Here is a 57671-nt window from a genome sequence, read left to right on the forward strand (position 1 = left end):
CGGGCCAGCGTCCTGTGGGCTCTCCTGCGCGACAATCGGGTCTTCACCCCCGAGCTGCCGGTCGCGCGAGCGGCTTGACTCCGTCATTGAGACTCCTCGGCTGAAGACGATCGGGATGTCGGGCTTGATGCATGGGCCGTGGGACCTGTGGCCGGGCGGGACGGGGCCCGCCCGGCCACAGGGGGTCTGCTAGGTGTTTGCGGCGCGCCGGGGCGTCGCCGAGGGGCGGAGGCGGGCGCGGCGCAGCCGGTCGGACCACGGGGCGTCGGCGGGCCCTACGGGGTGCTCGGGGATGGTGATCTCGTAGTGCGGGCAGCTACCGGGCTTTTCCGACTCCAGGGCGGCGTGCTGGTGGGAGTTCGGGCACTGCTGGCGCTCGTGCTCTTTTCTCCAGTAGCGGACCGCCAGCGTGCGGCCGGTTCCGCCCTCGCGCGGCTCGCGCGGCTGCTGCTCCCGGAAGCGCTGGCCCGCGTCCGGGTCCACCCACCAGTTCTCGACCTGGCCGGAATCGGCGATGCCCCGCCGCCGCTCGGCATCGCGCTTGCCCGGCTTGAGCTGGTGGACCTGGTGGGCGAGGACCCGCACCGTAGACCGCTTGTGCTGGGTCAGCAGCTCCCACAGGGACCGTACGTGGCGGAGCATCAGCTCCTGGCCGCCCTGGCGGCCCGATCCGCTTCGGTACCGCTCAGGGTTGTCCGGGTCGCGAAGCCGGGTCTCGGGATCCAGGACCTCACCGGGGCGCGCCAGCAGGGTCTCGTACGGCGAGAACGGCAGCTTCAGCAGCGACTCGTCGCACGTCAGCGCAGTGACCCACGTCCAGGGGGCGTCATCGTACGCAGGCTCCACCGGCTCCAGAAGCCGGTCGGGCCGCAGAAGGAACCAGCCCTCCTCCGTCCGGGGCGACCAGGGGCCCCACACGTAGCCGACGATGCGTCGGCCGTTGGGCAATTCGAGGGGGGCGTCGAGGATCAGCATCCCGCGCGAGGCCGGGAGGTGGGCGGGATCGAACGGGGTCGTGGTCTTCTCTGCCCGCCGTTCCACGCGGCGCAGTGCCATCTGGCCGAGGGAGTCGCCGATCTGGAAGAGACGAGCGGAGGAGGCCCGGTCGGCTTCCTGCCGCAGCTGCGTCACCACGGCCGCCTCCAGGCCGTCCGGGTGCCCGTAGGGCGCCAACCGCTCACGCTCCCGGCGGTACACCTCCGCCTTTGCCCGGGCCCAGTCGAGACTCTGCCTGTGGGCCTCCACGTACCGGCGCCGCCAGGTACGGATGCGGTGCTGGTCGGGGGCCTCCCAGGCCGCGTCGTCCGAGCGGGCGAGACTCCGGCCCGTGGTGGCGGCATCGGGGCGCAGCCCCAACTCGCGGAACCGGCGGACCTCGGCGTCGGTGTCATCCACGACGACGCCCGGCGGATCAATGACTGTCCGCTGGTGCCTGTCGTCCGGATCGAGCGTCCACTCCAGGCCCGCGAGCTGGGCCAGCACCGCGCGAAGCGTCTGCTTGTCCGTGGTCCTCAGGAAGTCGACGACGAGCATCTGGACCGTGTTCGCGTACGCGTCAGCCGCCGCGAACCGCAGCATGTGCTTGAGGAACGAGCCGCCCGGACCGTGCTGGCCGCTGGACAGCGCCAGCATCTGATCGGCCACCCGCTGGTCTCCTGCCGCGAGGGCCAGGTGGTCGTACATCTGCCGGAAGACAGCCATCTCCTCTTCCTCGGCGAGGATGCCGTCGATGGCATTCCGCACCCGCGCCGAGGATGCTGGTGAGACTTCCGCCGGGACCGGCGGCCGGACCAACTGGCCGACGGAGGCGTGCAGTTCTCGGTAGAGCGCCCGCTGGAGCTCGGTGAGGATGAGGAGATCGTTGGGCTTGACCGGGGCCCGCTTGGCGGCCCGGGCCGCAATCGCCAGAAGCTCGGAGTCCGACAGTTCGGGCGTGTTCGAGTGCATGTCATCCCTACCTGGACGCGCGGGAGTTGGGGAGAGATCGCGGGTGCCGAGCACCAGGCGATGAAATGACAATACACATTGCAATATCAATAGGCAACACATGGAGTGGATGGCCGAGCCTGGCCGGTGCAGGGTCAGCAGGCACGCGTCCTGGCCCGGCCGTTCGGTGCGCTGGGCTGCGCAGGTGGCGAGGCGGGGTCGCGCTTACCGCGTGACGTCCCGCCCCGGTCCCCTTGCGTCAGGCCAGGTAGTCGGCAACCAGCTCAGCGAAGGCCTCGGGGGCGAGGACCGTGACGCCGAGCTCGGCCGCCTTGACTGCCTTCGAGCTCGGCTTGCCTCCGGTGGACGGCGCGGCGACGAGGATGGACGTCTTCGCGCTGACGCTGCTGCCCGCGCGGCCGCCGGCCTTCTCGATCAGGGCGTTCATCTCGAACCGCCCGTAGGCCTCCAGCCGACCGCTCATCTTGCCGGTGACCACCACGACCTTGCCGGCCAGCGGACCTGCCCCCTCCGCCGCCGACGCCTCCCGGAGCTCGGTCATGTTGACGCCCGCTTCGATCAGTTTGTCGATGACCGGTGTCAGGGCGGCGACCTGCTCGACAATGACCGGGGCCTTCTCGGGGCCGATGCCCTCAACGCCCTGCAGAGCGGCAGCGTCCGCCTGACGGATGGCGTCCATGGTCCCGAAGTGCCGGGCGATACGGCGGGACATGCTGCGCCCGGTGCCGAGCACGCCCAGTGCGCAGAAGACCCGGCTGAGCGGGAGTGCCTTGGCGGCCTCGATCTGCTCGGCGAGCTTGGCGGCACGCTTGGCGCTCTTGGACGCCTCGGTGAGCTGCTCGACGGTCAAGGTGAACAGATCGGCGACGTCGTTGACGTAGCCGGACGCAACTAGGGCCGCCACGTAGGTCTTGCCCAGGCCGTCGATGTCGAGCATCTCGCGCTGCGCGGCGTACTCGATCAGTGCCGGGAGGGCGCACGCAGTGCCCTTCGCGCACCGCCACCGCTCCTGCGCCTTGTTGATCTCGCCACCGCAGTTCGGGCAGACCTCGGGAAGCGGCACCTCCCGTGCACCCTCCGGACGCAGCTGGACCACGGCCCCCTGCACCCTGGGGATGATGTCGCCGGCCTTGTAGACCGTCACGGTACGGGACCATGCTCTTGCCGACGCCGAGCACGATGGTCGCGTCGGGGCGGCGCAGGGCGGTCTGGTCCTGGAGCAGGGCGTCGTAGACCTTGCGGAGCCACCCGTAGCGCGGTGGGTAACCGCGGTGCCGGCCGAAGTCGGGCAGACAGCCGGTCAGGGGAGTGCGGTTCGACACGGTGGTCCTTTGCTCAGTCGAGTGAGAGGGGGCTGCGGTCGGCGAGGGTGAGCCGGGCGACGAGACGTGCGAGGGAGTGCGCCCAGTCGGCCGGGGCGCCGGGAACGAGGAGGTCCTCGCTCCAGACGGTGCCGTCACCGATGAGCGGCCGACTGGTCAGGCGGACCTGCCTTGGGCCGGCTGCGGCGGGGGAGAGCTCGAGTTCGTAGGACCGGGGCTCGGTGTCGATGTGCCAGGACAACAGGCCCTCGGCGTCGGGGCATCCGCAGGTCAGCACGTACACGCGGGTACGGCTGGGCGCGGGCATGACGGCGCGCAGCGCCCGGGCTACGTCCCGGCTCTCGCGGTGGTCGTGGGCTTCCGCCATCCTCCTTTAGGCCCGGCCCACGGGGTGTGGACCGGGCGAGGCGCCACCTGCTGGCCGTGAGGGCGTCCAGCAGCTGGTCGGTGGTGCGGGTGGCGATCGCGAAGCCGATCAGCTTCATGACGTCGTCGCGGTGGCGCGCCATGTCGCGCGCCTTGGCGAGGGTGTCCTCGGCCAGGTCGAGCTGTGCGAGGACGTCTCCGCATCCGACGAACGCGCGGGGGCCCAGTTCCCAGACGAGGGCGTTGACGGCGGCTCCGGCGGCGGCCAGGGGGTCGAGTTCGAGCATGATCCATCCGCGCTCCGCCGGGTCCTCTCCGTCGCGGCGCAGGTCCTGCGCGGCGGAGCGGAAGAGTCCTCCGGTGCCCGCGGCTGGCTCGAGAGCCCACTCGCCGCGCCGGCGGTTCCCCCCTGCGCCGTTGTCCGCGGCCAGGACTGCGGCCAGCAGTTCGCTGATGTCAGGCGGGGTGTGGTACTCGCCGAGGCTGCGCCGGGAGTGGTGGTGGCGAAGGCTGGTGATGACCCAAGAGAGCAGGTCGATCCGGGACCGTTCGGCGGGGTCAGTGTCCCCCGTGTGCTGGAGGACCCCGTGGCGCAGCGCGGCAGGGGCCACGGCCCGCACACCCGCCAACTCCGTGTCGTTCAGGTCCTCCCTGGTCCAGTCGAACAGCGGGCGGGCAGCGGTCCACAGGTCCGGGCGAAGGCCCCAGTAGAAGTCGGCGCTCTCCGCCAGACCGCGGACCAGGACGCGCGGGGGCTGCGCGGCGATGTACGCGGCGATCGTGTCGGCGGCCTCGGCGCCGGGAGACTTCTGGGGCCAGAGAGCGAGGGCGGCGACGACCCCTGCGGGGATGTCGAGCCGGCTGCCGCCGGCGGCGTGCCAGGCCTCGGCGACCGCTTCGCCGAGGACGGAGCCGGGGCTACGGCTGACGGTGATCGGGGGGCAGTCGGTCGTACCGGCGTGCCGGGCGCAGCTCGGATCGGTGCAGTTCCGTTCCCTGTGGGTGAGCACCTGGTCGATGGCCTCGCTCACGAGGGCGGCGGTGGAGTCAGCGGACATGAGGGTTCCAGGGCGTGGGTGGGTGGGGTGTTGTGGTCAGGACAGGTAACCGGGGCCGCGAGCGGGAGGGCCGCCGTCTGCGGCCCCGGGACCTGCATGTTGTGGTTATGGGTGCCGTTCGAGCGGCATCACCCGGCTCGTTTAGAGGACTCCGCGGCGGGCCAGGTCGGGTTCGCACAGGGAGCACGTCCCGCACGGCGCGCGCTCGGTGCATCCCGGCTGCGGGAGGGTGTTGGCCTCGGTGTCCTCGCGATGGATGAACTTGGGCCACTCGCGCTCGTACAGGAACTCACCCGCCCACTCCCGGGACTGGAACCCGGGGATGCGTGAAGCGTTGTTGGCCGTGTCCGGCTGGGCGACCCACGTGGTGGTGCCGTCCGAGAGGGTGTGTTCCCACACGTAGCCGTACACGGTGGGGCGGTCGGTCTTGCTCACGACGAGGAACCCGCGGGTGTAGTCGTTGTGGGCGGGCTGGAAGTCGATGTGCTGGGCAAGGCCGGGCAGCATGATCACGTCTCCGGAGTGAGGCGGGTGCGGGGGTGGTTGAGGGGAATCCCGACCGCGCCCGGGCCCGCCGCCTCTCGGCGTGCGGGACCGGCGTGGGTTCCGGCGGAGGGGCCCGGGCGCGTGGTCAGGAAGATCAGATGTTCCGCGGCGCGGCGGACGCGGCGGCGTACTTCACGCACGCGGGCATGGACTCGCGCAGATCGGGGCCACGCAGTCCGCGGCTTCCACGAGGCAGAAGCCCGCACTTGAGACGCTCTCGACCGTCATCGAGCTGCTTCAACACCGTGTTGGCGCAGCCTCCGCAGACGGCGGGCGGATTGTCGAAATCGGTGCCGAGGAGCGGCACCCGGGTCGCGGGGTGCTCCCCGCGGTCGAGGTGCATGCGTATCGAGCCGCGGCCCGATCGAGCCGGGGCGGGGATCAGGGGCGTGGTCATGATGAAGGTCCTTCCTGACAGGATCGTTCGTGGGGCGGCGGCTCCGCCGGGGGCGGCGGTGCCGGGAAGTGTCCGGTTACTTGGCCTTGCGCTGGTCGACCCGGTGGGCCTGGGATGCCGCGCGCATGACCTCGTCGAAGTCGAAGCCGAGGCCCTGGGCGTAGGCGCGCAGATCGTTGAGCAGCACGTGCAGCGCCTTCGAGAAGCTGGGGTAGGGGTCGTCTGCCATGTGCACGCGGAGGGCGGCAGCGGCGTCGCTGGCGTGCACGTACACGTCGAAAAGGTGGTCCCCGGCGGCCGAGTCGTCCGTGTTCTGGATCGGTTCGACGGACGGGGCGAGGTTCGGCATGGCCGCCAGGGGCCGTTCGTCGAGTCGCGCCTTCGCGTCGCCGTCGAGGCAGCGTTCGACGTCGGCGCGCATGTGACTGGCCAGGTGCATCAGGTCGGTGGTGACGTCCACGAGGGTCAGCCAGACGTCGGCCCAGCCCCTCCGGTAGGCGAGAAGGGCGGCGTCTACCTCGTGGACGACAGCAAGCATGGCAGGACTCCAGAGCAGTAAGAGGGTTTGTGCGGCGTGGACTTGGAGGCCCGCCAGCGATGCAATCAATCTACATACTGAAACACGAATATGCAACATCATGGGTAGTTGTGAACGTCTCCGGGGCCCGCCCTCGGGGGGCGGGCCGGGCGATCACATGCCGGGCCCGTCATTCGAGTTCTCGGGAATGCGGCACACCGGCCGCCTCGCTGGAGCCTGCTACTCGCCGGCGCCCCTGCGCGCCCGCTGCTGGACCCGACGGCTGCCGGCGGGGCATCGTGCCGACGAAGACCAGGAGCGCGGTCAGTGCCACCCCGGCCACAATGATCGCGCCGACAAGGCTGGCGGGCTCCAGTACCCAGACGCTGACCAGGGCGACAACGACACTCGGCGCGCCCCATCGCAGCGACCATCGGCCCCATGGGCTCGGGCTCTTACCGTCGACAACCGGCATCAGTTCCTCCTCGGTTCTGGATGCCGGGCTGATACCTGCATCCGTGCGTGGGTTCTGTGGCCCCGGGAGGGCAGGCATCCCGGGGTGTGATCGGTTCAGGCGCGAAACTGCTCCCCGTCGAAGTACGCGCCACGGGCCATCCGGGTGTTAGGAAGGAGGCCCGAGACGACCGGGGAGGTGAGGCCCGGGACGTCGACGAAGGTCGTGTACCGGTCCAGGAGCCGGGCGGCCACCCGGGTATCGCCCCATCGGTGCCCGACCGCGTTCAGGGGGCCGAGAGCTACGTTCAGGCCGTTCATGATGGAGAAGCCGAGACCTTGGTAGTAGCTTTCCAGCTCCGGGAAGCAGTTGAGGGTCAGCAGCCCGTAGCCGGCGCGCGTGAAGCGGCGTACGGAATGCCGGATGAGTTCGGCCCCGATGCCTCGCCCGCGCTGCTCGGGATCCACGGCAACCGCGGTGACGATCGCGGTCCGTTCCGCCAGAAGGTGCGCCAGCGGCACGTCGATGCCGGGATGGTCGAAGAGCCACAGCGGAACGCCTCCGATGAGGACGCCGAGCGTCTCGCCTTCATCGCTTTCGGCCACGACCATCAGGGCCCGGAAGTGGGAGAGTGGCCCTTCCTGCGGCAGGGACAGGTTCGGCCGCACGTCCTCGAACGCGTCGGGATCGTCGGGGTTCACGTCGGCGAGGAGCCGCATGACGGCGTCCGTGTCGGCGGGCGCTGCGTCGCGGAGAGTGATGCCGGGCAGGCGCGTGCGGGTGGTATCCATGAGGGCTCCATAAGGTGACTGGACGGCTTCAGGGCTTGAGATGGCCGGATGGGGTGATGCGGGCTTGCTTGGTGTCACCGGGGTGCAGCGCCGGTTCGCGTGTCAGAGCTATCTGCGGGCCGCGGTGCGCCGGTGTGGGGATGAACCGGGGAGGCGACTTACGGCCGCATGTCGGTGCGCTCGGGATCCGTGGCGGAGAGGTAGGTCTCTAGGCGGGTGATGCGTGCCTGAACCTGTGCGCGGAGTTGAAGGGCGGCCCGCAAGTCGCTCTGGGCGGATGCGCGCCGGTCGCGGGCCCGGTACCGGGCGTAGGCCCGATCGGCGGCGGCAACACAGCCGGGGTCGGCCTCGTGGACAGTCAGGACCGCCCGGACGACCTCGTGTGTGATGGTCGCGACCAGGGCGGGGGCTGGCTTCGAAGACCAATCGCCTGCGCGGATGGTGACGGGGAAGTCGGTGGTGTCACCGCCGCGCGCCAGGGTCAGCCCGGGGGACTGGACCTCCAGCCCGTCGATGGTGAGGATCGGGTCATGCCTGACCGGTGTTCCGTCAGGGAGCGGTCGGGTGCTTCCGCCTCGGCCGAAGTTCATGCCAAACCGGGTCGGAACGATGGCTCGGACCTTCTCCGCCCCGAGGTGGAAGTCGCCCCGCTTCTGGTCGTCGTAGGCGGGGGAGATGGCCAACATGCCAGCTACTCGGTTGCCTTTGACCGCATAGATGTTCTCGGCTGGCTGGCATCGCACCGGTGCCAGGTCGGGGCTGGTGCGCTCCAGGCGCTGGACACGCACGGGTCCGAAGATCGTGGTGACCACAGTGATCTTGGCCATGTGGGGCTCCTGAGGTTGTAAGAACAGCGCATCGGGGTGGCCGGGGGAAGGACTGTCGGAGGGGCCGAGAGCGGCGGCCAAGGGCACGTCGGATCACGGGACGGGATGGCTTGTGGGGCCAGGCCGATCGGAATCGAGGGAGCAGCGCGGGCGGCCCGGAGTGTTGTGCGGAGGGGCGTCAGTAGATGTGGCGGCCGTCAGGGACTGTCCGACCGATCAGGCGCCAGGGCGGGCCGTCGTTGAGGACGCCCATCGGGCACCGATCCTGCTGGTGCGTCGACAGGTCGGCCTCGATGGCCGTGTACCAGTGCCGCGTGAGAGGGCACCGGGTCCCGCGGGCGCACGCCGGTCGCTCTGCGACGAAGACGTGGTGGACGTCCGGCGACGTGGGGAGGGATCGGCGGAATGCGTCCGAGATGCGTTTGCCGTAAGCCGACGGGCTTTCGCTCCGGTACCGCCCCCATACCTGGATGCCGTAGACGAACTGGGTCCGGCCGTCGCGGTCGAGCCGGCAGCGCAGCACGGAGCCGTAGCGCGGGTTGTCGGGCGTGGACTCGTCTGCGCCCGCGGGCACCGCTCCGGTCATGTCGAGGACGGTCTGGCCGGTCCCGGTGAATGCCTGTGGCACGGCCAGCGCCCAGTACGAGGAGGCGTGCTTTCCCCACGGATGCAGCCTCCGCCGCCGGTACTGCGTCCCGGCCTTACGGCGCTTTATGAGCGGCTTGTTCCGCTTCATCTGTATCAGTCCCCCGGATGCGCTGAGACGGCGCGACGCCTGGAGCGGCGCTCGTCAAGTGGGTTGGTGTGGCGGGGTGTTGGCCCGATCTGAGAATGACAATACACATTGGATCGTGAATACGCAACATCTATGCTGAGGGCCTCCGCCGCGCCATGCGAGGTCCGCACCCGCTTGGAACCGGTCCCAGGCAAGTCGGCTGTCGACCGCGTCCTCGATCGCTCTCCAGACCAGCCCTCTTGCGGGGTCCTCCGGAATGCGGGGCTCTCCACGGTTGCCCCGGATCACCGTGACCGTGTCGCCGACCGGCGGCCGGGCCCCGGTGCACGAGGATGCAGGTGGGTGTTCCGTGGCCGGGGATGTAGGCCCCGGAAGTGTCGATGATCCAGCGCGCGTCGAAGCGGGGAAGGAACTCGGTGACGTACCGACGGCCGAACTCCCGCTTCATGAACGAGTTCGCGGTCAGCTGCGCCACGAAGCCGCCCGGAACGGCCAGGTGCTCGAGCATCAGCGCGGTGAAGGGCAGGGCCAGCGAGTACTTGCCGGCCGCCACCTGCGGGTACGCGGCCCGGATCTGGTCGCGGACGGTGGGGTCCTTCGGAGTGATGTACGGGGGGTTGGCCACGCACGCGTGGTAGGCGCTGGCGGCGAGCAGGGGCTCGGTGCGGTCCAGCAGGGAGTCGGCGGCGGCCACGTTGACGGGCAACGACTCCGGGACGCGGTCCAGGCCCACGCCGAGGACGGACGCCGAGCATGCCAGGAGCCGGTAGGCGGTCAGCGCGGCTGCGTACGCGTCGACGTCCACGCCCGACACCGCTACCAGAGCCCGCTCGACGGCCCGCGGCCCGCGGCCCGTGCCCGAGCGGAGTGGAGCGGCGGCCGCGGATCGGCGGAACGCGGGCCATGTGGAACGCGGCGACGGCGATGTGCCCGGTCCCGCAGGCGGGGTCGATCATCCGGACGTCGGCCGGCCCCCACTCTTCGATGGCCGGCTCCAGCGACAGGCGCAGCAGGAGACGGGCGACCCAGGGCGGGGTCTGGCACAGGGCGCGCCCCTTGCGGGCTTCGTCGGACAGCAGTTGGTAGGTGTCGCCCAGTGCGTAGCCGTCCACGCGGTGCTCATCTTCGAGGGCGGGGTGCCGGTCCCAGAACTCCTCGATGGTGGTCCAAGCGGCGGAGCTGAGCGGCTGCTCCCACAGTGGAAATACGGCCGGATCGGCGAGCGGGGCGAGAGCGGGGTGACAGCTGGCGAGACTTTCCAGGGACTTCAGCAGGCCGTCCGGGCCCGGCGGGCGGTCGTCAGCCGGGGCCAGGCCGTGCTCGTGGGCGTGCCGGGCGAGGGCCGTGGCGTGGCTCCAGAGGGCGGCCGTGCGCCGGTCGCCGGTGTCGCGCGCGACCGTGGCGGTGAGCTTGTCGTATGAGGCAGGGGACAGGGTGCGGGTGGTCATCTCTCCTCGCAGGGGGCTGGGGGCCTACTGGCCGGCGGTCATCGCGGCCCAGACATCGGCGAAGCCGTCGCGGGCCTTGTCCTGGACGCCGGCCGGGCAGTCACGTAGAAGTCCTCGCCCGTGCCGTGCGTCTTTGAGTCCGGGCGGACGCGGGTGTGGACGCGGTCGATGCCGGCGCCGTGGGCCTTCGTGGAGTGCTCGACCGGGCGGTTGAGGGCCGTGGCGGCGTTGTGCAGGAAGGCGCCCACTTCGGTGCGGCTGCCGGTACGGACGGTCTCCACGGACCGGTAGACGGTGCCCTTGATGCTGCTGTCGCGGCACTCGGGCTTGGTGCAACGGTCACCGTGAGCGGTCTTGCACTCGGGCCGGCGGCCGGGGGTGTAGGTGCGTCGCAGCCGGTAGACCGCCCATGTCTCCTCGTCCAGCCGGGCGTTGAACTGGCCGAGCGCCTCGGTGTTCTGGTCGTCGGTGACCCGCCTGAACAGGGTGTCCTCCTTGTAGAGGGACATGTTGTCGTTCAGGGCCATCGCCAGGTACTCCAGGCGCAGCACGCGCGCCGCGAGGGCGGGGTACTTTCGCAGACGCTTCAGGTGGTCCGGCTGAGGCGAACAGACTCCGGAAAACGGGCATACCGGGCAATATGATTTGGCCATGTCAATCCCAGACGGTCCTTGACGTAGCCCTGCACGTCCTCGCGGCCCCAGCCGAGGCGGAGCAAGGGGTAGTCAAGAGCGAAGGTCTCGTAGCCGGCCTTCCTGTTGCGCTGGGCCTGGAACTTGTTGGCCTTGGCCGCTCGCTTGTACTCGTCGGCGTTGTAGCCGAAGAGCTTGCCGACGGTCTGCCCGCCCGACCGCTGGAGCTGGAGGCGTTCAATCGAGAAAGCCTTGTGCTTCTGGCTGCACGCATGCCCACCGGCGTACTGGGGAACGGTGCCGTTCTCCTCCATCTCGTCCATGAGCGTCCACGGACCCCGGCTGAACACCTTGCCGGGGTTCGTGGTGTCGGAGAGCACTTCGACGCCTGCCGAGTCCGGCCGTCCGGCCCGCGCGACCTGCGTGTATCGAATGCCCTTCTCCCGCAGCAGCGGCAGGACGTGGTCCTCGACGTCGGCGATTTCCGTGGCGTAGGGCGCCGTGGTGTCCTCGTGACGGGTCCAGATGCGCACCCTGGGCCGACCGGCTGGCCGGCCCAGGGCTCCCTCGTCAGCTGGTCGCCTTCGGCTTCGGGACGCGGCAGGGACCAGGGCCTTCACAGCACGCGGCCTCGCCGGGGTTGTCCCACTGACAGGTCGGGCAGCGCCAGAGAACGCCAGCCTTGAACGCTGCTTCGCGGATTGCCTGATCCTGATGGTCATCGGCTGCATCGAGCAGCCTGGTCAGCAGATCCCGCTTGGGAGTGCCGTCGGCGCTGTCATCCAGCACCACGTCATCTTCGACTTCCACGCGCAGCGGCACGGTGCCGTCGGGACGGACCAGTCGGTCTGCCGCAGTGTCGCAGTGCACGGAGACCCGGACGGCGCCGACCTCATGGTCGAGGTAGGTAAACACCAGGACGCCATCGACCTCGACGCACGGGAGGTCGTTGTTGTCGGTCTGCGGGTGAAAGGTGGCGTCCTGATTCGCCCGCTCGCTCGCATCCGCATCGGGAAAGCGGTAGCTGAGCGGCACGATGCGGGTCCGGCCGCGCCTGGCGATGTCCTCGGCGTAGAGGTTGTATCCCTCGTCCGGCTGGTCGTCGCGCTCGGGCCCGTAGTAGAGCCGTACGGCCTCGCGGTCGTCGGTGGGCGGCTGCTCGGGGACGCCTTCCTTACCAACGAGGTTGTCCCAGACCCCACGCACGTACGTGGCGAGCTCGGCCAGCGCGGAGTCCTCATCACCATGGAGTGTCACCACGTCCTCGTGGCGGTCCCAGCGGCGCAGCACCCATGCCTGGCCCGCCGAGCGCGGGCTGATGAGGCTCACCGCTTCGGGGAAGGAAGGCTGCTGGCCAGCATGTTCGGCGAGCATGGCAACGCGTGCGCGGTTGAGCATGTCCTGCTGGTGCTCGGAAAGATCGCTGGGGTCGATTTCCTCCCACAGCTCCACAGCCGTCTTCACGAGGCATTCGATGTCCAGCGGGTTGAAGAGTGCAGCAATCACAGGGCTCTCCTTGAAAAGGGGCAGCGAAGGGGCAGCAGTGTTGATCAGGATTCGCACTGACGATCGCCCCTGCTCATCGCGAGAAGAGCAGGGTGATCGTCGGGGTTCTTTGGCAGGCGTGGCCGGTGGGTGAAGGGGCTACAGGTACCTGAGTGATCGGCGCCCAACTTGCAGTCGAACGGGATCGGTCGCCTACGGCCCCTGCGGCAGACGCGGGGACTCATGACGTGCCCCACGGGGAACAACCCGGGATTCGTGAACCCGACGGTCTAGGCTGGCCGTTACGTGCCTTACCTCGTGAGTTCCGGCGGATCAGTGCTTCAGAAATCGCGAACTGACGGAGGATGAGCATCGGGCACGCCTTCTCCGAATACATCAGGCAGGGCGGGTGGAGTCCCGGTTCCGGCGCGTACCCGATGCCCACGTCCTGGGGGCGGACCAGCACGTAGAACCACCGTTCCAGGGGTCGTTCGCAGATCTGGCACAGGCCGTTCTCGAAGGCCCGGGTGCGTTTGCCCGGGTTGAGCCCGCCGAAGACCGGCAGACCGTTGTGCTCGAACGAGACGTACGGGACGACCAGGCCGCCGTGCGTGGGACGGTGCGCGCACGCCGCGGGGATCGCCGGGGCGCTCACTGGGAATCACCGCCGGAGAGCTCCCAGGAGGGGCGGGCGAGCTCGACCAGGAAGGTGCAGGCGGCGTCGCTGGCCTGGAGCTGGCGTACGACGGGGAGCTGCCGGCACCGGCTGAGGAACTCGCCGATGGTCAGAGCGGTGTTGTGCGAGTCGTCCGGGTAGCTGCCGTGGTCGAGGGGGACCAGGCGGTCGCCCTCGTACTGCGGCCACGTGTACGCGGCGAGGAGCTCGGCCTGGCTCCAGTTGTGCGGGTTGGCGCGGATCTTGACGAGCTCGGCGCCGGGCGCCAGTTCCCTGAGCGAGTCGAGCGGCGGTGTCCGGCGCTGTTGTGGGGTGCTCGGGCCCATGACGGTCTCCCAGTTCGAGGCGGGCTTCGGCGGCCCGGGCGGTGAGATGGAGGGCTGCGGGGTTCGCCACGCAGCGGTGCAGTGGCCTGGCGGCCGCCCTCACGGCGCCCACGAGGGGCGGCGTAGGGGCTGTGGGGAGGGGGCGGCCGATCAACCAGGTATGACTACAGTACATATGAAAGCCTAAATATGCAACCTGATGGCGTGGGGTGCCCGCTCACCTCCTTCGGACACGGTGAACCTGGCCGACAGCAGTGCCACAGAGAGCTGCCGGATTCCTCCCTGCTCCCACAGCGTCAGGGACTCGGGCAGCGCGGCCGGCCACCACTGCACCGAAACGCCGTCGCGCACCACGTCGACGGCGACTCTGTATCCGTCGTTCGGGTTCGTCGAACTGGCTGCGGACCACCTCACGTACGGCAAGGTCGATCACCTGGGCCAGGTACCCGGCGCTGAAGGACCTGCGCCGGAGCAGGCGAAGCGCCAGCTGCTTGACGAGCCGGCAAGGACGGCTGCTGAAGCCTCGGACACGAGGTGACTCCTCCTCAATTCGCCGGTCGTGAGCCGAGCTGGTTGATGTATGCGGTCCACGTCTCGTACTCGGCGGCGGTGAGAACGGGGGGCGGGACGATGGGGGCGCGCCCGAAGCACTGGTCACAGGCGTCTACGTCCGGTTCGGCGCCTGTGGCGTCAGTGCCGCGGCCCGGCAAGGCGGTGCCGCAGATGGGCAGGCACGCCGGGACGGACGGGTCCAGCCGCAGATGCAGATCCTGGCCGTGGAGAACCGGACGGACCGCGACGGACGCCGGTGCGGAGGCGGGGCCGAGATGCCCCGCCAGGAACCGCACTACAAGGGCGTGAGCTGCCCGGGCCCGCTCGTCCAGGGTCCGCGGGTCGGCTGGTGGCAGCTCGACGACCCGCAGGGGCTCCCGCATCTCTGCGGTCAGGCGGTCGACGAGGACCCGCCCCTCGGCGAGGAACTGCGGGGCGTCGCCGCGGGGGTCGGCGCTGCGCTTGCCGACCCAGATCCATGACAGGGGCACGAACGCGGCGAGCTCGCTGAGGAGCCCGTACCAGCGGCTCACCGCCCACGTGGCGTAGGTGCCGCATGGCCTGTGGCGGCAGGAGCCGGCCGGAGCCTGGCAGGCACGCAGTTCGAAGCGGAAGCCGAGCTCGGCCGCGTCAGTCCGAAGGATGCCGAGCTCCGCCACACCGCCGTTCCGCCGTGTCCACCAGGCCGGTTCGCCGCCCAGCAGCGGACCGGGCTCGGCGCTGCGCCCGATTTCCTGCGCCTCCGCTGAACGGGCAGAGGCCAGAGTCCGATGGGCAGATACGACGCGGGTGCCGTCGATCACGAGGTAGTTCATCAGAAGTCTCTCCGGTCCGGCCGGGCGCGCCAGCGCCCGGCCGTCGAGCAGGAACGCCGGGAGGGAAGGGCCCGGCAACGGCGGATCAGGCGAGCGACTTCTTGGGGGTGGCCTTGACGGCCTTCTTCGCCGGGCCAGTCTTCTTGGCCGTCGCTCCCGCCTTCTTCGTGGTGGCCTTCTTGGCCGCCGCCTTCTTCCCCACGGCGGAGGTGCCGGTGAGGCTTCCCTTGGGGGCCTTCCTGACGGAGACCTCGCCGCCCCTGGGGAGTTTCTTGGAACCGCTGACCAGGTCCTTAAAGCCCTGCCCGGCCCGGAAGCGGGGGATGGAGGTCTTCTTGACCCGCACCCGCTCGCCGGTCTGGGGGTTGCGGGCGTAGCGGGCCGGTCGGTCGAGCCTCTCGAACGATCCGAATCCGGTGACGGAAACGCGATCTCCGGCGACGACAGCGCGGACGATGGCGTCGAGCACGTTGTCGACAGCATCGGCGGCCTGCTGGCGACCGCCCATCTTGTCCGCGATCGCGTCGACGAGCTGGGCCTTGTTCATGGCAGAACTCCTGTGAGTGGGCGTGCACTTCGATGCCGGACGTACGGCCGCTGACGTTCAGGGCGCGGTGCCGACGAAGGGAAGCGGGGCGCGTCATCCAGGACGGTCGAGCGCCTCCGACAGCAACTAAAGTACACACTAGAAATAAAACACGCAACGCTAATCGTCATGTTGACGAAAGCAGTTCGGCCGTGTCACTCTGACGTAGCGACAGCGGGTTTGAGCGCCACGCGAGTTGACGCCGCGCTCCCCGCCCCCGCCCTCCTCGGACCACCCACGCGGTACATGACCTCGGGAGAACACCCGTGAACACGAAGCTCGTTGACCCCACGACCGCCACCCTGATCCCGGCGGCTCACCCGCTCAACATCCACGCGACCGACCGCGCAGCTGGCGTCCTCCTCGGCGCCGCATGCGGAGACGCCCTGGGCGTGCCGTACGAGTTCGGCATGCGTCCCCTTCCTGACGACGGGCGTCCCAAGATGGTCGGCGGGGGCCTTGGCCCCTACAAGCCCGGCGAGTACTCCGACGACACCCAGATGCACGTGTGCATCGCCGCTGTCGCCTCCACCGGAGCCGACCTGACCAGTACCACGGCGCTCGACCAGATCGCCCGCAACTTCCACCGTTGGCGTGACGGCGGCGCGAGCGACATCGGGAACCAGACCCGCAGCGTGCTCGGCGCTGCGAAGGCCCGTAAGACAGGGACACCCGCGCAGGCCATGCTGGCGGAAGCCGACGCCTACACCGCCCGCACTCAGTTCAGCGCGGGCAACGGCTCGCTGATGCGGACCGGCGTCGTCGCCCTCGCCTACCTGGACGACGTCGAGGGGATGGCCCGGGCCGCCACCATGATCAGCTCCCTCACACACTCCGACCCCGAGTGCGTCGAGGCGTGCATCCTGTGGTGCTCGGGCATCCGAACCGCCGTGCTGGAAGGAACCTTCGACGGCGTCCGTGACGGCATCGCGCTGCTCCCCGAGGACCGGCAGGAGATCTGGCACGCGAGGCTGGACGAGGCCGAGGCGAACCCGCCGCACCACTGGCCCCGCAACGGGTACGTCGTCACCGCCCTCCAGGCCGCGTGGTCCGCCATCACCGGCACACCCGTTCCCGAGCTGGCACCGGAGCGTGGATCGTTCCCCGCCCAGCACTTCCAGCTCGCCACCGAAGCGGCCGTCCGGGCGGGGAACGACACGGACACCGTGGCCGCGATCGCGGGTGCCCTCCTGGGAGCGCGCTGGGGCGTCTCGGCGATCCCGCTCGACTGGCAGCAGGCGGTGAACGGCTGGCCCACGATGTCCGGCACCGATCTCGTCCGCCTGGCCGTCCTGACCGCCCGCAAGGGCATGGACGACGGTGACGGCTGGCCCTCGGCCCCGCGCGTCAAGATCCCCGGATACGCCGGAAAGGGCTTCGTCGCCCAGCACCCCGCCGACCCCGGAGTCCTGCTCGGCAACCTCCCCATGACCGAGTTCGCTGGCACACCGCCGGTCGACGCGGTCGTCTCCCTCTGCCGCGTCGGACAGGGGCCGATCTTCTCCCAGGCCGACGTCGAACACGTCCGCGTCTGGTTGGTCGACAAGGAAGGCGAGAACCCCAACCTCCACTACGCCCTCGACCAGGCGGCCCGCCAGATTCTCCGGCTCCGCAAGGAAAGCAAGCGGGTCTTTCTCCACTGCGTCGCGGGCCGCTCGCGCACCCCCGCCGTGGCGGCGACGTACAGCATGCTCCTGGGAACGGACCCCCGCACCGCCCTGACGGAAGTCTGGGCGGCCCTGGGCAAGCGCTGGACCCTCCTGGCGCACCCGCAGCTCCACGACGCGGTCTACGAGCTGGCCGGGCAGCCGCCGTACCGGCCGCAGCCCCGTCCTCGCCGCCGCTTCTTCCGCAAGCGCAGCTGACCCGGGCGGCGCGCCACACCGCTGACGCCAGATGCGCGGCCTCCACCCGGAGGCCGCGCTCAGTGATGCCCATGCACGACGTCCCGACCAGGGACAGAGACGGGTGACGGTCACCAAGAGGTCGTCACCACGAGCGCATGGAACGACGGTGCCCACGCACGAGGCAGGCCACGAATGGATCTACCGCATCACGACTCTCGCCGATCCGCCGGAGAGTAAGTACGTCCTCACACCGTACGAGGCGCAATCGCTTACGCGGCGCCTCCGCAGCGTCGGCTACGAGGCGCAGGTCGCTCGGGTCCCGGCAACGGCGTTCGTCATCGTCAGCGATGAGGAACTTGACGCCCTCGTCGCCAACAACGCACCCGGGACTACCCGATAGAACTCATCGAGACACAACGAAACCCCCAGCAGCACGTGAAAGCCGGGAGCCCGCCGGTCAATTGACCGGCGGGCCTACGCGTTTCCAGCGGCCTTCCGCCTCGCGGGCCGGCCCACCGAGCCGGTCAACAGCCGGCAGCCGGTCGACGGGATAGGGCCACGAATTGCCTCCTAGGCCCGGGGACCGAAGCGGCCGGACCCCCTGCGGCTGAGGATGAACCTGTAGACCGTCTCGCGATACCAGTGATCCTGGAAGACCCGAGGCTTCTTGCCGTCATCGGCGGTCCTGTCGGCGAACGGGACCTGGCCGCGGGCGTGATAGGCGCGGACGGTCTCGCGCGCGAGGGCCTCGCCCCGGGTGGTCATGCCCAGCACCTCGGCGAAGTCGTAGATGTCCAGCAGGTCCCGCGGATCCCCTTCGGGCAGATCGTGGACCAGCGCCGGCCCCGTGCCCTTGAAAGCCGCCCAGACGTGCGGTCGGTGTTTCTCCACCCACGCGTCGACCTCGTGCTGGTCATAGGTGCGCGGCTGCGTGCGTCGCGGTGCAGGGAAGGCCTGGCGAATGACTCTGTCGCCCTCCCGCTTCTCCTTGACGTCGACCCATTGGAGGCCGGTGTGCTCGGAGACGCCGTACCGCGGACCAATCATCTCCGCAGTGAGCTGCGCCTGTTCGCCCTGCGCCTCGGCGGCCGGCTCCGCCGCCGGTGTCGGCTCGGCGCGGTCCTTCTGGGCGCCGGCATCCGCGTCGGCCCAGGCGTGGCCGGATAGCTCCGCGCGGCGCTGGGCCGCGGCCCAGGTCCGCCGGCGATTCTCGCGCACCCACTCGTCCACCTCGGCCGCGCTGTAGCCGTGCTCGCCGGCCGCAGGGAATCCCTCAGCGCGGAGCCACCCCCGGGCCGTCTGTCCGCTGACGCTGTACGTGATCGCGATGTCCTTGGCGTCGACGTTCCCAGTGCGCGCGGTGGACGAACGGCTCGGAAGTGAACCGTCGGCCGCAGGGGGTTGCTCGGTGGCCACCGGTTCCTCGGTCTTCGTCTGCCGGCGCATGCGCCGCGGACGGTTCACGAACTCGTAGGCCGTCTTGCGGAACCACTTCCGCTCCGTGACCTCCGGCCGCTTCCCGTCACCGGGCGCACGGTCGGGGCCCGGCATCTTCTTCGTGGAGATGTAGCTCCGCAGGGTGCCCTCCGGCACCGGTTCCTTCCGGCCCAGGGCCTTGCCCTCCCAGGCGCAGATGTCCGACAGGGTCACCAGATCCTTCGGGCCGCCGGCAGGCAGACCGAACGGGTTGTCCGAGTCCTGCCCCTTCGCCCAGTGGACCGGGAGGTTCTTCTTCATCCACGCGTCCACCAGCGCGGCGTCGCGGACCAGGGTCCGTCCAGGACCGGACGGCCAACCCTCCGGGAAACCCGGGAGCGTGGTCCAGTAGGCCACGTTGCCTTCGTTGGCCTTGTACTTCTCCGCGATGTCCTGTGAGGTCACGAGTTCATCGGCGTCGGCGGGAATCACCGTTACTCCTTGTCGGACCGGCAGTGAACCCGCAGGCCGTCATCGTGGTCCCGCGGGTGGGGGCCTGGTCGGTCGAGGTCGAGGGGTTGCCGGCATCGTTGGATCCTTAGCTGCGCCGACGCCCTCAGTCGCGCAGGGGCAGGCGCTAAAGTACATCACGGTAGGGTAATACGCAACGAGCGCTCAAGGTGGCGTCGCCGCACGCCCGCGGGGGTGTCTTCGGGGCCGGGCGCATGTCCGCCCGGCCCCGAAGACACCCCCGCGAGTATTCAGTGCGCCAGCGCGAACCCCTGGCCCGCGCCGGCGTTCTTCGCGCGCAGCTTCTCGTCGCGCGCTCGCTGAAGGCTGCCGAATGTCTCCTGCCCCTGTTTCTTGAGAAGGTGCGGAATCCGGTTCGCCGGGATTCCGACAAGCGGGGATTCGCTGAGGACCGACAGGAGGTCCGACTCTGTCTGGTCGGTGTAGTCGGCTGCGATCAGCGCTTCCACATCGGGGAAGACGTCCGCATGCCTCTCGGTGTTCAGGTCGATAAGGTGGTCCTCCTTTCCTCCGAGGCTGTAGCACCAGAGAAAATTCTCGGGCGCATCGTTCACGACAAGCCGCTTAAAACGAGAGATCTCCTTGGTGTAGCAGTAAAAGCGAACCTCCGGCGAGCTGCGCATAATGCGCATCCAGGTGAGAAGGTAGTCGTCGGAGAAGAATTCGCCTGAGTCATGGACGCGAATCCACTTGCCGGCATACCGCTTGTGCCTGAGTTCCTCCGTCATCTGCCTCTCGAACTCCTCCGGATTGTCCCGGCAGAGGAGAAGATTCCGGATGTGGGCTGCGCGGACATTCTTGAACCGGTACGTTCCGACTCGGGCGTAGCACAGCTGGGCGCACACGCCCGCCTGAGGGCAGACGTTGAAATGGCTTCCGTCCGGCATTTCGATCACGAAAGCCGGAAGTGTCCAATTGAATACGCCGATCCTCCTCAGGTCCGAGTTCTGGGTGAGGAGCCGCTTGGGCGTGGTGCGGCCGGTCGTGTTGCTCTCAGACATCTCGTTCCTCGTGCTTCGAAGGGGAGGAGTGGGCGGGGGTGAAGTGCCGGGGCAGCCGGCGTGGGGGCGGACGCACGCTTGGATGCCGAGCGCGGTCACGCCGCCGTCGGCTCTCGCGAGCACGGCGAGCGCCTGGGCGATGGCGGTGCGCGCGCTGCGCTGGTGGTGGCCGCCGTACTGGGCGTCGTCGCCGTGACTGGCGATCAGGTCTGCGGCCCGCGCCGAGACGCGCTCGATCTCGGGCTCCGAGAGGCCCCGCAACTCGGCGATCCACAGCGGGACCATGAACAGCAGCCACGTCACCCACCTCGCCGACGCCGACGCCGACGCGTCTTCGGGGGCGGTGACCACCCGGCCGAAGGGGCCGTGTGTGGCAGGGGTGGGTTCGGGGGCCGGCACGTGCTGCACAGGCTCTTTGCCGGCGTCGGCGAAAGGAATGACTGTCGTCATGGTGAGGTGTCGCTCCATGCAGGGCGCCCCCGGCTGCATCAGCCGGGGGCGCCAGTGGGGAAGGGGGAAGCGCGATCAGTCGCTGCGTGCGAGGCAGTAGGCGGCGTGCGCGGGGGAGGTGCGGAGTCGGGGGGATCCCCCCAGCCCGTCGCGGGCCTGGAGGAGGTAGTCGCCCAGGTCTTCCAGGGAGTTGATCTCCTCGGTGGGCACAGGCTTGCCGCACCGGTCGCACGGCGCGAGGAGGTCGAAGGTGAGGCGGCGGCGGTCGTCGTAGGTCGCGAGGAAGTCCAGCGTCCCGTCCGTGAAGGGGATGGACAGCGCCACCGCTGGGAAGTGCGCGCCGTCCGCGACGAGCGGGTGGGTGTCGTCGTCCCTGGTGTGGATGGCGACCGGGCGGCCAAGGGAGTGGAGCGACAGGCGGTGGCGGAGTACCGCCTCCATCCAGCGAAGCTCGGAATCCTGGCTGTGGAGGGTCGGGTCCGGGCCGATCTTGCTGGCCTGACCGGTCTGCGCGCGCTCCACCGCGGCCTGGACGGCTGCGGCCTCGACGGGGTTGAAGGGCTTCCTCATGGTGCTCGGCATGGGGTCTCCGAGAAGGATCGGTCCCGTGATCGGCACGCTGGCGCGCGTCATGGTCACCGGGGTTGGATTCGAAGGCCGCGAACAGCGGCTCCGATCGGCGGGATCTCCCGGCCGACATCCATCACAGTACATACTGGAATGCCGATAAGCAACATTCTGAGGGAAGGGGCGGCCGGCAACCGCTGGTCCCTGGGAAGTCGTACGGGGGTAACAGCGACGGCCGGCCAGCTTGCCGCGGACGTGGCCTACACCGGCGCGGCGGTGAGCTGTCCGACCTTGTCGAGCAAGAGCTGGGCCCGGGCGAAGGCGGCCGCCTTGTGACCGTACGAAGGAACGACCAAGTGCATGGTCTCGTGCGCGAGGGCGCGATCGGCCTCTTCGCGGGTGGTCACCAGCGCGAGGTTGATGGCCATCAACGGCACTCTCAGCCGCGCGGACTTCGGGCCCAGATACACCTGGGCGGCATAGTGCGAGAGATAGGGCATGCCGCTGACCGAGGCGTACGCCGAGAGATCGGTGACAACATGGAACTCTCGTCCGGACACGGTCGCGAACAGCTTGGCGCGTCGGCGCAGCCAGCTCACATCGACGGGAAGGTCGCGCTCGTGCTCCGCCAGCGGGCTCCGCAGGTCAGCGTGCCGTTGATCGGTCACTGGGTGTGCTCGATCTGCCATGTCTCCTCCTCTCGAGTGCGGTCCGGCTCTTCCATCAGATCGTCCAGCCGGCCGTCCCCGTTCGGGGCGGGCCAGTGGTCCCCTCGCGGCCCGTCGGGCCGCGGGGACATCATGCCAACACGCCCCGCCGCCGCCCTTCGGCATGGGCGACGGGGCCGCTCACGCATAGCGCCCATGCCAGGAGTCGGCGTCCAGCCGCCCCAGTGCGGCGTCCTCCTCCGGGGTGAGACGGTTGGTGAAGTCGTCCCAGCGGGCCAGCTGCTCGAGCTCGGGGCCGTCGGCCAGCTCGATCCGTGCCTTCTGCCCCGTGGTCAGCTCCATCTCCACGCCGTCGGCCACGAGGTAGGCATGCGCCACCGGAAGAGATCGCCGCCGGACCAGGCTGAGGTTGAACAGGTAGCCGTTTACGGTGTCCTGGCCGCCGACCAGGGGCCTGATCCATATGACCTGGTCGTCGTCATCCTCGAAGCGGTGATGGCGGGCGAGGGCGGCGCGGAAGACCTCCGTCCCGTCGGGGTCCGACACGACCAAACGCGCGCCGGCGTCCACCGGGTCCCCGGTCGGGCTGTGGCGGCCTGCGACGAGGTCCGAGAACCGTCGGCGCCACTGCTGCTGTGTTGCTGTCATCGAATCGCTCCTGGTCAGCTCTAGTAGTCGGCTTCCGTGCACAGGACATCCTCGACGGGCTTCCCGCCGAGCTGGGTGATGCCCCGCGCGGTGAGGGAGGCAAGGATGCTGCTGCGCTCCGCGGCGGTGTGGCACACGATCCGGCTGGGGGCCTCCGCGCCGAGCAGGTCGATTCCGTTGCGGAACATGATTTCGTTGCTGCTGCTGGTGAACTTGGCGATCTTCATCGGGTCCCGTGTGATGGCCCCCGCGTTGTAGTTGTGGTGCGCCGGGTTGATGGCGCCGTAGTGGTCGCCGTTGTAGGCGTAGTAGTCGCTGCGCTGCATGAGCACGCTCGGGTCGTCCCAGATCAGCCGGCCGCCGCCCGGCTTGGCGGGAGTCTTCTTGACGCGCAGGAACACCGAGTTGGCACCGCCGGTCATCTTGTCGGCCTGCTCGCTCAAGCCGAGTCCGCCGCCGATACCCATCACGGCCCGCTTCTCCGTGGAAGCCAGGACCCCGACGCCGAGGAGACTGGCGAGATCGCCGCCGTTGAGGTTGTGGCTCAACGACCGGCCCTTGAACGCGCTCTGGATCTCCGCCTTGTTGCCGGTCACGTCGAAGCGGGACCAGGTCAGCCACTTGCCGCTGGTCGAGGGCGTGGGCTCGTAGCCCGGGCTGGCCGCCAGTTCGGCGCCGCTGGAAAACCCGGAGGCCTTCGCGACGGCGTCTCGGACGACCTCGACCTTCATCGGCAGCACCTTGTGAGATGCCTCCAGGTGGATCCTCTTCATGGCCGTCTGCAGCGCGTCGCTGTCGAGACCCATGAGGGACTCCATGCGCTGGTGCACGATCTCCTGGACCTGGAGATCCTGGAGCCCCTGAGCCGTCTCCATGGCGGCCTTCATGCCGGCGGAGCCCTCCAGCCCCTGGGCCTGGATGTTGTTCGCCAGATACGTCCACTCGCCCTCGGCCGCGGTCATCGGCTTGTTCATCAGGTGCAGCTGTTCCAGCCGCTCCACAAGGTCCTTGCCGTGGCCGGCGCCCGCAGGAGCGTGGACTTCGAGTTGTCCCCGCAGCGAGAACTCTGTGCTCGCCGGATCGTTGTCCTTGTAAGGGCGGTAGACGGCCTTCCAGCCGTCGCCCATGTCGATCTCGTACTCCGTGCCTTTGGCGGAAGAACGGGCGACACCGTCCCACGACGTCTGCCCGGTGGCCGGGTCGAGGTTCGCCTGGATCCTGCTGGCCTTGCGGACCGTCGCGGCGAGCGTGCCGGGCTCCGGCTCCCCGTCGGGCACCGGTACCTGCTTGGTGACCATCTTGGTCGCGGTCACCTCGTAGGCGTCCATCCACGGCATGGGCACGCCGCCGTTTTCGATCTTGTCCTTCACGACGCTCAGCTGGTCCATGTAGTGCTGGGCCATGGCCTTCTCCTCGTCGCTGATCGACGGGTCGTTGAGGACAGCAGAGACAGCGTCGACAGCGGCCTGGTGCTTGGCGATCGACGCGTCCGACATCTCGGAACCGGTCTTCAGCTTGTGCTGCACCGAGCTGACCGCGGTCTTGGTCAGCTCGGCCAGCTTCTTCTCCTTGTCGAGATCGAGGCGCTCCTTGACCTCCTCCTCGACCTGGATCTCCTCCATGTGCGTGCCGGGGATGCTCAGCGCGTCGAGGAGCTTCTCCTCCGCCTCCTCGGATATGTGCGTGAGCAGCACCTCCCGCGGGCCGTCCGGCGAGTCGTAGGCGACCAGAGTGGCTTCGGAGTTGATGAAGTCATCCCCACCCACCAGGATCGGCGTACCCGTGGGCTCGCCCACTGGAGGCGCCGCCGGCACCGGCGTCAGCGGCGGGTCCGTCTCCTCCTCTTCCTCCTGGACCTCCGCGTTGTCCTCGGCCTGGAGCAGCACGGCTTCCTCCGCCGACGGCTCCTCGCTGCTGCTCTGCAACTCCCCTTCGACAGACGCCTCCTGGGCCTCTTCCTCAGGCGGCGCGGCGGCCGCAACAGGCTCGGGCTCGGATTCGGTGCCCAGGAGCGCGTCGAGCTCCGCCAGCGGATCCTCGCCGGCCGGAGGTTCCGCAGGGGGAGCTGGCTCGACAACCGGCTCGGGGAGTTCGGGCACCTCGAACGCCGGCTCCCCCGCAGCTCCCGCGGCCGCGCCCGTGAGGTCGGTCCCCTCACCCGGTGCCGGCGCGCCGGTGATGTCCAGCGGGGCAGCGGGGGCCTCGGCGAGTGCGGTGGGGCTGACCGCGTAGCTCTGGTGGCTCGACTTCGATCCGGTTCCCATCAGCTACCACCGCCGTGCTTGAGGGAGGCGCCAGAGGGCAGGCCCAGCTGCTTGACGAAGAAGTCGGAGAAGTTCTGGCGCAAGTTGTTCTTCCTCTCTACGGCGTGGTCCAGAAACGCCGTGGCGATCTGGTCGTGCGTGACCTGGGACTGCGGGATCTTCAGGGCCTTGGCCGCCCGGCTGCGCATCTGCGGCACCCACGCCACGCCGGCCTTTGCGCCCTCGTGCGCGGTGGAGTGCAGGATGGAGCGCAGCTGTGCGTCCGGCATGGACTCGAACTTCTTGATCACCGGGTGTGCGGCGGCCGGGTTGATCTTGACGCCGTTGGCGAGACCACCGCCCAGGGCGGCCTGGTAGAGCTTCAGGTGGACGGGGGTGAACCCGCCCCCGCCGCTGGGGGCGTAGTCGACCGACAGCTTGTCCGCACCGAAGTGCTTGAAGGCCTGGCCGCGGTCGATTTGCACGAGGCCGCCGGAGGGCGTGGTCAGCCAGTTGTCCTGGTGACCGTCGTGTTCGCCGACGAGCCACGACCCCACGTGCGACCGGACGATCGCGTCGACCTGGAACTGCGTCCACTGGCTCGGGCTGGACGTGAACGGCTTGGCGTCCTTGAGGAGCGGCTGGATGGAGCCGGCCGTTCCGTCGGCCTTCTTGTGGTGGTACACCGGCACGGCCGGTACGCCGCCCAGCGACAAGACGTGGGACGCAGCGGCTTCGGTGTGCCCCAGAGCGCCGCCGTGGTTGTGGTCGGCCTTGAACATCCACTGCGAGCCGTCGGGGGCAGCGTGGACGGTCTTGGCATACGTTCCGCCGAGGTTCGACGCTGTGGTGCCGGGACCGAAGGTCCAGCTGGCGACCTCTTTCGCGTCGACGCGGGCCGGCACGTCCTGGTTGGTCGCCTTGGCGTGCTGGACCGCTGCCATCATGTCCTGGACGTTGGCGTTGAACGAGCCCGGCTTCGGTGCCTTCAACGGCTTCGCCGCAGACGCGGCTGGCTTCGCCACGGAGCCGGCGCCGTTCGCTGGCAGCTTGCTTGCCAGGGCCTGGACCGCCTCGTCCGACGCCAAACCGCCATCGGGCTTCGCCGCAGGCGCCGCGGCGGCTGCCGCCTTGGTGGCCTTGGCTGCCGCCTTCTTCGCGATGTCCGCGGTGACCTTGTCCTTGATGGCCTGCTGGTCGTACTTCTTGTTGAAACTCGCGGCGATGTAGTTCTGGACCTGGGCACGCGTGGCCTTGGCGTTGTTGTCCATGCCCAGCTCGCCTGCGACGGTGCGCAGGTCGGAGAGCTTCTGCTTCGCGGCCCACGACTTGAAGTCGCTCGTCAGATGGCCAGGGTGGAGATACTTTCCCGGTTCGAGAGCCGGGTGCTCGGCGTACGGGGTGTCGCTGGCACCGCCTTGCTGGGTACTGGCGTACCAGCCCTTCACATGCCCCTGCATGTCTTGGACGTCGCCGGCGTTCTTCGCCCACGCGGCGATCGCCTGGGGCGCACCCGGGTCGCCGGCAGGCGGCAGGTTCAGCGGCTTCCCGCCCTCGGGAGCCATTGCAATGTGCGCGGCGTAGCCGGCGTCGAGGCTCGCCAGCTGTTCCTGGCGTTTGACTGCCAGGGCCTTCAGCGACTGCACTTCGCACTCGGGTGTACTCGGCCGCACCAGTGCCACGAGCTGGTGACCACCGAGGTGCATCGCCTCGGTCTCGCTCAGCTGCCCCGAAGCGAGAGCCTGCTGTACCAGAGGCTGGAGGTCCTTCGGCGGCAGGTACGCGTGGTGGAGAGCCTCGTCGACCGCCGACTTGGCCTCGGCCTTGGCCTTCGCCAGGTCCTCGCCGAGCTCGGGACAGTCGGCCGACGCCAACTTCTGCTCAGCCGCGAGCATCGTGTGCAGGGCCTCGGCCCTCTGTTGCTGAGACTGAGGCCCGTAGGTCTTCTTCGCCTCGTTCCAGGCGCCGATCGACGCGGTCACCGCCTGGGCGGAGGACGCTACCTCGTCCGGCGTGGCCTTCCAGGCGCCGCCGCTGAGGGGCGGCTCGGTGCCCTCGATTTCGTGCAGGTTGGCGAGCGTCATTCCGCCGACCGTCTTGCCGGCGAGCAGCTCGTTGTACCGGCTGAGCGCGGCGGCCTGGATCTTGGCCTTGGACGGGATGTCGCCCGGGTATGCGGGGTCGAGCCAGTGGACCAGGGGGTGCTGGCCCTTACCGGACAGGCCCACCAGCGCGGGGTGCTCGAAGCCCTTGGCCTCGGCGATCTCGCGCAGATCGTCCTCGTCGAGCGAGTTCAGATAGGCCAGCGTCTGCGCCTTGAGCGCCTTGGTGTGGGCTTCGATCTCCTCGTCGGAGGCGCCCGCCGCCTTCAGCTTCTCGATGGCCTCTTGGGCCTGCTCGACCTGGCCGACGAAGAGGTCGTACCGCTCGACGGGATCCGTCGGGACCTCGTCCTCGGGATCGAGGGCGAACGGCGGGTCGGCGAGCTCCCCCATCAGGTCCATTGCGACCACGAGGTCGGCCTTGGCCTGGACCTCCTCGTCGGACATCGGCTGTACGGGCGCCTCGGCCACCACGTCGTCCGCCTCGGATGCCGTGGTGGGCCCCACCGCGTAGGAGGCGTGCGAGGACTTGCTGCCGGTGCCCATCAGCCGTCACCCCGCGGCGGGAGCGCAGGGATGACCTCGGCGAGCAGTTCGTTCAGAACGAGATCGGCTGCGTGCGTGAGGTCGAGCGCGCCCTCGGGGATGTCGGCTGGCTCGAGCGAGCACGCGCCGCCGGACTGCTGGATCCAGCGCTCGATGTCCTCGTTGGTGGTGTCCTCGCGCAGGCGCTCGCGCCAGGGGTCGGCCGTTTCGTAGACGAGGGTGACCCAGCGCACGACCCGCTGGGCCGGCTGTCGGCTGTCGTCGAGGGCGAGTACCGCGACCGGGTCGACGGGGAGGCCGAGCGCGGGGTGCCAGACGAGCAGGATCCACAGCCGCCAGGCCGGAGCGGCCGGCGTCGGCTCCGCCGTCTCGGCATCGGTGGGGTGGGGTTCAGTCGTCACGGAGGCTCCTCCCGAAGGTGCTTTCACCTGCTACAGGTGTGGGAGGAGCCGCCGGTGTGACAGTGCGGACGAAGAAGTTTTCAGCGGCTGGGCAGGAGCGAGGCCATGTACTGGACGGTCGCGGCGAAGGCGTCCTCGGTCCGGGCGTGGACGTCCTCGCGGCCGTTGGCGGTCATGACCGCGCCGTGCAGGGCGTACTGATGGGGGTTCTGGGAGATCAGGGTCAGCCGGGGGCCGAAGATCTCGGCCATCTCGGCGATGCGGTTGGCCCGGGACAGACCGGTGAGGATGACCGGCATGTCATCAGGGAGGGTCTCTGCCAGGAAGTGCAGGCCGGGCCGCTCCCAGCTGTCCCAGTCGGCGTTGTCTCGGACCGTCTGCACGTTGATGGCGATGCCGGCCGGCTGGGTGTCCTCGATCCAGGAGAGGTAGCGCTGGAGGTCCTCGAGCCGGAACCAGTACACGTTCGGCACGACGTTCACGCCGGCCTCGGTGAACTCCTGCGCGAGCAGGAGCGATCGGCGCATGTTGAGCAGGTGTTCGGTGCGCGGCCAGTCCCCGTAGATGCTGTAGTTGCACGAGAGGACCAGGTCCCACTCCTGCTCCGCGATCCGCTCGACGAGCCTGTCGCGGCCGCGGCGGGTCCAGAAGGCCTCGACGAGCGGGTCCTCGCCGTAGCCGACCAGCACGGCCTTCTGGTGGTCCCCGAGGGCGAGGGCCTGGCGGGCGGTCTGCTCGGTGAACCGCTTGTAGAGTGTGTGGGTGTCGGGCGAGAACACGCGCCGCAGACCGACTCCGTAGGCAGGCCAGTTCAGGCTGGCGTCGAGCTTGGTGACCGCGGAGCCGTCGGTCATGGGGATGAAGGCAGGCAGGCCGTCGGGCAGCGTGCTGTCGACGGTGATGTCGTCGAAGGTCAGGGTGCCGCCGACGTCCGCCATCCACCCGGCTATGTCGGTCCGGCTCCCGCACCGGATCGGGCACTTGCGGGTCACGCACGCGTTCGCCGGAGCGTCCGCCTCGGCCGCCGAGCACCCGCAGAACCGGCAGTCGGAGTTCTGGCCGGTGCACAGGGGCTCGACGGTCGCCGGGCCGCCCCGGCCGTCGGGCCCGGCGTAGAAGGCGCAGCTGTTGCAGTCGCAGCCTCGGCCCGGAAGGGGCACGCCGACGGTCGGGATGGGCAGGGAGACACTGGTCATGCTGCTTCGCTTCCTTCGGTGGTTGCATCGTGGTCCGTCGCGCCGTCGGCGGTGGCGCCTTCGAGGTGGTCGTGGAGCTCGCGCAGGGCAAGGCGCAGGGAGCCGCGGTCGTACCGCGCGATCTCCTTGCCGGCCCGGACCTCGGCCAGCAGCCCGCGGATGCCGTCCAGGGCGGTACGGATCGTGTTCGACTCCACCGCCGGACGACTCGGGGCGGTGTCGGCCGGCGTCGCTTCTGCGGCGGCTTCCGCTGGCGCCGTCGGCTGCATCGGATGGCCCAGCTCGCGGGTGGGGACCCGGGTGAGCTTGGCCCGGCGGTCGGCGTTCGCCGCGTCCTGCCGTTCCTCGGCTTCGGTGATGATCTCTTCTGGTCCGAGCTCGGGCTCCTCCAGGCCGACGTTCACGGCGGTCGGGAGCAGGTGGAGCCGCTTGGAGGACTTCAAGGCTGCCCAGATGCCCTCGGCAGCCTGTGCCCGGCCGTTGCGGAGCTCGGCGAATCTGATCCTCGTGTTCAGGCGGATCGCGGCTTCGTCCATCTCCTCGGTGAGGTCACGCGGCAGCGCGCGGAAGGCCCGTACGAGTTCACTGGCCTTGCGCTCGTTGAGCTGCAGCCCCAGGCGGTCCAGCACCTCGCTCCAGGGGGCGGCGCAGGAACTGTCGGTGCCGCGGATCTTCTCCAGGGCAAGGAAGCGTTCGGCCGGGTCGGGGATCGCGTAGACCTCTTGCGGCACGGGCTTGCCGGCCTTGAGGAGCTTGCCGACGAGGATGGCGCACCGCTGGTACAGCAACGCGGCGGCCTGCTCCCCGGGCCGGAGGGGCTCGCGGGCGAAGTTCTCGACGAAGCGCCACATGTGACGCTCCTCCTCGGACAACGGGCCCGGGCAGACCACGGCCGGCAGCGCCTGGAAGTGCGGGTTCTCCGGCCGGTTGACGGCGCCCCAGCGCATCGCGCGCAGACGGCGCTCCCCGGTGACCAGGCGGATTGTCGGCGCCGTGCCGTCGACGAGGATCTCCTCGGCCAGGACCGGCTCCAGGAGGCCGATGACGGACATGGAGGAGATCAGGTCGGCGAGTTCGGACGGTGGCAGGGTGTCGGAGGGGTTGCGGGCGTGGGGCTCAGTGAAGGGGGCGCCCTGGCCACGTAGCGGCAGCATCTCGAATCGCCGCTGCCGCAGCTTGACGCTGCGGTGCAGGATCTCGGTGAGCCGGATCATGCTCCCGCCGTCCGGCGGAGCCTCGAACGAGGTACTGGTCATGGCGCTGCTTCCTTCAGGGCCGCGGGGAGCGGCCGGTCACTTCGTGGCGAGGTAGAGGTCGGTGGGGGCGGGCCGGGTGGCCGGAGTGCCGCGCAGCAGCGGGGTGAAGATCGGGGCGAAGGGCCCGTGTTCCTGGAGCTGCTGCAGGGTGGTGACGCCGATGTTGATGTCGCCCTTGAGCCGGCTGAGGCGGACGTCCGCACCGGCGCGCGTGTAGAGGTCCTCGGTGCGCGCGGCCAGCCGTTGCGGGCGCCGGTCCGGCTCCCCGGCCTTCGGCGGTGCCGCGTCGAGAACCACCAGGACCCGGGGAAAGACCGGGTAGTTGTACATCCACGCCGGCCTGGTCGCGTTCGGGGTGCGTCGCGTGCGATCCGCGCTCTGCGGGACGTACTCGTACAGCCGGCCGTACGCCTGCAGCTTCGCGGCGAGCCGCGCGGAGGTCATCGTGGCGCGGTCGAGTTCGACGAAGAAGCTGAGCATGGTGCGCCGCCCGTTCTCCACGTGCACGTAGTTGAGGACGGCGTCGCTGATGACGTGGTCGTCCTCGAAGCGTCGTTGGCCGTCGCGGATCCGGTTGGCGACTTCGGGGGTCCAGTCCAGCGGCCCGCACTCGTGCCCCAGCCGACGCGCCCACTCGACGAAGGCGACCCCGACCTCGTTCACCGCGAGCGTGTGCGCCTGCCGGGCGCCAGCGACGGACTCGGGCGTCACCCGGTACGGCCGCGCGGGCAGTTCGCCGGCCTCCTCCACGGACTCGGCGCCGGCTTCGGTGAGGAACCACAAGAACGGCTGGCTCTGCACCCGCCCGCGGCCGCCTGGCCCTTGGGCCCGGATCCGGTCGACCAGTCCGGCCTGGAGCAGCTCGGCGAGTTGCCAGCGCAGGTACACGGGGCGGGCCGGCCGCTTCTCGGGCAGGGTCAGCAGCACGTGCAGCTGGTGGGTGGAGAGCACCCGGTGCTGGTACAGCAACTCCAGGACCTCGCCGCCGATCGCGTGGAAGCTGCGCGTGGGTGACACGAAGCTACGCGTGGGCGCAGCCGCGGCGGCCGCTTCGACAGGGGGCAGAGTCATCCGAGCCTCGACTGGTTCTGGTGGGGGTTGATCGGGTGGACGTTGCTGGGGGCTTCCTCGGCCGGGTCCGGCTCCGCGCCGCTGATGACGGTGCCTTCGCTGTCGTGGACGCGCGGCCTTGCCGCCCCGCTGCCGGACACGGTGGCGTCGACCGGCCCGTCCGGGCCCTCGGGGGCGGGCGGCGCGGCCTCGTCGAAGTCGGGCTCGTCCGGCGGCAGATCGGCGCCGGCCGGTTCGTCGTCGTCCGGCGGAACATGGAGGGTGACGACGAACCGGCGCAGCCGCGAGTCCAGGCGGCGCAGGTCGGTGAGGATGTCGCGGACCGAGCGCCGCTGCAGGTTCTCGTCGATGGCCCGCGCCAGCCGCTCCTCGTTCTGCGGCCGGTAGTAGTCGCCGTACAGGTCCTCCACCGAGGCGCCGCGGACCCGGAACGGGTCGGTCGAACCCGACTCGAGCGTCACGGACATCACGTAGCTGTACCGGTTGAGCTGGACGACCGTGTCAGGGGCGACCTTCTTGCCCCAGCGGCGGGTGACCAGCGTCGCCTCGTCGACGTCGGACGCGGTCGTCGACAGGATGGACAGGTTCTGCAGCAGGCCCTGCCTGGTAGTGGCGCTCAACCGCTGCGCCATCTGCGTCATGGCGAGCAACTTCACGTTGTACTTGCGCAGCTGCTCGGTGATCTGGGCGAGGGTGCCCTTCGATGCGCCGTCCACGCTGGTCAGCTCGTCGATAAAGGTGTAGAAGTCGCGCCGCTGGTCGGGCGGGGTGTCCCGCCGCGAGAGGCCGGCCCGGAAGAGGTCGTAGATCAGCAGGGAGCTGATGATGCGGTCGACGTCGCCGGTGCCGGCGGGGCAGACAAAGACGATCTTCCCGGTGTCCATGGCGTGCCGGATGTCGTACGTCGACCGGCTCGACCCGAGGAACGCCTTGATCGCGTTGGAGGAGGACAGCCGCTCGATGATGTTCGTGACGACCGGGATGGCTTCCTTGCTGTAGCCCGGGAAGACGTTCTCCCAGAAGTCCCGGATGTCCTTGGGCAGGTACTGCAGCACGTTGGTCCGCCAGACGGCGTCCGTGAGGATCGTGCGGATCTGGAAGACGGTGGGCGCCAGGTCGGGCCGGCCGGCGCGGCAGACGTGCCATGACAGGTACACCAAGGACTCGACCGCGCGCGTGAGGATGGTCTTCGCACGGCCGGCCGAGTCGGACCAGTTCAACGCCGCGGCGAAGCCGGTGACGATGTACTGGACGATGTCGGGGATCTCGGACTCGCGCCGGCGCTCCATCGACAGCGGGTTCCAGGAGCCGACCATCTTGTCGAGCTCGGGGCTCGTGAGGTCGATCTCCCAAATGCGGTCGGCCAGTTCCTTGTGCGCCAGGTACGGCCGGGCACGGGTCCAGCCGTCACCATGGGGATCAAGGAAGAGGACGCCGAACCCGCCGTGGGCGATCGCGATCGCCTGCACGAGCGACATCTCGGTCTTTCCGAAGCCGGACTTGCCGAGGAACAGGGCGAAGAGCAGGTACTTCAGCGGGACACCGGCGAGGCGCTCCCCGCCGCCGGACTTCGCCACCCACCCGAGAGGCAGCAGACCGCGCTGTCCCGTCCACGTCGGCAGCGCTGCGGGCGGCGGCGGGACGACTCCGCCCGAGCGGGCGATGTTCGGGGCCATGTTGTGCTTGGTGGGCGGCTTGAGCAGCCCGGCGATCTCCTGGGCGGTCACCCAGGAGTGCCGGCGCGGTACGAAGAGCCCGGTCTCGAAGCGGCGGTCGAACCTGCCCCGGTAGATCCAGTGGTCCGCCCGGACGCGGGTGACTCCGAGGTGGAGACCGACGGGGCGCAGGTGGTTGTCGCCGGACCACGGCTCCAGCGCGGCGAGGACCTGGTCCAGCAGCATCCGGGCCCGGTACTCGTCGCGAGCGCAGGTGCGCACGAGCAGCTGCATGGAGAAGACGGGCTCGGCCCCGGGGACGAGCTTGCCCATGGCGGCCTTCATGTCCGTGATGCGGTAGGTGGTGCGCTGTTGGCGGTGCTGCCGCTGCCGTGCGCCGCCACCCTGGTTGCCTTTCATCTCGGTGGCGATCTCGGACATCACCGCGCCGAGGTCGAAGCCGAACCGGTTGGTGCGATGCTGGGGCATGCCGGGTATGGCCGGCCCGTCGGAAGGGTTGCGGCGCGCCTGTGTCAGCAGGCGCCGGCGGCGGCTGCTGACACGGTTCGGGGAAACGGGCACGAGGTCCAGGACGACGTCGGCGCTCTCACCGAGGTCCTCGCGGACGTCGGCTACCGCGTTGGCCAGGGCCTCGAGCGGATCCGGGGTGAGCGGCACTTCGCGCAGGGCGAGGTGGTCGGGGAGGGCCAGGGCGAGCTCGGCGCGGGCGTAGTGCCTCTCCCGGGTGGCCGGCCTGCCGCGGCCGTCTGTTTCCGGCTTGGCGAGGTCGACCGGTTGGGCGACGGTCGTGTCTGGTGCGACGGTCATGGTCTACCTGTCTGTGGTGAGCGTGGGGGCGTCAGGAGCCGAGCCGGATCTGCGGCCGTTCGCGCGCAGCCCGGCCGTCGGCTTCCACCGGCCGCATCTCCACCTGGGCGTAGCCCTGGTGGCGCAGCACCGACATCGCTCGGTCCGGGCCCTCGACCCTCATGGACAGCGATCCGTTGGAGCAGGTGAAGCGGACACGGAGGGCGCTGGTGCGGGTCGAGGAGACGAGCCAGCGCGACACGCTCTTGTGCGCGCGGGCCATCTGGTGTCCGAAGCGGATGACCTCTTCAGGCTTCGGGTCGAAGCCCGTGGTCGGCAGCACCTCCAGAGTCGTTCGCTTGGCCATCGGGCCGCGGGACAGGGCCCAGCGGACTGCGGCAGCGCCGCCGCCGGCAGCAAGAGCGAGCAGCGCGACGCACCAGGCGTTGGCCATCACCGAGTCCGCCAGCCGCTCGGCGTGACCCGGAAGGTCCCCGATGAAGCCGATCACGCCGTCGACGAGGTCGTTCGTGGTCATCGCCCACCGCCCGAGAACGAGGCGCGCGGCGGCGCCGCGGCGGCCGGAGCGGGCAAGGGGGGAGTCGGGAGCATGGCGGCACCTCCAAAGAGCAAACGGGCCTTTCACCTGCTACAGGTGTCGGGATCCGGCTCGGTGTGACACTCCGCTCCGAATTTCTTCGCGGTGTTGCGTCGGTCGGCGTCACGGCCCCGTGGAGGGGCACGTGACGCCGACCGACGGGTCAGATGTCGACGCCGTGACCGCGGAGGTAGGCCAGCGGGTCGATGTCCGATCCGTACTCCGGTCCGGTGCGGATCTCGAAGTGGAGGTGCGGACCGCTGACGTTGCCCGTGGCCCCGGAGTATCCGATCCGGTCGCCGCCCTTCACCTGCTGGCCCACGGAGACGTTCAGCGAGGACTGGTGCGCGTACTGCGAGTACTTGCCGTCCCCGTGCTTGATCACCACCTGGTAGCCGTACGCGCTGTTCCAGCCGGCCGTCACCACGGTGCCCGGGCCCACCGCGCGGATCGCGGTCCCTGTGGGCACCGGGAAGTCGATCCCGGTGTGGTAGCCGCTCGACCACATCGACCCCGAGACCCGGTAGCCGGTGCCGATGTGCTTGTCGGCGACCGGGGCGACCCACGAGCCCGAGGTGCTGCCCGAGCCGGGCTCGGTGTAGTCGGGCCGCTTCATGATCAAAATTCGGCCTTTCCAGAACGAGAGGGGCTTGATCCGGACGCGGGCACCGGTATGCGGCGCGTCGATCACCTCCCCGCCGCCGATGAACATGGCAACGTGCTCCGGGCTGGAGGCGCTGCCGCCCGAGAAGAGCAGGTCGCCGGGACGCAGGTCCTTCTGCGAGTTCACCTTGGTTCCGATGTCGACCTGGTCGTACGTGACCCTGGGGAGGTTCACGCCGACCTTGCTCCAGGCGTACTTGACCAGGCTGGAGCAGTCGCACCCGTTGGAGCCCTGGAATGGGGGCTTGCAGTTCCCGCCCAGGACGTAGGGGGTGCCGTAGGCCTCCTTGGCGCCCGCCACGACCTTGGCCAGACCACCGGACGTCTTGCCGTCCATCGGTGCGGACCACCGCTCAGCCCGGTCCCGGATCTCGCGGACGTACTTGCGCGTCTCCTCGTACGGCGGGATCCCGCCGTACTTCTTCACGTTGTTCCCGCCGGCGTTGTAGGCGGCGAGCATGTTGTCGACGACGTCACCGGGCACGCTGCGGATCTCATCAGCGAGCTTGCAGTCGTAGGCCACCATCGACGGAACCGCGTCCTCAGGGTCCAGCGGGTCCGCACCACCCTTGTTGTTGGCGTCGATGCCTTCGGTCGCCCAGGTGGAGGGGATGAACTGCGCGATGCCCAACGCGCCGGCTCCGCCGTCAGGCGGGTTCTTGCGAAAATTGGACTCCTGGTAGAGCTGGGCGGCGATCAGCGAGGGAGTGACCTCCGCACAGCCGTACCTCGACACTGCATCGAGGATGATGGGGCGCAGCCAGTCGGGTATCTCTTTGGTGTCCGACAGGCCGCCGCCGAATCCCGCGTTCTCCAGTGCGTCGCTCGTGTTGTCCTCACCGATCGCCGACGACAGGGCCAGCACGGCGCTGATGATCAGGCCGAGTCCGAGCAGGGAGGAGACAAGGCCCGCGATCAGCACCCGTCGAAGGACCTTGGACTCGCCCTGCTCAGACATTGGGCAGCCCCACGACACGCCAGCTGCCGTCGGCGCCGCGGCGCAGCTTGAGTGCCACCTGCTCTTCGGACTCGGTGACGGGCCCCTTGGCCGGCGACTCCTTCAGCTTGTAGATCACGCGCGCGAAGCTGGAGTCCTCGCTGGGGGCAGGCGCTCCGTCCGGCAGCGACACCCGCAGAACCGTCACGGTCACCTGGACCTGGCGGTCCTTCCAGCTCAGCCACTGCTGCGTGCCGGCGCTGCCGCTGGTGTGGGTGCGCAGGTCCTCGGCGAGGTCCCCGGCGGCGTAGGCGGCGGCACGCCTGGATGCGTCGTCGAACGAAGAGTCCCGGCCCGGCCGGGCGTCGTGGCTGGCCCATGCCGTCGTGAAAGCCCTGGCCACCTCGTCGACCGGCGCTGGAACCGGCGCCGGGTCCGGGTCCGGGGAGGGTACGTCATGAGACCCGGACGGTTCGGCCTTGGGCGAGGCCTCGGCTGGGGGTGGGTCGTCCTTGTCGTTCCCGACCGCTGCGCTGGATGGCGCGTTCGTACGCGGAGCCGATCCGGAGCTGGCGGGACTCTCACCTCCACCGAGCCCGAGGAGCAGGGCGACACCAACAGCTGCCAAGACAGCCGCAGCCACGAACAGCGCGATCGTCCCGCGCTGAGCACGTACACGCGCGGCATCGGTTCTGGGCATGGAGGTCCCCCGTGAGGTGGTTCTGGTGCGGTGATCTGGGCGGCCGGGACCTTGGAGGTCCCGGCCGCGCCCCGGCTACGGCCGGGGCCTGGGCGGGCCGGGCGGCCGGGTGGCTCGCCGGATAGCCCGAGGCGGACCAGACGGCTTGGCCGGCGGTGTCGGTGGTGCAGGGGTGGGCGGGGTCGGCATCTTCGGCACCGCCGCCGGCCCGGCGGCCGGGGGCTTCACCGAACCTGGCGTCTTCGTCCCGGCTGTCGTGGTCGCGGGCTTGCCGGGTGTCTTGGCTCCAGCCGCCGTCGGCGCGCCCCCAGGAGCCTTCGGCGCGATGGCGCCGGCTCGCGGGCCGGGAGGAGTCGCGGCCCTGGGGTTCGACTGGATCTGTGCCAGGCCGAGGTTGACCTGCGCCTTCGTGCCCTGCTTGGCGACGAACTTGCCAGCCGTGACGACGTTGCGCTTGTACTCGGCGCCGAAGTCCTTGGCCTCCTGGACCTTCTTGTCGATGGTGCGTTCCTTGACGGCCTTGAGCTGGTCGCGCACCTGCCCGGCCCGGGCGGTGGCCGCAGCGGCGCCCCGCTTGGTCGCGGCGACGCCACGGGGAATGCCCACCGGCGCGCCGACGGTGGCCATGAAGGCGAACTTCGTTGCCTTCGCGCCGTACCTGGCGGTGGCGGCGGCCGCTTTGCCAGTGGCCATGGTGGCCCTGCCGCCCCGGGTCTGGGACATCTTGTTCGCGGCGGCCGTGGCCAACCGCTTCTGCAGGGTCTGCTTGGCCGCCTGCTGTGCCGCGACCTTTGCGGCCGCGCTCGCGCCGCCGGTGCCCACGGCTGCGGCGGCGTTTGTGGCGAGCCGGGCCGCAGTCCGCAGTCGGCTGGCCTTGCGGTTGGCCTGCGGCGAGCCGACCCAGGCGTTCTTGGCGGCCTTCAGGCCCTGGCCGACGGGCCTGCTCACGCGCCGGGCCTCGCCGCGGGCCTCGCCCCACATCTGCTTCAGGCCGGGGGCCGTCTCGGCATAGCGACCGGGGCTGTTGAACACCGAGCGGCGGGATCCGCCGACGCGGGCGTTGACGAGCTTGCGGTTGAGGTTGACCGCGATGCTCTGCGCGGTCTGCTTGATGCGCCTGTGGCCGGCCAGACCGGCGACGGCGGTGACGTCGATGACGATGAATTTGACGGCGAGGACGTCGCCGGTCTCCGCGTCGATGAGGGCCAGGACGATCAGGATGAAGATCGCCTGGAAGAGGATGGAGATGATGACGCCGAGGACTGCCTTGATGATCGCGGAGAACCAGCGCCACAGGGTGGCGCGGCCGCCGCCGGGCAGGATGCCTGCGGTGAGGGCCCAGTGGCCGCGGATCGCCTCGAAGGCCAGCCAGCCCTGCGCGGTGAGGAACGTGCCGGTGACCAGGATCATGAGGATGGCCACGATCACGGCGGCGATCGCGACGAACAGAGCAGAGAAGGCGAGGTCGGCGGAGGCCCGCTTGGCCTTGGGCTTCACGTCCCCGCACGCGGCCTCGAACTTCTTCGAGTTCTCGGTGAGCTGCCCGATGAAGTTCGTGTCGTAGATCGAGTCCATCATCGCGGCGTCCCAGTAGTTCATCCCGAGCTGGTCGAGGTTGAACTCGGCGAGCTTGAACTCGCGGAACGCCTTGTCGCACTGTCCGTCGAAGGTCTGCCCGTACACCATGAGCTGGTTGGGCTTGACGATGAACGCCTCCACGAGGGCGTCAGTGATCGGCTTCGCCACGTTGTTGGGGTCGGCGCTGCCCTTGGCGCTCGCCGGGTCGTCGGCCAGCACGATGGAGGCGACCTCCAGAGTGAAGTCCTTCGACTTCCCCACCAGGCCCCCCTCCGAGAGCAGCATGGTGGAGCCCTGCGGCTGAGCCTGGTCGTGCTGGCCGAGCAGCACCTGGGCCGGCGAGACGAGCACGGTGGTGGTCAGTGCGGCGACGACGAGGGAGACCCCGATCTCGGCGAAGCCTCGTGAGCGCTCCTTGAAGAGGATCAGCCAGCCGCAGTAGAAGCCGGCGAACGTCAGGAACAGGCCGGGAAGCCCCAACCTGTCGATGACCTGGTTCTTGATGGTGCTGGAGATGTCCTCGACGGGGCCGACCATGACCTTGGCCAGTCCGAAGTTCAGAGCCCACTTGATCAGCCAGCAGGTGAAGCCGATGACCCACTTCGAGACGCCGAAGAGCAGCTGGGCGACGATGTTCCAGATCTTGAGGTCGATGTCCTTCCAGCCACCGGTATCCGTTTTGACGGTGTAGGAGCTGATCGGGACGCCGTCCTTGTCGGTGACGTTGAACGGCTGGAGCAAGCCGTCGCTGCCGTCCTTCGGCTTCTGGTTCAGGTTCTTGCCGGCCGGGCCCTCAGCCGGCGCGGAGGTGCTGGGCGAAGGCGACGGGTCTGCCGTGGCCGCAGGGGCCAGCACCACGGTGAACAGGGCCACCAGGACGGCGATCAGCCCGAGGCGCCGCTTGATCCCCCTTCGCTGTATGCGGCTCATGCGAGGGCTCCGTCCGCCTCAGCGAACTCCACGGCCTCGTCGTCCTCCTCGGCGCCCTGCCCCGGCGTCGTAGTGATCGCGGCGGCGGCGTTCTCGTCCGCCGGGATCAGCACCTTGATCCCCGCGATCCGCTTGCGGAGGTCGCGGTAGAGGCCCTCGCCGGCCCGCAGGGCGCGCTCGGTCTCGCTGACGTTGAGCGGGGAGAGGTTCTCGGTGATGACTTTGAGCATCTCCTCGTCAGATGGGTCGAGATCTAGGAACTCAAGGCACCTGGCGGCCAGCGCCTTGCCGCGGTGACGGAAGACGAAGATGTGGGACAACAGCGCCCGGATCTTGTCGCCGATCTCCGACTTCGGGCCGATGTCATACGGGTCGTGCGAGCCTGCGAAAGCGCCGGCGTTGTGCTTGCGGCCGTCGGCGATGAGCTCGAGCAGCAGGTTGGTGCCCTCCGCGGACGAGGTGAGCCACCAGCACTCGTCGAGGAAGACGCCGGCGAACTCGTTCGGGTCGGCGAACGCGATCTCCCGGCAGAGCGCCGTCATCAGGTACATCAGCCGCCAACCGAAGCGCTTTTCGACCTCCAGGCTTGGGAGGCGGTGCTCGGAGAGCTCCTCCTTGGTGGGCAGGCCCAGGCGGTCGACGGCGAAGACGATGCTGTCGGCGTCGGTGATCCGTACGACCGGCAGCGTGGGGTCGAAGATGACGCGGCCGAGGTCCTTCTTCGCCAGCGACCGCAGCTTGCGCACGAGTTCGGAGGCGGCGGCGCGGACCGCGTTGTCGTTCGGCTCGTCCGGGTCGGGCGTGCGGGCCCGGTCGGCGAGCGTGTCCATCAGCGCGGTCATGCTGGGCTTGGGCCCGAGCCGGGTGGCCTCGATCGCCTCGGCGAGGGTGATGCCCTCGATGCTCATCGAGCCGATGTCCAGGAGGGGGGTGAGGAAGGACTCGGTGTAGCGGGCGGCGCGCGGGCCGCGGAAGACGCGCAGGGGGTCGAGGGAGACGCCGGCGTTCTCGTCGACGTTGATGATCTGGGTGGTGCCGGGGCAGGCGTTCGCGAATCGCGACCACTCCTGCTGCGGGGTGCGGTCGATGACCAGGGCTCGGCCGCGGGAGTTCCTCTGGCCGGCGCGGTGGCCGGTGGTGAGGATCGAGTACATCGCGCACTTCATCGCGACGGACTTTCCGGAGCCGAGCTCGCCGACGAACGCGGCGGACGCGGAGGCGTTGACGCGGGGGCCGTGGGAGAAGTCGACCAGTACGGGGCGGACGCCGCCGCCGTTGAGCTGGAGGCCGAAGAGGCTGCCGGAGTCGTCGCCGAGGCCGGCGCCGCAGAACGGCATCGACATGGCGAAGTCCCGGGCGAGCAGGTACTGGGTGTAGTCGAGCATCGGGCCCGGGGTCTTGGTGCCGGGCAGCATGCCGTGGAAGAGCGCGACCTGGTCGCCGGTGGGCCTCACGAGCGTGTAGTCGTTGCCGCCGAAGTGGTTGGCCAGCGACGTCGCCTTCTCGTCGGCCTCGTCGGGGGTTGTTCCCCACACGCAGGTGGCAACGGTGGCGCGGATCTCGACCTCGGTGCTGGAGGCGGTGAGCCGGTCGCGGTACTCGTCCAGGGCGAAGGACGCCTTGTCGAGGGAGGCCGGCACCCCGGAGGTCTCCCCGTCGTATTCACCGCGCTGATGCGCGAGCTCGCGCTGCTGACGGCGGCTCTTCGGCTCTGCCTTCGAGCCGGACTCGACGTGCAGCCGGACAGCCCAGTCCACGGGGAAGTTGAAATCGTCCAGCGCCGCCAGGTACTCGCTGCCGGGGAAGCGGAAGGCTTCGGGCATCTCGCTGAGAACGCAGAACGCCTGGTAGGAGTCGCCGTGTTCGCTGGTGGCGCGCAGGTAGCGGCGCTTGAAGGGGTTGGTCGGGCCCTTGGAGGCCCGGGTACCGCGGCCGCCCTCGTCCAGGATCACCTGGGTGTGCGCGGTCACTGTGTGGCCGCGGCCGCGCAGAGCGCGCGGTGCGCCGTCCTCGGGAAGGAGCGGCTCGCTCAGGCCTCGACGGGCGCTGTGCCCGTAGATCCACAGGATCTCCGCCTCGGTGGCCGGCCGCATCTTGATGCCTGAGGGCCAGCCGGCCGCCAGGCGGTTGGTCTGCTCCAGGCGCTGGCGCTCCTCGGCGACGGAGATCGGGGCGACCGGCAGGCCGAGCGCGCCCATGACCTCGACCTGGAGGGAGGACAGGACCGCCCGGCTGCTCTGCTTGAAGTCGGTGTGCGGCAGGGGGACGGCGAGGAAGTCGACGCGGCCGGTGAGCTCGAGGTCCTGGAGTTGGTCGAGGACCTTCAGCGCCAGATCGACGTACTCAGGGGAGGCGTCAAGGTCGACGCCGGCGGTCATGCGGGTGACGACCGACGCGGCGTCGACGCTCGGGCACAGGCTGAGCAGGAGGGCTTCGCCCCGCAGGGACTTGAAGAGGGCCTCCAGGGAGTCCAGCCGCTCACGCTTCGTGGACTTACTGGCGTGGGTGTAATTCTCGGTGTCGACGCGCCACACCGCCCACACGGTGGCGGCAGTGGTCCAGATGAGGTGGCCGCTGATGTGCCGGACGGGGAGACGCATGGGATCTTCCTTCTGTGCTGGTGGTGATGACGAGGCGGTTGGTCAGTGCTCGTCGAGGGAGGCCAACAGGGCCTGCAGCCCGGTCTTGGGCTCCGCCCGGGCCGCCGCGGCCGCGGCTGGCACCGGTACCGGGCGGGCTGCGCGCCGGGCCAAGGGAGCGGGTGCCGGGACGGGCTTGGCGGCGGCCGCCGGGGCGGGCCGCTCGGCGGACCGGACGTGCACCGTGCAGGTGGCGGTCGCCAGTCGTGGTCGAGCGACCCGCTGCGGCTTGCCGGCCAGGCGACCCTGGGCCGGAGTGGAGGAGTAGATGAGCAGGCTGCGCACGGCGCGTGCCGGGTCCCGGCCGTCGAGCCGGGCGTACCGCAGCGCCCAGGCCAGGCCCCAGGGGATCAGTGCCATGAGGATGAAGTTCATGGCGCCGAAGTGGGCCCACAGGTCCCTGGTCATGACGAGGAGCCCGAAGCTGATCACCATGGTTATGACCTGGGTGATCGTGTAGGGCCCTCCCGGGAGCCGGCCGGCTCCCGGGAGCTTGCCGATGACCAGCGGGTGCTTACGGGCTCGTGTGTACGAGTGCCCGATCAACTCCTCCTCCGAGGCACTCACGAGACCCGCCAGCCCTCACCCGCCAGAGCGGGGGCGTCGCCGGTGACGTGGACGACGGACACCGACGCCGCGGTGTCGTCGATCTCGGAGCCGACCTTGGTCTTGAGGACGTTGAGGTTGCTGATGCCCCAGAGCACGAGGGCGGCCAGGACGATGGCGACGAGGGTGCCGACGAAGGAGCGCGTCTTCCACCAGGCCATCAGCACGGCGATGATCGCCATGAGGGTGGCCACGGTGAGGACCAGCGTGCGGACTTGGCCCGTCTTGGTGTTGGCCCAGTCGAGGACGTCGCCGGCGAGGACGACGTGGTCGGGGTTGGCTGCTGCCAGGGTGCGCATGAACGATTCCTCTTTCTCAGGAGTTCGACGGCGACGGCGAGTCAGATGCCGTGGCTGCGTCGGGGCTCGGGGTGGTGGTGTGCGGCGCCGCCGAGGGCGGGCTGCTCGCGCGGATCGCCGGGGCGTCGTCGACGGACGCGACCTCCCAGCGGCTGGCGCGGGACTTGAGGGTGAGCGCGTAGCTCAGCGAGACCGGGCTGCCGGCCTGGTCCGTGGCATCGACCTGGACCAGCTGGTGCAGCACCGTGCCGTCGGCCGGCACCTTCTGCTGACCCGAGCCGGACGAGTCGTCCTGGACACCGGTCACCTTCACTGCGGCGTACGGCGCAGGGCTGATCGGCTGGAGCCGCGTGCCGGGAGAGGTGTAGCGGTCGAGCTCGGTCGTACCGGTCAGGTAGGCGGCCAGGAACCCGCGGGCGGTCTCGACCGACGGGTCCGCGCTGCTCGACCCGCGGTCGGTCTCGTACGCCAGGCCGCCCGGCTTGAGCGCGGCCGGTGCGGCCACCTGCGCCGGCAGCGACGTCGCCGCGTAGCCGGCGGTGGCGCCCTGCTCGGTGCCACCGGCGCCGGCCGGGCCGGTGGCCTGGATACCGACACGGAAGTACTGGACGCCCAGCCGCGTGGACTTGCCCTGGTCGTCGTGGGCGGTGACGTCGGCGGCGACGGTGACGGACCAGTAGCCGGGCTGGACCTCGCGGGACGCGATCACCGTGGACTGCGTGGCCGTGCGGGTACCGGGCTTGACCGCGAGCGCGACCGAGCCGGAGTAGTACGGCGCCAGGTCCCGCTCGGTGCCCTGGCCGGCCTGCAGATAGGCGGAGACGAACAGCTCGGCGAAGCCAGCCGGTCCAACCGACGACGCCGGCGTCGCTGCGGCGGCCGGCTTGGCCACGCCCTGGGCGGGAGCAGACGAGGAAAGGAACGCGAGCGCGCCGAGGATCGGGCCGGAGACCACGAGCGCCCAAACACCGGCACGGACCAGCCGGGAGAGGCCGGCCATCTGAGCCGTGCTCGTCTTCCACCCGGTCTCGTCCGGCTCGTCCGCCGACGCCTCCTGGGGCTCGTCGAGCTCCTCGTCCCAGGCCTCCGCCTCGACGAGCTGCTGCCTGGCCGCCTTGCGCTGCCGACGCTGCCGCTTCACGACGCCGTCCGCAGGGCCTGGACGGTCAGGACCGTCGAGATGCGCTCCTTGAGCTGGTCCGGCGTGCGCTGCAGCAGCACATCCCACGACGCCAGAGAGGCCTCCGACTCCTTGTCGAGGAAGGCGCGCATCTGCTCGTGCAGGTCACGATCCATCGGCCGGCTCACCAGCGCGGCAGCGATCTTGGTCAGCTCGCGCGAAGCACGGGCCACACGGGCCTCGTCGGCGTCGAGCAGCTGTCGGCCGGTGCCGGCCGGGGACATCGTGGTCACGTCGGTTCTCCCGGAGTCGAGAAGGAGCGGGGGTGTTCAGGTGGGGCTGGACCGATCTGGCGGCCCTCTCGCCTGCTACAGGTGTCGAGAAAGCGCGCGGTGTGACAGTCGGGCCGAGGTCTTTTCGAGCGACTTCTGCGGCGCCCGAACCGAGGGGCGGCCAGCGGCTCTCAGGCCGCGGCGCGGTACTGCGCGAGGTCCGACTTCGCGCGCAGCGTGCGCACGGCACGGCTGGCGTGCTGCCGCAGCAGGTCTCCCTCGTGGCCCATGGACCGGGTGGTCATGTGGCGCTGGTCGGGGCGCTGCGAGGTGGACAGGTAGTAGCGGGCGATGCGCTGGGCTTCGAACTTCTTCAGCGCTCCGACCTCCACCGCCCACAGCAGCAGTTCGAGGACCTCCGTCCGCGCCTCGTGACGCGACAAGGCCGGCTCGTCGACGTCGACGAGCTCCATCTGCGCGGCCCGCACCAGTAGGTCGGCGAGCTCGACCGTGTGGTGCGGGGTGTCGGGGTCCTCGCTGGCGCCGACGTGCGCGTATCGGGTGTGGGACTCGGCCGCGGCCAAGGGCGCGACACCGGCGGCGAACTCCTGGACGTCCTCCACGTCGTCGAGGCAGGCGGCTAGGGTGCGGCGGGTCAGCTGCAGGGTGTCGAGCGCGAGGTTGTTGAAGATCCGCCGCGGGCGCCGGTCGAGTGGGTAGGTGCGGACGACCTCGAAGGCCGCGCCGAGCACCGTCGCGCACACGTCGTCCCACGGCAGGCCGTAGGACCTCCGCTGCGTCCTCGCCATCAAGACCGCCTTGGGCAGCAGGACCCGCACCGCCACCCGCCACGCGAGGTGAGCGTCGAAGCCGGTCCCGACGGCCCGCTCGACCAGCAGGTGCATCACGCGGTCGTGGCCGTCCAGGTCACCGCGGCGGTGGTACGCGGAGATCTTGTCGACCACGTCCTGGGGACCGGCCGCTCCGGTGAGGTCCGGGTGTTCCCCGGCCCACGCGGCGACGCGGTCCGCCGCCCGGAGGTCGCGGCAGAGCGCGGCCCAGTCGCGGTTCATCACGGTGAGCGTGTCGTAGCGGGGCGTGGACTCGGAGGAGTCGAGTGCCGGGGTGTGCTGGGTGGTGGCCACGTCCGTGTCCGTCCTTTCGCGCCATCTGGTCTCGATGGCGCTCACCCTCCCGACGGCCCCCTTGACCGCGGTCTGACCGCGACTGCGGCCTGACGAGGTCAAGGGGAAACCGGCCTCGGCACCTCGGTGGCCCAGCTGGGCAAGAGGGCCGTGGTCAAGGGGTGGGCGGAGTGGTCAAGGGGATGGGTGTCCACGCAGTGGGGTGGATGGGTGCGCCCCACTCCTACCGAGGACGGGGTGGAGACCACTGGCAGTGGATGGACTGCGGCGCATCGGCCCCGGCTCCATCCACTGGAGTGGATGGACCATGCCCCGCCGCGGGGTGTTCGGGCCCACCCGCACTCCGGCCACCCGGTGGGCCACCGCCCCCACCCGTTCCGTCTATCGCGATGGGCGCCACCGCGAACTCGGGCTGAAGCCTTCGGGCCGCCATCGCCTCGGCACGGCGTCCTGTACGACTCTGGCGCGCGCTCGGGAGGAAATCCTGGCCGTCTCGGCCGCCCATCCGCTGGCCGGCCGGCGTCGCTCGGATCGGCTACCGCTGGCGCCGGTGCAGTGCCTCGGCCTCATCGGGTGATGCAGGGTGAGCGGCCGCCGGGTTTCCCCTTGCCCCGGACCGAGGTCAAGGGGAAACAGCAGGTGCCCCGGCCCATGGTCAAGGGGTGGAGGCGAGGCCGGTCAAGGGGGGAGTTGCTCGTGCGGTGAACCTGGTCAAGGGGGGTGGAGCGGAGAGGAGGGGCATCGCCGGAAGGTGTCTGCCGGCGGAGACCAGGGGGTGGGTGACAGGCTCCGCTCCACCACGATCCGATCCGCGCTACGGGCTGACGGCGTCTCCCGCCTGTCGCTCAACCCCCATCGGTGGGGTGACAGTGGGCGCCACCGGTGTAGGGGCATCGGGGCATCGAGTGGAGTCCACCGCGTGGATGGACCATGGCCTGATCCATCGGGTGTTGCCCATCGAGTGGAGTGGGCCGATGGGCGCCACTCGGGGACGGGGCCGGATTCCATTCCACTGAGTGGGCTCCACCGTGTACGCGGTGGAGCCGGATGGAGCCCGCTCGGTGTGCGGCGCCGGGCGATGGATGGTGGGCTTCGCGAGTGGGCCGGGGTGGAGGAGGCCGTCGCACTGGCCTCGGTGGCGTCCACTCATCGTGTGGCCGCCACCGTCGGCCCCACTCCGCGCCGGCGTTTCCGATGTGCCGGAGCGCTGGGCGATGGACAGTGATGTTTCCCCTTGACGTGGACCGGGTGTCAAGGAGGAACCCGCGGCCGGGGAGGCCAGTCAAGGGGGCCTCGGTGATGCGAGAAGCCCGCTTCCGGTTCATGGGCGTCGACCACGCTTGCGCACCGGTGTCCGGAAACGGCCGCTGAAGCAGGAGTGTGGTTGGTGGCCGAGCTCTGTCCCATCTGCGCCCGTGGAGTGGGACGCGCTCCGGTGGATGGGACCCAGCTCCCCCGGCAGTGGCGAGCCTCGACGGGGTGGAGTGGGTGGCTCATGATGCGGCCCACTCCATCCGGCGGGTCCGGCACCGGACAAAGAGGCCGGTGGAGCCGAGCGCCGGACGGGTGCATCCACTGCCGTTCCACCCCGCGCACACCTCGGGGTGTGCCGACGGCGATGGACGGCTGGCACGTCCACCCTCGTGTTCCTCTCGGCACGGCTTGCACCGGGGGGGCGGCCGACTCGGCGGGGTTCAGCACCAGGACGGTGCAGCCGCACTCCGGGCACCGGCCCCGGGGAGCTGCAGGAGTGGACCGCGGGACGGGATTCCGAGCGGGGGTGGGGTGGACGATGGTGAGAGTGGGGGCGTCGGGCTGCGCGGTGGCATGGCGACGGTCGCGGACGATCTCCTCGCACACTGAGCACCGGCGGCCGCTGCTCCACAGGACGCCAGCCTCACAGTCGAAGATGCCGCAGCCCCAGTGGGGCAGGCCGACGCCGAGGATCCACCGGCCGGGGTCGCGGATCTCGTCGGTGAAGATGCGGCAGACCCGCGTCTCCAGACGCTGCCGAAGCCGGGCGTCATCGATGCCGGAACGCAGCTGGCGGCCGACTTCCCGGGCGATGCGCCGCTGCATGTAGACGCTGGTCTGCCGGTAGAGCCGGTGGACCGGCTCGAGGACGGCGTGCACCCGGGCGCTGATGGTCAGCCCGGGCCCGCCGTAGGCGCCTGCGCGGTTGGTCAAGGGGGTGCCCGAGGGCTCGGTCAAGGGGGTGGTCAAGGGGGTCTGGTGGTTATCCGCGCGCAGCGCGAGCCCGCCCTCGCTGTCGCTGTGCGGCGGTTGCGCACAGCGGTTTTCCACACCTTCACCTACCTGTACCTCGCCTACGGCGGGTGAGAAGAGGTCGCGCTCGTCATCAGGTCGGTCAGTCCTAGGTCCTTCCCTAGTCGCAAGTGATCCCGCATCAGCCGACGAACCCGATCCGTCACCAAGACCAGAGGTGGAGGAGGGCGCGACGCCCGTGGAGGACGGTTGTCCACAGGCCGCGTCCTGAGCGGAGGCCGGGATGTCGTGAGCGACGAAGTGGTGGCGGCCGCGCACGCCAGCGCGCCGCTCCACGGTGATCCACCGCGTCGCCTCCAGCTCGTCGACGATCTCGCCGGCGGCCGCGGTGGTGAGCGGCTGGCCAGCCCGCCGACCGCTGTGGTGATGCAGCGCCCCTGCGATCTCCGACTCGGTGAGCGGGATCTTCTGGGCCTGGGCGTAGGCGATGAGCGCATACGCGCGCAGCTGGCGCGGAGTGAGGTCCTCAGACGCGGCCACCGGGATCCACACGAACCGCTCCGTCGCGGACAGCGGCCGGGTACGGCGCACCGCCGAAGTGCCGTTCCCCCCAGGCAGGGAGCGGCGGGTCGAGGACAGCTCTGCGACACCGTCGGGCCCGGGGCGCATCAGCTGCGTCATACCGCGCTCGACGGATGACTTCGACAGGCCGACGTACTCCGCGATGGTCACGGTCGCCGCCGTGCATCCCTCCGGACGCGACGCCAGCGCGGCGATCTTCACGTAAACGGTCACCGCGACGTCGGCGTAGTGCGGGTTGGCGACGAGGCGCAGGGGCACCTTCACCCGCTGGCGGCGCTGCGGGCGCGCCTGATCGCCCGCCGGCGGCGGGCTACTGGGAACTGAGGCTGTGCTGAGCACGCTTCTCCTGGCGCACCGGTGCCACGGGGCGGCGACTCGGGTGCGCTGGTCTCGACGGCGTCCGGCAAGGACGCGCGGTCTGGGTCTGGCCAAGGAAGCTGAAGGAACGGGTCCTTCAGCTGCTACGGGTGTTGAAAAAGCCGACGGTGTGACAGTCCGGCCGAGAAAATCCCTGGCGAGCCTGTGACCTGCGGGTCAAGGGGGTGTCCGGGGCGGTGGCGGACCCCCTTGACCAGCCGCTGACCGGGGCCGTGAAGGCCCGTCGGGCAGGAGTGGGGAGCGAGGCGTCGGCACTGCTGGTCAAAGGGTGGCGGCTGTAGTTGGTCAAGGGGAGACCACCGGACCGCACTGTGCCGCGGTCGGGCCAGGCCGGAGCGCCGGCCGTGAGAGTGAGTACGCAGCGTGGCGCTGAGGTCACGGACGGGCGAAAAACAGCCGCGATCGGCGTGCTTCGGTGGCGTCCGAGCTGACAAAGAGCATGGGTGTACTGCAAGATGGACCCCGTTCTCCCGGGTCGCCCCGGGAAACGACAAACCCCCTCGGGGGGATTGCTGCTGGAGGGCAGTGATTGCCGGACCATTCGGTCTGGCCCTCGCTCAAGCTGGGCCGCTAACCCAGGACTGAGCGGTGACGGCCGGCAGAGGAGCTGCTAACTCCGAAGCCGGCGGAGAGGGGCGAGGAGCAGCCTTTGCTAGAGGCGCCCGCCCGGAAGACCTACAACATCCTCAACTCCCCCTTCCAGGGGGCCCTCGCGTTTCTGGGCCCGGACGCGCCGGGCAGCGCCCACGGCAGCTCCGCGCCCGGCGCGGTGGATCCGCTCGGGGGCTGTGCGGTGCTGGTCATGGGAGAACCGCCTTCTCGGTTCGCCGGGCTCGGCGCTCTGCGCCGGGGGCCCGAGGTGAGGCGTATTGGATCAAGCGGAAATCACCCTATCCCCTGTCGCCCGTCGTGCACGCGCACTCGGCGCGTTGTCCACTCGACGTCGAAAAGTGCGACCAAAAGGGACAGTTGGCTCGGGAGGTGCTAACTGGCGCTTCCCGTACGGATGGTTACGCGATCCGCCCGTACTACCGTCAGAAGGTATGAAGTTGGGCGCTCGTCCGTAAATCCGACTCTTCGAATCTCGAACACCGTGGTGCCGACCTTGGACTTGAGGAGCGAGCACTCCTCGGTGGTGGCGGGCCGCGCGCCCCAGCTGCTGGCGTGGCTGTCCTCGCGCCGCAGCGGGCCAACCGTGAACGGCGCGACGGTGGCGGCTTCGGCCGCAGTCACCGCGAGCGCGTCCGGGGTGAAGAGGGTCTGCAGCGCCCACGGAGTGCCGGCCTGCAGCAGCACCGCCTGCCGGACGGACAAAGCGGCGTCCGGCGCGACGTCCAGAGCCTCGACCGCTACGGCATCGGTACCGGGATCCCCGCGCCTGATGTCGTTGTGGCCGCTGTCGCCGGAATCCGCCGGCCGGACCAGCCCGTCCTCGTGCAGTCGGACCTCCATGGCGGAGGCCGGCTGCAGTACCCGGCTGCGTCGGCGCGGAGCCGTCTCGACCAGGCCCTCCTCCTCGAGGAGTCGTAGGGCCTGGGCCACGGTGTTCGGTGCGACGCCGAGCTTCTCACCCAACTCGCGCTGACCGGGGAGCCTCTCGCCCGGGGCCAGCCTGCCGCTCAGGATGTCGGCGCGGAGCGCGGCCGCGACCTGCTCGTGCGGGTGATGGGACGTCATGGGCATGGGCACATCCTGCCGCACCCGCCAGAGCTCACGGCTCATCCGCTGGACCTCTTTCTTGACGTGATCGCCAACAGCATGCATCATCTGACGCATCTGCATTAAGGCAGTTAAGGCAGATGGCGCGTGGAAAAGCAAGCGACCCCCGGGGCTGGTCCCCCCGGAGGCCGCCGAACGCGCCTCACCACCCACCAGAGCGTCACAGGAGATGAGATCGCGTGAACACCATGATGGCAGCCCACCCGCCGACGCCGGCCCGCCCCCGCGTGCTTACCGAGGACGGTGTCGCCGCGTACATCGCCGAGACCGTGCCGGTCGACTCCCTCGTCGCTGACGGATACCTGGCCGGCCACGACGGCCGCCTCATCGCACAGCAGCTGCGGGCCCCGCAGCTGCGCCGGGCCATGGCCCACTCGGTGTGCCACACCGTCCAGCCGGACGTCGACAACTTCTACCAGGAGGACGGCGAGCCGGACACCGACTGGCAGCAGCGCCGCATCCGCACGGTCCGCGATCACTGCACCGTCTGCCCGGTGCGGGCCGCGTGCGCCGAGCTCGCCCTCCGCGACGGCGACACCGTCGGAGTCCGCGGCGGCCTGGCCCCGGAGAAGCTCGACCGCCGGCTGGCGGACGAGACCACCCGGCTCGAGCACGCCCGCGCCGCCGACGAGCAGGCCGGCGAGGAGCAGCGCGCCCGCATCGCCGCGGGGGCGGAATTGCAGCGGCTCGCCGGCCAGTACCTCGGCACCTCCGGGAAGCCCGAGAAGCGCCTGGAGAACATCGAGAACATCCGCGAGGCCGCCCGTCACCGCAACGAGCTCGTCGCCGCCCACCGCCGCGCCGCCGGCTGGACGGCCGCCGCATGAGCAACGCCGGCGACACCAACGCCCTCAACCGCGCCCTGACCAGCGCCCTCGCCCGCCGCGACGACGTCCTCTTACTCCCCGTCCTCGTACCGGCCGGCGCCGACGTACGGCCCGTCAACCCGCTCACCGTGCTGCTCCTGGTCCTGCTCCGCCAGGCCACGGCCGAGCGCGACGCCTTCAGGGACTGGATCACCCAGGATCCGATCCCGCCCAGCGACGAACCGCTGCGCGCCCGGGCCGCCGAAGCGGACAGCACCATCGCCCGGAGGGACTCCCCGTGACACCCGACCTCGCCCCCCACGGCGCGGCCCTCGCCGAACTCCTCGGCAGCTGGCAGTTCGTCCTCGGGGCGCTCGTCCTCACCCTCGGCCCGGCGATCGCCCTGCGCCGGCGCCGCATCGCCCTGGCCGCACTCACCGACGGCGAGCGCGCCGAGGCCGCCGACCGCCGCGGGCGCCGGGTCGAGGACCTCCTCACCGTCGTCATCGCCGCAGCCGCGGCCGCCCTGTCGGCCACCGGTCTGCGACGGGTCGGCCACCACCAGATGGGCCTGGACGCCCCGTTCGACCTCCTGCCCTTCGTCGCACTCGACGTCGCGGCGATGGTCTGCGGCCGTCGCGCCCGCCGCCGCGCCCGCGACGGCGACGGATCGGGTCTGTCCGGAGCTCTCTTCTGGATCCTCGCCGGCATCAGCTCGGTCTTCTCCGCGTCCGAAGCCGGCTCCCTCCTCGGCGGCGCCGTCCGCGCGGTGTGGCCGGTCCTGGCGGCCGTGCTCTGGGAGATCGGCTCGCTCGAGGAGCGCCGCGCCGCCCGCAACAAGGGCGGACGCCCCGACCGCCGCATCGCCCTGGTCCGCCTGCTCCACCCCGTCGAGGCCTTCCGCGTCGCGCTGCTGCTCGCTGCCCGCCAGGACCTGGCCCAGGAGGAAGCCACCGCCGAGGTCCGCATCTCCCGGGCCGCCTACCGCTGGTACCGGCTGCGCCGCGCCCAGGACGCGGTCAAGCGGGCGGGCGGGATGACCCGTTGGGCATACCGCCTCGCCGAGATGCATGCCGACGGCCGCGCCCAGGATGCCAGCGAACGAGCGGGATGCGCCGACCCCGCCATCCTGAAGCGCGTCGTCGCCCGACTGCAGCTCCGCGTACGCCAGTCCGAGATCGCCGGGATGAACCTGCGCAATCCCGTCGCGTTCGAGGGCATCCTCAACACCCTGATCGGCACCATCCCTGCCATCCCATCCCAGGCGGCCGACCTCCATCCCGCGCCTTCATCCCACTCCGGCGACGAGGAAGAGCAGCAGGTCAAGGCCGGGATGGGCGAGGAAGGCGACCCCGGGGAGGACACGGGCGACGAGGACATCGCCGCGCCCGACCCGGACGTCGACGCCGGGCAGGATGAGGACGCGGCCGCTGTGCGGAAGACCGACAAGGAAGTCATGGCCGCCTTCGTCGAGACCGTCCCGCGCAAGGATGACGGCACGTTCGCCTGGGGCATCAACAAGTGCGCCGAAGCCATCGGCATCGGCAACCCGCGGGCCAAGAAGTTCCTGGACACCCAGGCCGAATGGCTGCCCAAGGCGCTGGCCGCCCATCCCGCTGCGCACGGCGCCGACGGCGAAGAGCCCGACCACTTCGACCAGGCCCTCGCCCTCGCGAATGAGCCGCCGCAGCCGGAAGCCCACCCCCAAGACCCCCAGCCCGCCCCGGCGCCGGCCGGCCAGCAGCCGCTCGAAGAGATCTTCCGCCTCGACCTGACCGTGGGCGACCACTTCGAGAAGCACGACAGCGGCCTCCTCGTCCCCGCCGCCGGCAGCCGACCCTGACCCGCTCCGCAGGGCGCCCCGGAGGGCTGCCCGCGAGCACGACCGTGAGGACCACACATGTCCGCCACCACCTTCGACCAGCACGTCAACGAGGCCCTTGCCCTCATCACCCCGGCCCGCCGCCCGGTGACCGACACCCGTCCGGCCCGATCCGCCGGCGTCCCGCAGCATGGCCGGCGCCGCCTCGCCGTCGTGCGGCGCCCCGCCTCCCACGAGGGGAGCGGGCAGTGAGCACGACGCCCTCCACCCGCGACCGGACCAGCCGGGCGCACTCCGACACCCCCGAGAACGAACCGCCCCAGACCCCGGAGACGGGCAACGGCATGCCGGACGACGAGACGCGGCCGCGCCGCCTCCTGTCCCGCAGCGGCGTCCGACCGCTCGGCCACGCCGAGCAGCTCGTCGAGGAGGAGCCCGAACCGGCCGCGGCTCGCCCCGACCAGGACCTGCAGCCCGCCAGTTCCACCCGTCGGATCTCGATGTCGCCCGGCGGACGGCTGCCCGTCCCCGGCCAGACCATCGACCTCACGGACGAGCAGCAGACCCCGGCCGACGAGCCGATGCCCGCCGAAAACCAGGACGCCACGGCTGAATCGGAGCCCGCAGGGAAGCCGGCGAACAGCACGTGGCCGCCTCGTGTCCCCTGGCGCTGGCGCAAGGACGACGACCAGGCCGAGGGGGCCGGGGGCCCGGCGGCCGCGGACGAAGACCTCCCGGGCCCGGAAGGCGAGGGGCCCGACTGGTTCCGCGTACGGAAGACCGCCGATCCGCAGGCACCGGATCCGGACCCCTACGAGGTGCACAACCACTACTACGGCGCTGGCCAGGAGCTGTCGGTGCCGGCAGGGGAGGGGACGGGACCGGTAGGCCGGGGCCGCAACCGCAGCTCCCTAACCGGCTGGTGGGTATCGCTCACGCCGCTGCAGCGGTTCATCCTCCACAACGGAGCCGCCGCAACCGCTGGCGCCTGGAGCTGGGGCGTGTTCACGGCCCAGTGGAACACCGGCCTGCCCCAGTGGACGCTCGCCGTCATGCACGACGCTGCGGCAAGCAGCAATCAGCCGTACACCCCGTTCATCGTCGGCGGCGGCGTGATCCTCATCGCCGCAGTCGGCGGCGGCGGCATCTCCGCCTTCGTGGAGAGGCGGCTGTACCGGCTGCCCTCGTTCTGCGCCGCGGTCCGCTTCCTCACCCACATTCCGGTCGCCTCCGCAGGCATCGCCGTCCTGCTGTTCTCCGCCCCCACCTTCTAAGGACACCCGTGATCACCCTGCTCGCCGCCGGGGCTGGAACTAGCGCCCTCGGCCCGATGTCCGCCACCGCCGTCAGTGTCATCCTGATCGTCACGCTCATCTACGGGATCTGGGGCAAGGGGAAGAAGAAGCTGGCCAGAGGACCGGCCCAGGCCATCGGCTTCTTCGCCGAGCTCGCCTTCCTGCGCGCCGGCTCCTGGCCCCACGACCTCGGCACCGCCGTCCAGGACATCCCGCGCCAGATTGCTGCGAACCCCGACCTCGGACCCATCGGCATGACTGCGGTCGTGATCATCCTGCTCGTGCTGTCCGCCTTCGCCCCCATCGTGCCGTTCACCGGCGCCCTGTAGGGGATGCTCACCGCGGCCGCCATGTCCGCAGCACAGGGCTCCATCTGGCGGGCGGTCATCGCCGTCGCCACTGCCGGGTTGTCGCTGGTGGGCGCATGACCGGGAAGCCGGACAAGACGAACCCCGCCAGGCAGGGACGGCGGAAGATCAGGCTGGAGCACATCCCGTTCGTGCGCGAGGTGCCCGTCGTAGTCAGCGCCACCATGGTCGCCCTGCGCTACGTCGGAGCCTGGCTGCGCGACGGCGACCAGGAGAGCGGGGGTTTCCTCGTCCGACTCGGTGCACTCGGCCTCGCCGGCTACATCGCCCTCTCCTTCGCGGAGAAGCACCCAGGGCTCTTGTACGTCTACGGCGCCGCCGGACTCGTCGTCGTCACGACCGTGGCCGTCCGCACCGGGTTGTCGGCTGGCCGCACGGTGAAGGACCTGGAAGACGCGCACACCACTGCCGAGGAGGATGCGACTCCGGGGACCGATACCCTAAACGATCATGAAACGGCGGGGGAGTGGGACCCCGAAACGACGCAGGCCCAAGCCACATCGGCCGAAGCCGACGCCGCCTTCGCAGCGTTCGTCGAGCACAGCGTCGCCTTCGCCGTCCGCCAGGGCCGCAAGGGCGTCCACACCGACACTCTCCTCGAACGGATCCACCGGGAGCGGATGCTGGCCGACTGGACGGAACCCGTGATCAGACAGAAGTGCAAAGCCCTCGGCATCCCCGTCCGAACCCAGATGGGCATCCAGGGGAGGAACTACTTCGGAGTGCACATCGCCGACCTCGAGCAGGCCCTCGGCCGGGCCCTATGGATCCCCGCCCAGCTGGTCCCCGACCTCACCCCGAACGCCCCTGCCGAGCCCCCCGCTCCACCCCCCGAAGTCGCCTTCCTCGAGGCCCCTGCGGGCAGTGCCTGAACCATCCGCCCGGGGAGCTCCCCCGGCCGCCGGCCAGAGGGAGCTCCCCGGGCGCCCGAAACCCCTCTCGGCCGGCCATCACTCCCCTCCCCCGCGGAGGCGCCACCAGCCATCTATCGGTGACATCTACGACCTTCTGACCTGCGCATCTATCCGAACGCTAGAAGCATCTACCGCCCCCATCTACCGTTCCCTATCGGCTTGTTCCCATCCCGTATGGCGCAGCACCCCGGTACCGTCGAACCGCATCCGACAGGACCGGCGGAAGAGGAGCCCGCAGTGGCGTGGCGGTACGAGTGTGGCCCGTGCGAGATCAGGACCGGGTGGCTGCCGAAGGATCAGGCCGCCGAAAAGCGGGACGGGCACCGGGACACCGTCCACCCCGGCATGATGCCCACGGCCGAGGTGTTCGAGTCCAACGCCACGTCGATCGCCAAGGATCCGGCCGCCCTGCGCATGTGGGCGGTCATCGCCGGCGTCTGCCTACTCGCCTGGATCTTTCAGTCCATTAGCTGACGCGCAAGCACTCACACAGCGCTCTGATGCGCGCAACGCGAGGGCTACCCAACGCCTTACGACGAGGAGACGGGGTCGACATCTCAACTGTGTGTTGTCTATTGCGGTTCCAATGTGTACTGTGATCTTCGCGGAGAAAGTTTCGCCCTTGTGTCACACGCCGCTCGCGCACAACACCTGTAGCAGACGAGCGCACCCACACATCCTTCCTGGAGTCCACCGTGACCACGTCCCGCACCCTGACGCTCGGCTCCGCCGTAACGGCCGCCGCGCTTCTCGCCCTCACCGGCTGCGCCAACGAGCCCACCTACAACGACACCGACCTCCACGACCACATCTGACCGACCCCGGAGACCTCGTCCCCTATCAGGAGGATCCGTCATGCCCGGTGCACCCGAGTACACCCCCTACACCATCTACATGCTGGAGCCGCACGCTGAGTATGCGACCGCCGAGAACGGCCACATCCCGATCGAAGCCATCGCCGAGCGCGTCTACGGCAAGCCGTACAACTCGCTGCGTGGTTGCCAGCGGGACGACGAGCACATCCCCAATGACAGCGTGAAGCTGTACGAACTCACCTCCGAGGGGGACTACGAGGAGGCGCTCGACCAGTTCGATGAGGCGAGGGTGTACTTGGGCTGGGACTCCGGTCTCGGTGAGGTCGTTTACAAGACCGGCATGACAGAGCTGGACTACTGGCTGAGCATTCGCGTCGCTGACGAGAACACGCCCGCCACTGTCGAGGCGAACCCGCCAGCAACGCAAGACCTTGAGAACGCCGTGTTCGAGAGCCGATTCTTCGCCGATCGCGCCTTCTCCCCGTCGCTGAACCTGATCCTCGCCGATCTCATCCGCCGCGGCGAACTCCCTCGCGGTGACTACCTATTCCGGCACTGGTGGTGATCGAAACGGCACGCAAACCGACGCCACAGAGCCCCGGCAAGGCACACCTGGGCCTCTTCCCTGACGATCCGCTGCCACGCGACCAGTTACCCACCCCAGTACACCTGCCCCCTGACGACCTCCGATGCGGGGCCACCACCCGGTGGCCCCGCATCATCCAGTGGGAGACACCAGACGCACCCCTTCGTTCTCGGAACCGTCCTCGGAGCCGCCGTCACCCTGCTCGCGCTCGCCCTCAGCCGGCGCCTGACCCGGAGACCGCACTGCCCCTGGTGCGCCACAGCCTCGGCCTGGCCCAAACCCCCTGCACTGCCGCGGCTACGTGCAAGAACGCCGCCGCGACATCGCACACGGACGCCCGGTTCCGGAACCGAACCCATGGGGCCACGCGCACCTCCTCGATGAAGAGCGCCGCTAGCCGCCGCGCCCGCCACCCTCGCTAGCCCTCCAGCCCACAGCCACGTCACCCGGCCCACCAGATGAGGATCGATGGCCCGCTGCCCCGCCGCCCTCCCGACGGATCACACCCCCTGCGTCGGCCCCGCCGCCGTCACCGTGCTCGACGCGGACAACGCCGGCGCCGACGGATGCGAACTTCACGCCGCACGCCTCCTCGCCGCCCTCGACCGCGGCCACGTCTTGGCACCTACCCACGCCTCCGCCGGAGCTGCGCACCGCGTCTTCAAGGCCGCAGCGCCGCAGGACGTACGCCTTCACCGCCTGGCCGACGCCCTCGTGTCCTCGCCTGCAACGCCCTCCTGAAGCGCGGGCCGACCAAGCTCCCCGCACCCGCAACCACTTACCCTGA

The 57671-nt window shown here is 70.0% G+C and carries 52 protein-coding genes and 2 pseudogenes; 12 read left to right on the plus strand and 42 right to left on the minus strand.

Annotated elements, in window-relative coordinates; genetic code table 11:
• Nucleotides 1-189: 189 nt before the first annotated feature.
• The 18 genes and pseudogenes from IG88_RS0130180 to IG88_RS0130250 form a co-directional block, all read right to left on the minus strand.
• The gene (locus tag IG88_RS0130180) at nt 190-1947 is read right to left on the minus strand and encodes a hypothetical protein (RefSeq protein ID WP_031048066.1); all 1758 of its coding nucleotides are present in this window, start codon (nt 1945-1947) and stop codon (nt 190-192) included.
• 238 nt (nt 1948-2185) lie between these two features.
• Nucleotides 2186-3091: a helix-hairpin-helix domain-containing protein gene (locus IG88_RS0130185; protein ID WP_234332357.1), complete on the minus strand. Its 906-nt coding sequence runs from the start codon at nt 3089-3091 to the stop codon at nt 2186-2188.
• Nucleotides 3092-3110: 19 nt separating this feature from the next.
• Nucleotides 3111-3407, minus strand: a pseudogene (locus IG88_RS45170) (hypothetical protein); the annotation flags it as partial.
• The gene (locus IG88_RS41830) at nt 3404-4693 is read right to left on the minus strand and encodes an N-6 DNA methylase (RefSeq protein ID WP_051852118.1); all 1290 of its coding nucleotides are present in this window, start codon (nt 4691-4693) and stop codon (nt 3404-3406) included. The gene IG88_RS41830 and the pseudogene IG88_RS45170, both read right to left, overlap by 4 nt.
• Nucleotides 4694-4834: 141 nt before the next feature.
• Nucleotides 4835-5200 carry a hypothetical protein gene (locus tag IG88_RS0130195; protein WP_031048073.1) on the minus strand — a complete coding sequence of 122 codons (366 nt, stop codon included), beginning with the start codon at nt 5198-5200 and terminating at the stop codon, nt 4835-4837.
• 133 nt (nt 5201-5333) lie between these two features.
• Nucleotides 5334-5636, minus strand: a complete 303-nt coding sequence (locus tag IG88_RS0130200) for a hypothetical protein (protein ID WP_031048076.1) — start codon at nt 5634-5636, stop codon at nt 5334-5336.
• Nucleotides 5637-5712: 76 nt separating this feature from the next.
• Entirely contained in the window at nt 5713-6174 is a 462-nt protein-coding gene (locus tag IG88_RS0130205; protein ID WP_031048078.1) for a hypothetical protein, read from the minus strand.
• A 549-nt stretch (nt 6175-6723) separates the two neighbouring features.
• Complete coding sequence (locus tag IG88_RS0130210; protein ID WP_234332359.1) at nt 6724-7326, minus strand: GNAT family N-acetyltransferase; 603 nt, start codon at nt 7324-7326, stop codon at nt 6724-6726.
• 230 nt (nt 7327-7556) lie between these two features.
• On the minus strand, nt 7557-8225 hold the full coding sequence (locus IG88_RS0130215; protein ID WP_031048083.1) for a hypothetical protein: 669 nt from the start codon (nt 8223-8225) through the stop codon (nt 7557-7559).
• 178 nt (nt 8226-8403) lie between these two features.
• Nucleotides 8404-8961 (minus strand): hypothetical protein, encoded by a 558-nt coding sequence (locus IG88_RS0130220; protein ID WP_031048085.1) that lies wholly within the window; start codon nt 8959-8961, stop codon nt 8404-8406.
• Nucleotides 8962-9091: 130 nt separating this feature from the next.
• On the minus strand, nt 9092-9766 hold the full coding sequence (locus IG88_RS44565; RefSeq protein ID WP_234332360.1) for an Eco57I restriction-modification methylase domain-containing protein: 675 nt from the start codon (nt 9764-9766) through the stop codon (nt 9092-9094).
• 681 nt (nt 9767-10447) lie between these two features.
• Nucleotides 10448-10960: a hypothetical protein gene (locus tag IG88_RS44570; RefSeq protein WP_234332361.1), complete on the minus strand. Its 513-nt coding sequence runs from the start codon at nt 10958-10960 to the stop codon at nt 10448-10450.
• Between the two features lie 35 nt (nt 10961-10995).
• On the minus strand, nt 10996-11574 hold the full coding sequence (locus IG88_RS44575) for a hypothetical protein (RefSeq protein WP_234332362.1): 579 nt from the start codon (nt 11572-11574) through the stop codon (nt 10996-10998).
• A 37-nt stretch (nt 11575-11611) separates the two neighbouring features.
• Nucleotides 11612-12547: a hypothetical protein gene (locus IG88_RS40420; protein ID WP_051852119.1), complete on the minus strand. Its 936-nt coding sequence runs from the start codon at nt 12545-12547 to the stop codon at nt 11612-11614.
• Between the two features lie 630 nt (nt 12548-13177).
• On the minus strand, nt 13178-13528 hold the full coding sequence (locus tag IG88_RS0130240; protein ID WP_031048089.1) for a hypothetical protein: 351 nt from the start codon (nt 13526-13528) through the stop codon (nt 13178-13180).
• 183 nt (nt 13529-13711) lie between these two features.
• Complete coding sequence (locus tag IG88_RS43525; protein ID WP_158854111.1) at nt 13712-13942, minus strand: hypothetical protein; 231 nt, start codon at nt 13940-13942, stop codon at nt 13712-13714.
• A 131-nt stretch (nt 13943-14073) separates the two neighbouring features.
• Complete coding sequence (locus IG88_RS0130245; RefSeq protein WP_031048091.1) at nt 14074-14895, minus strand: hypothetical protein; 822 nt, start codon at nt 14893-14895, stop codon at nt 14074-14076.
• Between the two features lie 94 nt (nt 14896-14989).
• Nucleotides 14990-15442, minus strand: a pseudogene (locus tag IG88_RS0130250) (HU family DNA-binding protein); the annotation flags it as partial.
• 305 nt (nt 15443-15747) lie between these two features.
• Here IG88_RS0130250 and IG88_RS0130255 point away from each other — a divergent pair.
• Together IG88_RS0130255 and IG88_RS0130260 are read left to right on the plus strand one after the other, a co-directional pair.
• Nucleotides 15748-17346: an ADP-ribosylglycohydrolase family protein gene (locus IG88_RS0130255; protein WP_234332363.1), complete on the plus strand. Its 1599-nt coding sequence runs from the start codon at nt 15748-15750 to the stop codon at nt 17344-17346.
• A 148-nt stretch (nt 17347-17494) separates the two neighbouring features.
• The gene (locus IG88_RS0130260; protein WP_031048095.1) at nt 17495-17728 is read left to right on the plus strand and encodes a hypothetical protein; all 234 of its coding nucleotides are present in this window, start codon (nt 17495-17497) and stop codon (nt 17726-17728) included.
• Nucleotides 17729-17898: 170 nt separating this feature from the next.
• Here IG88_RS0130260 and IG88_RS0130265 read toward each other — a convergent pair whose 3' ends face one another.
• The 24 genes from IG88_RS0130265 to IG88_RS0130380 all read right to left on the minus strand — a co-directional run bounded on the left by IG88_RS0130265 (nt 17899) and on the right by IG88_RS0130380 (nt 50341).
• Entirely contained in the window at nt 17899-19236 is a 1338-nt protein-coding gene (locus IG88_RS0130265; RefSeq protein ID WP_031048098.1) for a hypothetical protein, read from the minus strand.
• Nucleotides 19237-19505: 269 nt separating this feature from the next.
• Nucleotides 19506-20276 (minus strand): GP88 family protein, encoded by a 771-nt coding sequence (locus IG88_RS45365; protein WP_037837033.1) that lies wholly within the window; start codon nt 20274-20276, stop codon nt 19506-19508.
• A gap of 525 nt (nt 20277-20801) precedes the next feature.
• Entirely contained in the window at nt 20802-21308 is a 507-nt protein-coding gene (locus IG88_RS0130275) for a hypothetical protein (protein ID WP_234332365.1), read from the minus strand.
• A gap of 245 nt (nt 21309-21553) precedes the next feature.
• Nucleotides 21554-21982, minus strand: coding sequence for a hypothetical protein (locus IG88_RS0130280; protein ID WP_031048109.1), 429 nt, complete (start codon nt 21980-21982; stop codon nt 21554-21556).
• 159 nt (nt 21983-22141) lie between these two features.
• The gene (locus IG88_RS0130285; protein WP_031048112.1) at nt 22142-22609 is read right to left on the minus strand and encodes a hypothetical protein; all 468 of its coding nucleotides are present in this window, start codon (nt 22607-22609) and stop codon (nt 22142-22144) included.
• A 20-nt stretch (nt 22610-22629) separates the two neighbouring features.
• Nucleotides 22630-24873, minus strand: coding sequence for a hypothetical protein (locus IG88_RS0130290; RefSeq protein WP_051852120.1), 2244 nt, complete (start codon nt 24871-24873; stop codon nt 22630-22632).
• Nucleotides 24873-27500 carry a hypothetical protein gene (locus IG88_RS0130295; protein WP_031048119.1) on the minus strand — a complete coding sequence of 876 codons (2628 nt, stop codon included), beginning with the start codon at nt 27498-27500 and terminating at the stop codon, nt 24873-24875. Before IG88_RS0130295 ends, IG88_RS0130290 begins: the two co-directional genes overlap by 1 nt.
• A complete protein-coding gene (locus IG88_RS0130300) occupies nt 27500-27901 on the minus strand; it encodes a hypothetical protein (RefSeq protein WP_234332366.1) in 402 nt (133 codons plus the stop codon). Before IG88_RS0130300 ends, IG88_RS0130295 begins: the two co-directional genes overlap by 1 nt.
• A gap of 80 nt (nt 27902-27981) precedes the next feature.
• A complete protein-coding gene (locus IG88_RS0130305; protein ID WP_031048123.1) occupies nt 27982-29097 on the minus strand; it encodes a DUF4417 domain-containing protein in 1116 nt (371 codons plus the stop codon).
• Entirely contained in the window at nt 29094-30353 is a 1260-nt protein-coding gene (locus IG88_RS0130310) for a ParB N-terminal domain-containing protein (protein ID WP_031048126.1), read from the minus strand. The genes IG88_RS0130305 and IG88_RS0130310 overlap by 4 nt, the downstream gene beginning before the upstream one ends.
• Nucleotides 30354-30389: 36 nt before the next feature.
• Nucleotides 30390-31370 (minus strand): replication-relaxation family protein, encoded by a 981-nt coding sequence (locus tag IG88_RS0130315; RefSeq protein ID WP_051852121.1) that lies wholly within the window; start codon nt 31368-31370, stop codon nt 30390-30392.
• A 50-nt stretch (nt 31371-31420) separates the two neighbouring features.
• Complete coding sequence (locus tag IG88_RS0130320) at nt 31421-33907, minus strand: ATP/GTP-binding protein (RefSeq protein WP_031048129.1); 2487 nt, start codon at nt 33905-33907, stop codon at nt 31421-31423.
• Nucleotides 33908-33938: 31 nt separating this feature from the next.
• Nucleotides 33939-34424, minus strand: a complete 486-nt coding sequence (locus IG88_RS0130325) for a hypothetical protein (protein WP_031048130.1) — start codon at nt 34422-34424, stop codon at nt 33939-33941.
• A gap of 223 nt (nt 34425-34647) precedes the next feature.
• The gene (locus IG88_RS0130330) at nt 34648-36105 is read right to left on the minus strand and encodes a peptidoglycan DD-metalloendopeptidase family protein (RefSeq protein WP_234332368.1); all 1458 of its coding nucleotides are present in this window, start codon (nt 36103-36105) and stop codon (nt 34648-34650) included.
• Nucleotides 36098-36487, minus strand: a complete 390-nt coding sequence (locus IG88_RS0130335; RefSeq protein ID WP_051852122.1) for a hypothetical protein — start codon at nt 36485-36487, stop codon at nt 36098-36100. The genes IG88_RS0130330 and IG88_RS0130335 overlap by 8 nt, the downstream gene beginning before the upstream one ends.
• Before the next feature lie 372 nt (nt 36488-36859).
• The gene (locus tag IG88_RS0130340) at nt 36860-39292 is read right to left on the minus strand and encodes a hypothetical protein (RefSeq protein WP_234332371.1); all 2433 of its coding nucleotides are present in this window, start codon (nt 39290-39292) and stop codon (nt 36860-36862) included.
• Nucleotides 39289-41892 carry an ATP-binding protein gene (locus IG88_RS0130345; protein ID WP_031048139.1) on the minus strand — a complete coding sequence of 868 codons (2604 nt, stop codon included), beginning with the start codon at nt 41890-41892 and terminating at the stop codon, nt 39289-39291. Before IG88_RS0130345 ends, IG88_RS0130340 begins: the two co-directional genes overlap by 4 nt.
• Nucleotides 41893-41934: 42 nt before the next feature.
• Nucleotides 41935-42498: a hypothetical protein gene (locus IG88_RS0130350; RefSeq protein WP_107452347.1), complete on the minus strand. Its 564-nt coding sequence runs from the start codon at nt 42496-42498 to the stop codon at nt 41935-41937.
• A complete protein-coding gene (locus IG88_RS0130355; protein WP_031048144.1) occupies nt 42495-42836 on the minus strand; it encodes a hypothetical protein in 342 nt (113 codons plus the stop codon). The genes IG88_RS0130350 and IG88_RS0130355 overlap by 4 nt, the downstream gene beginning before the upstream one ends.
• Before the next feature lie 16 nt (nt 42837-42852).
• On the minus strand, nt 42853-43977 hold the full coding sequence (locus tag IG88_RS0130360) for a conjugal transfer protein (RefSeq protein WP_051852123.1): 1125 nt from the start codon (nt 43975-43977) through the stop codon (nt 42853-42855).
• Entirely contained in the window at nt 43974-44240 is a 267-nt protein-coding gene (locus IG88_RS0130365; RefSeq protein WP_031048149.1) for a hypothetical protein, read from the minus strand. The genes IG88_RS0130360 and IG88_RS0130365 overlap by 4 nt, the downstream gene beginning before the upstream one ends.
• Before the next feature lie 179 nt (nt 44241-44419).
• Nucleotides 44420-45373, minus strand: a complete 954-nt coding sequence (locus IG88_RS0130370; protein ID WP_031048152.1) for a hypothetical protein — start codon at nt 45371-45373, stop codon at nt 44420-44422.
• Nucleotides 45374-46624: 1251 nt separating this feature from the next.
• Nucleotides 46625-48520, minus strand: coding sequence for a hypothetical protein (locus IG88_RS0130375; protein ID WP_051852124.1), 1896 nt, complete (start codon nt 48518-48520; stop codon nt 46625-46627).
• A gap of 1023 nt (nt 48521-49543) precedes the next feature.
• On the minus strand, nt 49544-50341 hold the full coding sequence (locus IG88_RS0130380; RefSeq protein WP_031048157.1) for a GntR family transcriptional regulator: 798 nt from the start codon (nt 50339-50341) through the stop codon (nt 49544-49546).
• Nucleotides 50342-50466: 125 nt separating this feature from the next.
• Between IG88_RS0130380 and IG88_RS0130385 the strand changes: the two genes are divergently transcribed.
• The 10 genes from IG88_RS0130385 (at nt 50467) to IG88_RS41855 (ending at nt 57625) form a co-directional block, all read left to right on the plus strand.
• On the plus strand, nt 50467-51105 hold the full coding sequence (locus IG88_RS0130385) for a WhiB family transcriptional regulator (protein ID WP_234332377.1): 639 nt from the start codon (nt 50467-50469) through the stop codon (nt 51103-51105).
• Nucleotides 51102-51386 (plus strand): hypothetical protein, encoded by a 285-nt coding sequence (locus IG88_RS0130390; protein WP_031048167.1) that lies wholly within the window; start codon nt 51102-51104, stop codon nt 51384-51386. Before IG88_RS0130385 ends, IG88_RS0130390 begins: the two co-directional genes overlap by 4 nt.
• On the plus strand, nt 51383-52927 hold the full coding sequence (locus tag IG88_RS0130395) for a DUF2637 domain-containing protein (protein WP_031048170.1): 1545 nt from the start codon (nt 51383-51385) through the stop codon (nt 52925-52927). Before IG88_RS0130390 ends, IG88_RS0130395 begins: the two co-directional genes overlap by 4 nt.
• Before the next feature lie 57 nt (nt 52928-52984).
• On the plus strand, nt 52985-53158 hold the full coding sequence (locus tag IG88_RS44585) for a hypothetical protein (RefSeq protein ID WP_234332372.1): 174 nt from the start codon (nt 52985-52987) through the stop codon (nt 53156-53158).
• Nucleotides 53155-54180, plus strand: coding sequence for a hypothetical protein (locus IG88_RS0130400; RefSeq protein ID WP_078861656.1), 1026 nt, complete (start codon nt 53155-53157; stop codon nt 54178-54180). Before IG88_RS44585 ends, IG88_RS0130400 begins: the two co-directional genes overlap by 4 nt.
• Nucleotides 54181-54188: 8 nt before the next feature.
• The gene (locus IG88_RS39230) at nt 54189-54530 is read left to right on the plus strand and encodes a hypothetical protein (RefSeq protein WP_234332374.1); all 342 of its coding nucleotides are present in this window, start codon (nt 54189-54191) and stop codon (nt 54528-54530) included.
• A 95-nt stretch (nt 54531-54625) separates the two neighbouring features.
• Nucleotides 54626-55441, plus strand: coding sequence for a hypothetical protein (locus tag IG88_RS0130410; protein WP_234332375.1), 816 nt, complete (start codon nt 54626-54628; stop codon nt 55439-55441).
• A gap of 216 nt (nt 55442-55657) precedes the next feature.
• Nucleotides 55658-55957 carry a hypothetical protein gene (locus IG88_RS0130415; RefSeq protein ID WP_051852125.1) on the plus strand — a complete coding sequence of 100 codons (300 nt, stop codon included), beginning with the start codon at nt 55658-55660 and terminating at the stop codon, nt 55955-55957.
• Nucleotides 55958-56338: 381 nt separating this feature from the next.
• The gene (locus tag IG88_RS0130425) at nt 56339-56863 is read left to right on the plus strand and encodes a hypothetical protein (RefSeq protein ID WP_031048177.1); all 525 of its coding nucleotides are present in this window, start codon (nt 56339-56341) and stop codon (nt 56861-56863) included.
• A 489-nt stretch (nt 56864-57352) separates the two neighbouring features.
• Nucleotides 57353-57625, plus strand: a complete 273-nt coding sequence (locus tag IG88_RS41855) for a hypothetical protein (RefSeq protein ID WP_078861657.1) — start codon at nt 57353-57355, stop codon at nt 57623-57625.
• Nucleotides 57626-57671 lie beyond the last annotated feature (46 nt).

It is taken from the genome of Streptomyces sp. NRRL F-5650 (assembly GCF_000721365.1).
Taxonomy (GTDB): Bacteria; Actinomycetota; Actinomycetes; order Streptomycetales; family Streptomycetaceae; genus Streptomyces; species Streptomyces ardesiacus.

Excerpts from the sequence above, each read along its gene's own strand:
- IG88_RS0130180 (WP_031048066.1), bottom strand. The coding sequence starts at position 1,947 with ATGCACTCGAACACGCCCGAACTGTCGGACTCCGAGCTTCTGGCGATT.
- IG88_RS41830 (WP_051852118.1), bottom strand. The coding sequence starts at position 4,693 with ATGTCCGCTGACTCCACCGCCGCCCTCGTGAGCGAGGCCATCGACCAG.
- IG88_RS0130195 (WP_031048073.1), bottom strand. The coding sequence starts at position 5,200 with ATGCTGCCCGGCCTTGCCCAGCACATCGACTTCCAGCCCGCCCACAAC.
- IG88_RS0130200 (WP_031048076.1), bottom strand. The coding sequence starts at position 5,636 with ATGACCACGCCCCTGATCCCCGCCCCGGCTCGATCGGGCCGCGGCTCG.
- IG88_RS0130205 (WP_031048078.1), bottom strand. The coding sequence starts at position 6,174 with ATGCTTGCTGTCGTCCACGAGGTAGACGCCGCCCTTCTCGCCTACCGG.
- IG88_RS0130210 (WP_234332359.1), bottom strand. The coding sequence starts at position 7,326 with ATGCGGCTCCTCGCCGACGTGAACCCCGACGATCCCGACGCGTTCGAG.
- IG88_RS0130215 (WP_031048083.1), bottom strand. The coding sequence starts at position 8,225 with ATGGCCAAGATCACTGTGGTCACCACGATCTTCGGACCCGTGCGTGTC.
- IG88_RS0130220 (WP_031048085.1), bottom strand. The coding sequence starts at position 8,961 with ATGAAGCGGAACAAGCCGCTCATAAAGCGCCGTAAGGCCGGGACGCAG.
- IG88_RS0130240 (WP_031048089.1), bottom strand. The coding sequence starts at position 13,528 with ATGGGCCCGAGCACCCCACAACAGCGCCGGACACCGCCGCTCGACTCG.
- IG88_RS0130245 (WP_031048091.1), bottom strand. The coding sequence starts at position 14,895 with ATGAACTACCTCGTGATCGACGGCACCCGCGTCGTATCTGCCCATCGG.
- IG88_RS45365 (WP_037837033.1), bottom strand. The coding sequence starts at position 20,276 with ATGTCTGAGAGCAACACGACCGGCCGCACCACGCCCAAGCGGCTCCTC.
- IG88_RS0130275 (WP_234332365.1), bottom strand. The coding sequence starts at position 21,308 with ATGCCGAGCACCATGAGGAAGCCCTTCAACCCCGTCGAGGCCGCAGCC.
- IG88_RS0130280 (WP_031048109.1), bottom strand. The coding sequence starts at position 21,982 with ATGGCAGATCGAGCACACCCAGTGACCGATCAACGGCACGCTGACCTG.
- IG88_RS0130285 (WP_031048112.1), bottom strand. The coding sequence starts at position 22,609 with ATGACAGCAACACAGCAGCAGTGGCGCCGACGGTTCTCGGACCTCGTC.
- IG88_RS0130290 (WP_051852120.1), bottom strand. The coding sequence starts at position 24,873 with ATGGGAACCGGATCGAAGTCGAGCCACCAGAGCTACGCGGTCAGCCCC.
- IG88_RS0130295 (WP_031048119.1), bottom strand. The coding sequence starts at position 27,500 with ATGGGCACCGGCAGCAAGTCCTCGCACGCCTCCTACGCGGTGGGGCCC.
- IG88_RS0130305 (WP_031048123.1), bottom strand. The coding sequence starts at position 29,097 with ATGACCAGTGTCTCCCTGCCCATCCCGACCGTCGGCGTGCCCCTTCCG.
- IG88_RS0130310 (WP_031048126.1), bottom strand. The coding sequence starts at position 30,353 with ATGACCAGTACCTCGTTCGAGGCTCCGCCGGACGGCGGGAGCATGATC.
- IG88_RS0130320 (WP_031048129.1), bottom strand. The coding sequence starts at position 33,907 with ATGACCGTCGCACCAGACACGACCGTCGCCCAACCGGTCGACCTCGCC.
- IG88_RS0130325 (WP_031048130.1), bottom strand. The coding sequence starts at position 34,424 with ATGACCACGAACGACCTCGTCGACGGCGTGATCGGCTTCATCGGGGAC.
- IG88_RS0130330 (WP_234332368.1), bottom strand. The coding sequence starts at position 36,105 with ATGTCTGAGCAGGGCGAGTCCAAGGTCCTTCGACGGGTGCTGATCGCG.
- IG88_RS0130340 (WP_234332371.1), bottom strand. The coding sequence starts at position 39,292 with ATGAGCCGCATACAGCGAAGGGGGATCAAGCGGCGCCTCGGGCTGATC.
- IG88_RS0130345 (WP_031048139.1), bottom strand. The coding sequence starts at position 41,892 with ATGCGTCTCCCCGTCCGGCACATCAGCGGCCACCTCATCTGGACCACT.
- IG88_RS0130355 (WP_031048144.1), bottom strand. The coding sequence starts at position 42,836 with ATGCGCACCCTGGCAGCAGCCAACCCCGACCACGTCGTCCTCGCCGGC.
- IG88_RS0130365 (WP_031048149.1), bottom strand. The coding sequence starts at position 44,240 with ATGTCCCCGGCCGGCACCGGCCGACAGCTGCTCGACGCCGACGAGGCC.
- IG88_RS0130380 (WP_031048157.1), bottom strand. The coding sequence starts at position 50,341 with ATGCAGATGCGTCAGATGATGCATGCTGTTGGCGATCACGTCAAGAAA.
- IG88_RS0130385 (WP_234332377.1), top strand. The coding sequence starts at position 50,467 with ATGATGGCAGCCCACCCGCCGACGCCGGCCCGCCCCCGCGTGCTTACC.
- IG88_RS0130390 (WP_031048167.1), top strand. The coding sequence starts at position 51,102 with ATGAGCAACGCCGGCGACACCAACGCCCTCAACCGCGCCCTGACCAGC.
- IG88_RS44585 (WP_234332372.1), top strand. The coding sequence starts at position 52,985 with ATGTCCGCCACCACCTTCGACCAGCACGTCAACGAGGCCCTTGCCCTC.
- IG88_RS0130410 (WP_234332375.1), top strand. The coding sequence starts at position 54,626 with ATGACCGGGAAGCCGGACAAGACGAACCCCGCCAGGCAGGGACGGCGG.
- IG88_RS0130415 (WP_051852125.1), top strand. The coding sequence starts at position 55,658 with ATGGCGCAGCACCCCGGTACCGTCGAACCGCATCCGACAGGACCGGCG.
- IG88_RS0130425 (WP_031048177.1), top strand. The coding sequence starts at position 56,339 with ATGCCCGGTGCACCCGAGTACACCCCCTACACCATCTACATGCTGGAG.
- IG88_RS41855 (WP_078861657.1), top strand. The coding sequence starts at position 57,353 with ATGGCCCGCTGCCCCGCCGCCCTCCCGACGGATCACACCCCCTGCGTC.